Source organism: Algoriphagus sp. SE2, assembly GCF_039563885.1.
Classification (GTDB): Bacteria; Bacteroidota; Bacteroidia; order Cytophagales; family Cyclobacteriaceae; genus Algoriphagus.
Map to the genome: position 1 here is coordinate 346,028 of NZ_JBCLWJ010000002.1, position 57,671 is coordinate 403,698.

The 57,671-nt window shown below is 35.6% G+C and carries 49 protein-coding genes (2 of these 49 running past the window's edge); 21 read left to right on the forward strand and 28 right to left on the reverse strand.

The genetic code is table 11. From position 1 onward, the window contains the following. Positions 1-705, reverse strand: the 5' portion of a protein-coding gene (locus AAGF08_RS03555) for an S-adenosylmethionine:tRNA ribosyltransferase-isomerase (protein ID WP_343509639.1). Its footprint begins 504 nt before the window's first position; only the first 705 of its 1,209 coding nucleotides appear in the window; its start codon is at positions 703-705; the stop codon falls past the left edge of the window. Positions 706-776: 71 nt separating this feature from the next. Here AAGF08_RS03555 and AAGF08_RS03560 point away from each other — a divergent pair, with 71 nt between their 5' ends. Further along, positions 777-1,859 (forward strand): o-succinylbenzoate synthase, encoded by a 1,083-nt coding sequence (locus AAGF08_RS03560; RefSeq protein ID WP_343509640.1) that lies wholly within the window; start codon positions 777-779, stop codon positions 1,857-1,859. Here the strand turns inward: AAGF08_RS03560 and AAGF08_RS03565 are convergent. Next, positions 1,856-2,995: a lactonase family protein gene (locus AAGF08_RS03565; protein ID WP_343509641.1), complete on the reverse strand. Its 1,140-nt coding sequence runs from the start codon at positions 2,993-2,995 to the stop codon at positions 1,856-1,858. The genes AAGF08_RS03560 and AAGF08_RS03565 overlap by 4 nt on opposite strands. A gap of 170 nt (positions 2,996-3,165) precedes the next feature. Here AAGF08_RS03565 and AAGF08_RS03570 point away from each other — a divergent pair, with 170 nt between their 5' ends. After that, the gene (locus AAGF08_RS03570; RefSeq protein WP_343509642.1) at positions 3,166-5,700 is read left to right on the forward strand and encodes a phosphoenolpyruvate carboxylase; all 2,535 of its coding nucleotides are present in this window, start codon (positions 3,166-3,168) and stop codon (positions 5,698-5,700) included. A gap of 70 nt (positions 5,701-5,770) precedes the next feature. On the opposite strand, the gene AAGF08_RS03575 is transcribed toward AAGF08_RS03570, so the two are convergent. From AAGF08_RS03575 to AAGF08_RS03640, 14 genes are all read right to left on the reverse strand, one after another. Then, on the reverse strand, positions 5,771-6,412 hold the full coding sequence (locus AAGF08_RS03575) for a hypothetical protein (protein ID WP_343509643.1): 642 nt from the start codon (positions 6,410-6,412) through the stop codon (positions 5,771-5,773). 21 nt (positions 6,413-6,433) lie between these two features. Further along, positions 6,434-6,976, reverse strand: coding sequence for a DUF4136 domain-containing protein (locus AAGF08_RS03580; RefSeq protein WP_343509644.1), 543 nt, complete (start codon positions 6,974-6,976; stop codon positions 6,434-6,436). Positions 6,977-7,140: 164 nt separating this feature from the next. Further along, positions 7,141-7,731 (reverse strand): outer membrane beta-barrel protein, encoded by a 591-nt coding sequence (locus tag AAGF08_RS03585; protein ID WP_343509646.1) that lies wholly within the window; start codon positions 7,729-7,731, stop codon positions 7,141-7,143. A 3-nt stretch (positions 7,732-7,734) separates the two neighbouring features. Beyond that, positions 7,735-8,382: a DUF4136 domain-containing protein gene (locus AAGF08_RS03590; protein ID WP_343509647.1), complete on the reverse strand. Its 648-nt coding sequence runs from the start codon at positions 8,380-8,382 to the stop codon at positions 7,735-7,737. A 12-nt stretch (positions 8,383-8,394) separates the two neighbouring features. Further along, positions 8,395-8,871 (reverse strand): hypothetical protein, encoded by a 477-nt coding sequence (locus AAGF08_RS03595; RefSeq protein WP_343509648.1) that lies wholly within the window; start codon positions 8,869-8,871, stop codon positions 8,395-8,397. A gap of 138 nt (positions 8,872-9,009) precedes the next feature. Then, positions 9,010-10,209 (reverse strand): BamA/TamA family outer membrane protein, encoded by a 1,200-nt coding sequence (locus AAGF08_RS03600; protein ID WP_343509649.1) that lies wholly within the window; start codon positions 10,207-10,209, stop codon positions 9,010-9,012. Next, positions 10,209-10,529, reverse strand: a complete 321-nt coding sequence (locus AAGF08_RS03605; RefSeq protein ID WP_343509650.1) for a hypothetical protein — start codon at positions 10,527-10,529, stop codon at positions 10,209-10,211. Before AAGF08_RS03605 ends, AAGF08_RS03600 begins: the two co-directional genes overlap by 1 nt. 134 nt (positions 10,530-10,663) lie before the next feature. Next, a complete protein-coding gene (locus AAGF08_RS03610; protein WP_343509651.1) occupies positions 10,664-10,795 on the reverse strand; it encodes a hypothetical protein in 132 nt (43 codons plus the stop codon). A gap of 119 nt (positions 10,796-10,914) precedes the next feature. Then, the gene (locus AAGF08_RS03615; protein WP_343509652.1) at positions 10,915-11,574 is read right to left on the reverse strand and encodes an outer membrane beta-barrel protein; all 660 of its coding nucleotides are present in this window, start codon (positions 11,572-11,574) and stop codon (positions 10,915-10,917) included. Positions 11,575-13,137: 1,563 nt separating this feature from the next. Next, positions 13,138-15,468, reverse strand: a complete 2,331-nt coding sequence (locus AAGF08_RS03620) for an OmpA family protein (RefSeq protein ID WP_343509653.1) — start codon at positions 15,466-15,468, stop codon at positions 13,138-13,140. A 4-nt stretch (positions 15,469-15,472) separates the two neighbouring features. After that, positions 15,473-16,633 (reverse strand): hypothetical protein, encoded by a 1,161-nt coding sequence (locus tag AAGF08_RS03625; RefSeq protein ID WP_343509654.1) that lies wholly within the window; start codon positions 16,631-16,633, stop codon positions 15,473-15,475. A gap of 250 nt (positions 16,634-16,883) precedes the next feature. Beyond that, positions 16,884-17,459, reverse strand: coding sequence for a phosphatase PAP2 family protein (locus AAGF08_RS03630; protein ID WP_343509655.1), 576 nt, complete (start codon positions 17,457-17,459; stop codon positions 16,884-16,886). Then, on the reverse strand, positions 17,456-18,367 hold the full coding sequence (hemF, locus tag AAGF08_RS03635) for an oxygen-dependent coproporphyrinogen oxidase (protein ID WP_343509656.1): 912 nt from the start codon (positions 18,365-18,367) through the stop codon (positions 17,456-17,458). The genes AAGF08_RS03630 and hemF overlap by 4 nt, the downstream gene beginning before the upstream one ends. A gap of 12 nt (positions 18,368-18,379) precedes the next feature. After that, positions 18,380-20,800 carry a BamA/TamA family outer membrane protein gene (locus AAGF08_RS03640; RefSeq protein ID WP_343509657.1) on the reverse strand — a complete coding sequence of 807 codons (2,421 nt, stop codon included), beginning with the start codon at positions 20,798-20,800 and terminating at the stop codon, positions 18,380-18,382. A gap of 19 nt (positions 20,801-20,819) precedes the next feature. On the opposite strand from AAGF08_RS03640, the gene AAGF08_RS03645 reads away from it, so the two are divergent. Both AAGF08_RS03645 and AAGF08_RS03650 read left to right on the forward strand, forming a co-directional pair. Further along, positions 20,820-21,569 (forward strand): RNA methyltransferase, encoded by a 750-nt coding sequence (locus AAGF08_RS03645; protein ID WP_343509658.1) that lies wholly within the window; start codon positions 20,820-20,822, stop codon positions 21,567-21,569. After that, on the forward strand, positions 21,566-22,552 hold the full coding sequence (locus AAGF08_RS03650; RefSeq protein WP_343509660.1) for a bile acid:sodium symporter family protein: 987 nt from the start codon (positions 21,566-21,568) through the stop codon (positions 22,550-22,552). Before AAGF08_RS03645 ends, AAGF08_RS03650 begins: the two co-directional genes overlap by 4 nt. Before the next feature lie 11 nt (positions 22,553-22,563). Here the strand turns inward: AAGF08_RS03650 and AAGF08_RS03655 are convergent, their stop codons facing one another. The 10 genes from AAGF08_RS03655 to AAGF08_RS03700 all read right to left on the reverse strand — a co-directional run bounded on the left by AAGF08_RS03655 (position 22,564) and on the right by AAGF08_RS03700 (position 31,159). Further along, complete coding sequence (locus tag AAGF08_RS03655; protein ID WP_343509661.1) at positions 22,564-22,824, reverse strand: acyl-CoA-binding protein; 261 nt, start codon at positions 22,822-22,824, stop codon at positions 22,564-22,566. A 114-nt stretch (positions 22,825-22,938) separates the two neighbouring features. Then, entirely contained in the window at positions 22,939-24,225 is a 1,287-nt protein-coding gene (locus AAGF08_RS03660) for a citrate synthase (RefSeq protein ID WP_343509662.1), read from the reverse strand. Between the two features lie 238 nt (positions 24,226-24,463). Then, on the reverse strand, positions 24,464-24,886 hold the full coding sequence (locus AAGF08_RS03665; protein ID WP_343509664.1) for a BrxA/BrxB family bacilliredoxin: 423 nt from the start codon (positions 24,884-24,886) through the stop codon (positions 24,464-24,466). A 24-nt stretch (positions 24,887-24,910) separates the two neighbouring features. Then, positions 24,911-25,249 (reverse strand): DUF59 domain-containing protein, encoded by a 339-nt coding sequence (locus AAGF08_RS03670; RefSeq protein WP_343509665.1) that lies wholly within the window; start codon positions 25,247-25,249, stop codon positions 24,911-24,913. A 2-nt stretch (positions 25,250-25,251) separates the two neighbouring features. Beyond that, positions 25,252-25,683 carry a SufE family protein gene (locus AAGF08_RS03675; RefSeq protein ID WP_343509666.1) on the reverse strand — a complete coding sequence of 144 codons (432 nt, stop codon included), beginning with the start codon at positions 25,681-25,683 and terminating at the stop codon, positions 25,252-25,254. After that, positions 25,680-26,903 carry a cysteine desulfurase gene (locus AAGF08_RS03680; protein ID WP_343509667.1) on the reverse strand — a complete coding sequence of 408 codons (1,224 nt, stop codon included), beginning with the start codon at positions 26,901-26,903 and terminating at the stop codon, positions 25,680-25,682. The genes AAGF08_RS03675 and AAGF08_RS03680 overlap by 4 nt, the downstream gene beginning before the upstream one ends. Before the next feature lie 7 nt (positions 26,904-26,910). Continuing rightward, positions 26,911-28,179 (reverse strand): Fe-S cluster assembly protein SufD, encoded by a 1,269-nt coding sequence (sufD, locus tag AAGF08_RS03685; RefSeq protein WP_343509668.1) that lies wholly within the window; start codon positions 28,177-28,179, stop codon positions 26,911-26,913. 22 nt (positions 28,180-28,201) lie between these two features. Then, positions 28,202-28,966, reverse strand: a complete 765-nt coding sequence (gene sufC, locus AAGF08_RS03690; RefSeq protein ID WP_343509669.1) for a Fe-S cluster assembly ATPase SufC — start codon at positions 28,964-28,966, stop codon at positions 28,202-28,204. Between the two features lie 32 nt (positions 28,967-28,998). After that, positions 28,999-30,444 carry a Fe-S cluster assembly protein SufB gene (gene sufB, locus AAGF08_RS03695; protein ID WP_343509670.1) on the reverse strand — a complete coding sequence of 482 codons (1,446 nt, stop codon included), beginning with the start codon at positions 30,442-30,444 and terminating at the stop codon, positions 28,999-29,001. 241 nt (positions 30,445-30,685) lie between these two features. After that, positions 30,686-31,159, reverse strand: coding sequence for an Lrp/AsnC ligand binding domain-containing protein (locus tag AAGF08_RS03700; RefSeq protein WP_184496481.1), 474 nt, complete (start codon positions 31,157-31,159; stop codon positions 30,686-30,688). A gap of 555 nt (positions 31,160-31,714) precedes the next feature. On the opposite strand from AAGF08_RS03700, the gene AAGF08_RS03705 reads away from it, so the two are divergent. Both AAGF08_RS03705 and AAGF08_RS03710 read left to right on the forward strand, forming a co-directional pair. Continuing rightward, on the forward strand, positions 31,715-33,631 hold the full coding sequence (locus tag AAGF08_RS03705) for a M14 family metallopeptidase (RefSeq protein ID WP_343509671.1): 1,917 nt from the start codon (positions 31,715-31,717) through the stop codon (positions 33,629-33,631). Between the two features lie 6 nt (positions 33,632-33,637). Beyond that, on the forward strand, positions 33,638-36,454 hold the full coding sequence (locus AAGF08_RS03710; RefSeq protein ID WP_343509672.1) for a prolyl oligopeptidase family serine peptidase: 2,817 nt from the start codon (positions 33,638-33,640) through the stop codon (positions 36,452-36,454). A 42-nt stretch (positions 36,455-36,496) separates the two neighbouring features. Here AAGF08_RS03710 and AAGF08_RS03715 read toward each other — a convergent pair whose 3' ends face one another. Next, a complete protein-coding gene (locus AAGF08_RS03715; RefSeq protein WP_343509673.1) occupies positions 36,497-37,291 on the reverse strand; it encodes a thymidylate synthase in 795 nt (264 codons plus the stop codon). Positions 37,292-37,428: 137 nt separating this feature from the next. On the opposite strand from AAGF08_RS03715, the gene AAGF08_RS03720 reads away from it, so the two are divergent. After that, positions 37,429-39,690 (forward strand): MMPL family transporter, encoded by a 2,262-nt coding sequence (locus tag AAGF08_RS03720; protein ID WP_343509674.1) that lies wholly within the window; start codon positions 37,429-37,431, stop codon positions 39,688-39,690. Here AAGF08_RS03720 and AAGF08_RS03725 read toward each other — a convergent pair. Beyond that, positions 39,679-40,722 carry an endonuclease/exonuclease/phosphatase family protein gene (locus tag AAGF08_RS03725; RefSeq protein WP_343509675.1) on the reverse strand — a complete coding sequence of 348 codons (1,044 nt, stop codon included), beginning with the start codon at positions 40,720-40,722 and terminating at the stop codon, positions 39,679-39,681. The genes AAGF08_RS03720 and AAGF08_RS03725 overlap by 12 nt on opposite strands. Before the next feature lie 243 nt (positions 40,723-40,965). Between AAGF08_RS03725 and AAGF08_RS03730 the strand changes: the two genes are divergently transcribed. From AAGF08_RS03730 to AAGF08_RS03795, 14 genes are all read left to right on the forward strand, one after another. Further along, positions 40,966-41,538, forward strand: coding sequence for a DUF2911 domain-containing protein (locus tag AAGF08_RS03730; protein WP_343509676.1), 573 nt, complete (start codon positions 40,966-40,968; stop codon positions 41,536-41,538). A 184-nt stretch (positions 41,539-41,722) separates the two neighbouring features. Continuing rightward, the gene (locus tag AAGF08_RS03735; RefSeq protein ID WP_343509677.1) at positions 41,723-44,137 is read left to right on the forward strand and encodes a penicillin acylase family protein; all 2,415 of its coding nucleotides are present in this window, start codon (positions 41,723-41,725) and stop codon (positions 44,135-44,137) included. 4 nt (positions 44,138-44,141) lie between these two features. Then, on the forward strand, positions 44,142-44,513 hold the full coding sequence (locus tag AAGF08_RS03740; RefSeq protein WP_343509678.1) for a hypothetical protein: 372 nt from the start codon (positions 44,142-44,144) through the stop codon (positions 44,511-44,513). Between the two features lie 98 nt (positions 44,514-44,611). Beyond that, positions 44,612-45,130 carry an ArsR family transcriptional regulator gene (locus tag AAGF08_RS03745; RefSeq protein ID WP_343509679.1) on the forward strand — a complete coding sequence of 173 codons (519 nt, stop codon included), beginning with the start codon at positions 44,612-44,614 and terminating at the stop codon, positions 45,128-45,130. 138 nt (positions 45,131-45,268) lie between these two features. Then, complete coding sequence (locus tag AAGF08_RS03750; RefSeq protein ID WP_343509680.1) at positions 45,269-47,893, forward strand: SLBB domain-containing protein; 2,625 nt, start codon at positions 45,269-45,271, stop codon at positions 47,891-47,893. A gap of 19 nt (positions 47,894-47,912) precedes the next feature. Beyond that, positions 47,913-49,232 carry a UDP-glucose/GDP-mannose dehydrogenase family protein gene (locus AAGF08_RS03755; protein WP_343509681.1) on the forward strand — a complete coding sequence of 440 codons (1,320 nt, stop codon included), beginning with the start codon at positions 47,913-47,915 and terminating at the stop codon, positions 49,230-49,232. A gap of 63 nt (positions 49,233-49,295) precedes the next feature. Then, the gene (locus AAGF08_RS03760) at positions 49,296-49,913 is read left to right on the forward strand and encodes a DapH/DapD/GlmU-related protein (protein WP_343509682.1); all 618 of its coding nucleotides are present in this window, start codon (positions 49,296-49,298) and stop codon (positions 49,911-49,913) included. A gap of 55 nt (positions 49,914-49,968) precedes the next feature. Continuing rightward, the gene (locus AAGF08_RS03765; RefSeq protein WP_343509683.1) at positions 49,969-51,423 is read left to right on the forward strand and encodes a lipopolysaccharide biosynthesis protein; all 1,455 of its coding nucleotides are present in this window, start codon (positions 49,969-49,971) and stop codon (positions 51,421-51,423) included. After that, positions 51,420-52,472, forward strand: a complete 1,053-nt coding sequence (locus AAGF08_RS03770; protein ID WP_343509684.1) for a nitroreductase family protein — start codon at positions 51,420-51,422, stop codon at positions 52,470-52,472. Before AAGF08_RS03765 ends, AAGF08_RS03770 begins: the two co-directional genes overlap by 4 nt. Before the next feature lies 1 nt (position 52,473). Beyond that, a complete protein-coding gene (locus AAGF08_RS03775) occupies positions 52,474-53,619 on the forward strand; it encodes a polysaccharide pyruvyl transferase family protein (protein ID WP_343509685.1) in 1,146 nt (381 codons plus the stop codon). Then, on the forward strand, positions 53,616-54,479 hold the full coding sequence (locus AAGF08_RS03780) for a glycosyltransferase (protein ID WP_343509686.1): 864 nt from the start codon (positions 53,616-53,618) through the stop codon (positions 54,477-54,479). The genes AAGF08_RS03775 and AAGF08_RS03780 overlap by 4 nt, the downstream gene beginning before the upstream one ends. A gap of 57 nt (positions 54,480-54,536) precedes the next feature. Next, the gene (locus AAGF08_RS03785; RefSeq protein ID WP_343509687.1) at positions 54,537-55,622 is read left to right on the forward strand and encodes a Wzz/FepE/Etk N-terminal domain-containing protein; all 1,086 of its coding nucleotides are present in this window, start codon (positions 54,537-54,539) and stop codon (positions 55,620-55,622) included. Position 55,623: 1 nt separating this feature from the next. Continuing rightward, a complete protein-coding gene (locus tag AAGF08_RS03790; protein ID WP_343509688.1) occupies positions 55,624-56,619 on the forward strand; it encodes a glycosyltransferase family 2 protein in 996 nt (331 codons plus the stop codon). Next, on the forward strand, positions 56,616-57,671 hold the 5' portion of the coding sequence (locus AAGF08_RS03795) for a hypothetical protein (RefSeq protein ID WP_343509689.1). The gene runs 147 nt beyond the window's last position; 1,056 of the gene's 1,203 nt are visible here — the first part of the coding sequence; it begins with the start codon at positions 56,616-56,618; its stop codon lies beyond the right edge, outside the window. The genes AAGF08_RS03790 and AAGF08_RS03795 overlap by 4 nt, the downstream gene beginning before the upstream one ends.

A 57,671-nucleotide genomic window follows, 5' to 3' on the forward strand; every position in this document is an offset into this window, starting at 1 on the left:
TTGAAAAGTACCGGCACTTACGTGCAAAGTTACATGCTCTGTTTGAACGCCTTTCTCTTTTAGCTTTTCTAAGATTTCATCAGTAAAATGCAATCCTGCAGTTGGGGCAGCGACTGCTCCTTCTTTCTCAGAATATATGGTTTGATATCTGGATTTATCTTCTTCAGTAGGCTTTCTATTCAAATAGGGAGGCAGAGGTATCTCACCACAAGCTTCTATCAGATCAACGAAAGCTATTTCGGAATTGTCCCATGAGAATTCAACATGTTTTTTCTCTCTATCTAATAATTTTGCAGAAATGATTACTACTTGGTTCTGCAATTGAACTTTACCTTTTAATATTTCTCCATTCTTCCATTTTTTAGCATTTCCTATCATTGTTTCCCATATCACAGGAAACGTAGCAAGCATGATTTCAGGAATTACAGTAGTTGGTGATATAGGCTGTAAAAGGAAAATCTCAATTTTAGCCCCTGTTTCTTTTTGAAAAATCAATCTAGCAGGGATAACCTTTGTATTATTATAAACCAATAAACAATCAGAAGGTAAAAGCTTTGTAATATCTGAGAAACTGAAATGTTCAATCTGTTCGTTTTTATAATGAAGGAGTTTTGAAGAATCTCGTTTTTCAAGCGGGAATTTAGCAATTCTCTCTTCGGGTAATGTATATTCGTAAGCCTTTAAATCGATTTTTGGGATATTCATAACTCAATTCTGGTTGCGCCCGCAAATATAGCCCTTGAAAGAAGAATTATAGATTCAAATACTCAATAACCATGTCATTAAGTAAAAAAATCCGATTTAAACACATTAAGAGAAACCTAATTTTTCGTTTTGACGCAGGTACTTCTAGAGGGGTTTTAAAAAATAAGGTAGTTTATTGGATCCAGGCATTTGAGGAAAAAAAGTCTGAAATAATAGGTTGGGGGGAGGCAGCACCGCTGGTCAAATTAAGTGTAGATGACAGATCTGATTTTGAAGATGTTCTGGAGGATTATTTCAAGAAATTGGAATCTATAAGTTGGGATATGAATGAAGAGGCTATTTTAAAACAGGTTTCTGATTTGATTCCATTTGAGCTACCAAGTATTCGCTTTGGAGTGGAAACAGCACTTTTAGATTTAAAAAATGGCGGGAAGAAAAAGATCCTCGAAAATGTTTTTTTTGATGAGAGCAAACCGATTCCTATTAATGGTCTGATATGGATGGGGGATGAGAAATTCATGAAAAGGCAAATCGATGAAAAACTAAAAGAGGGTTTTACTTGCATCAAAATGAAAATCGGAGCGATCGACTTTCAAAAAGAGTTGGAATTGCTTCAATACATCCGATCCATCTATTCTTCTGAGGAAATTACTTTAAGGGTCGATGCCAATGGGGCTTTTTCTCCGAAAGAAGCATTAGGGAAATTAGAGTTGCTTCAACAATACTCGCTCCATAGTATTGAGCAGCCGATTGCAAAAGGACAGATAGCTGAAATGAAAAGTCTATGTTCCAAGACCAATTTACCCATAGCCTTGGATGAGGAATTAATTGGAGTCTTGAAAAAGGGGGATTTGCTTGATCAAATTAGGCCCCAATTTATAATTCTAAAGCCGAGTTTGTTAGGTGGGATTAAGGAAACCCGTGAATGGATTTCAGAAGCAGTTAAAAGAGAAATTGGATGGTGGATGACTTCAGCCTTAGAAAGTAACATCGGTTTGAATGCAATTTGCCAATTGACTAGTCAATATAACCCAAAACTCCCTCAAGGTTTGGGAACAGGTAAATTATATCATAACAATCTAAACTCGCCTTTAACAGTTCTTAATGGACAAATTCAGTATGATTCTAAAGTGATTTGGGAGTATCCAGTTTAATCAAATAATTGGAAAAGATAAACAGGTTTGTTTATCTGTACTTTCCATTCAGTAAGTTTTAGTGCTCCATTTTGGCTGTTTCTTTCGAAAACCACGATGTCATTACTGGCCTGATGTGCAGCTAACAAATATTTACCGTCTCTTGTTAAATTAAAATTTCTGGGCATAATACCACCCGAACTTATGTTTTGTATTCTTTGAAAATCTCCGGAATCGGTTTTTTGAAAAACTGAGATTGTATTTGCATCACCTCTATTTGAAACATAGACATTCTTTTCGTCAGGTGAAAGTCTAACTTCTGCCGCTCCAACTGCCCCTGAAAAATCCTCATCCAATAATGAAAGTCTCTGTTTTAAAGTGAAAACATCATTTTCAAAATCGTATATTTCAAGTATCGCAGTCATTTCCTGTACAAGAAAAATAGATTTTCCATCCCCAGAAAATGTGAGATGTCTTGGTCCGTCCCCTGGCGTAAGTGGGAATTCTTCAACTAATTCTAGCGGCTCGGGATTATTGGGATTTACTCTATAATTATAGATTTTATCTGTGCCTAAATTTGCCACAAGTAACCTGTCGCCAGAAGGATTGAATACTGTACTGTGAACATGAGGGCCTTCCTGTCTGGCTGGGTTGATGCTTTTTCCTGTATGCTGAATGGTTTGCCTATGAATTAATTCTCCATTTGATTCTACTTGAAAAACACTCAAGTTTCCTCCTGAATAATTTCCAATTGCCAATAGTCTTCCATTTGGAGATAAGCCTAAATAACATGGATGATCACCATATGAAGATACTTTATCGATGAGTTCCAAGGAGTCGTTCTCAAGATTTAAATTAAAACTCAAAACATCTCCTCCACTTACTCCTGCAGATTCCTCCAAGGCATAAATATGATGGTTATCTCTGCTTGCTAAAACAAACGAAGGATTCTGAACATCTGGTGCTAAGAGTTTTATTTCAAGCAGATTTTCTTCGGGATTGAATCTTAAAAGATTTATTCCTTGATTGGAAGAGTCTGTGTATGTGCCTACGATAAATGTATAAGTTTTACTTTCTTGGCTTTTGGTCACTTCCGAAGGGTTTTTACAGGAAAATAGAATTAATAAAAAAAGGCCAATTATTGAGATTGATTTCATAGCAGAAAGATAGAAAATTATTCAATTTGATATGATTGCCTTATTTATTAAGATATTTTAAAATATCTGTAAAAAATTAAATAATTCTCCTTTTTTGTTATTGATTAGGCAAATAATTGGTTAAAACTTGGATTTTTTTTAAATTAGAATACTCATTAAACTAAGCCCTGATGCATAAAACCTATGATACCGAAGTCGCTAAGCGATTCACGATTTACAACAGTTTATTTTTAGATCTTCCGTTCGATGATATATATCGTACTGGTACTTTACTTCCAATTTTAGGGACTGCCTGCCAAAAAGGATTTCAATCTGGATTAACTCCGAAAGAAATTATCAATGGATTTTTTGAAGAAATGATGTCCGGGAATTCTAAAACGGATCAAAATAATCTTCTTTTCAAAATGATACAGTATGTTGAAAGACAAGTAGTTTTATTTGATTCGATTGAAGATGCTGCCTATGAGAAGATAAATGACCTAAGTGGAAAAGGATCAATCAAAGCTTTGATTAATAGAGCTGATAATGACCACAAGCGTGAAGCTTTAATAGAAAAGCTGAAGAATTTCTCTGTTAGATTAACATTAACTGCCCACCCAACGCAATTTTATCCAGGAAGTGTTTTGGGGATTATTACTGATTTGGAAAATGCGATCCGAAAGGATGACATAGGGCAAATAGATCAATTGCTTAAACAATTGGGTAAAACAGGATTTATCAATAGAGAAAAGCCAAGCCCTTATGAAGAGGCAGTTAGTTTAATTTGGTATCTGGAAAATGTTTTTTATCAAAGTATTTCAGATATCATCATCAGATTACTTTCTACCCTTGAAATACCACTTCATAGTTGGGAAAATTCAGGATTGTTAAAAATTGGTTTTTGGCCTGGAGGTGATAGAGATGGGAATCCATTTGTTACCCATGAAACCACCGTGAAGGTTGCCGAAAGGTTAAAGAAGTGGATACTTAGATGCTACTACCGAGATCTTAGGAGACTCAAAAGGAGATTGACTTTTAAGCACGTAGAGGATAAGGTGTTACAGATAGAACGGGCCATTTTTTCTACGTTATTTGAAGAACAATCTGTTTACATATCCAAGGAGCAATTGTTAGATGATCTTTTTGAGGTGAGAGATTCACTTATAAAATATCATAAGGGAATGTTTCTCGATTTATTGGATCAATTTATCCTGAAAGTCAAAATATTCGGATTCCATTTTGCATATATGGATGCTAGACAGGATAGTAGAAAACATGATAGTCTTTGGGAAGAGATTTTTTCTATTAAAGGAATTGAATGGGGAAAAACTGAAGATCAACAAATTGAACAGATTCTTGGCATAGAGAATTTGCCTGAATTAACAGAGATTAAGGATGATTTCCACAGGGAGATGCTTCAGACATTTGGAATCATTAGCGAAGTCCAAAATTCAAATGGAGAAGAAGCGCTTCATCGATACATTATTTCCAATTGCCAATCAAGAAAGCATTTGCTGGAAGTATTTAAGTTGGCAGAGCTTATAGTCGGAGCTGGTAAGGAAACTCTTCCTTTGGATATTGTTCCTCTTTTTGAAACAATTGATGATCTGGCTGAGGCCCCAGAAATTATGACTAGTCTCTATAATTTGCCGGAATACAAAAAGCATTTGGCTAGCAGAGGAAATAAACAAACAATAATGCTTGGCTTCTCAGATGGAACAAAAGATGGTGGATATTTACAGGCGAACTGGTCAATTCTCCGAGCGAAAGAAGAGCTTACTAGAGTTTCCAGGGAAAATAACATTGAAGTGGTCTTTTTTGATGGTAGAGGAGGGCCTCCAGCAAGAGGAGGAGGAAATATGCATAATTTTTATGCTTCTCTTGGAGAGAAAGTTGAGAATTCTGAAATACAAGTTACGATTCAAGGCCAAACAATTTCTGCTAATTATGGAAAGCAAGCCTCATGTACTTACAATTTTGAACAATTGCTGAGTGCGGGTTTAGAAAACCATTTGTATTCTGATTCTGTAAATAATCTCAATGCAGAACAGAGAAACTTAATTCAAGAATTAGCAGATAAAGCTTACGGTTCTTACAAAGATTTCAAAAGTCATCCGAAGTTTGTCCCTTATTTAGAGCATGTTACGCCATTAAAATATTTTGGAATGACAAACATTGGATCTAGACCCTTAAAGAGAGGTAAGGGAGGGGGATTGAAATTCGAAGACCTTCGAGCTATTCCTTTTGTTGGAAGTTGGGCACAGATGAAGCAAAATATCCCAGGCTTTTACGGAGTAGGGACAGCGATAGAGAAAATGGAAAAAGAGGGGAAATTGGATGATGTGAAAGAACTATATCAAAATAGCCTGTTTTTCAGAACACTTCTTGGAAACTCCATGCAGTCCTTGAACAAGTGTTTTTATTCAGCTACTTCTTATTTAAAAGAGAATAAATCGTATGGTGAGTTTTGGGAGATCATGTTTTCCGAATATAATAAGTCAATAGAAAAGCTGAAGCTGGTTTCTGATATGGACGAACTAATGGGGGATAACCAAGTCAGCAAAAGGTCAATCGCAATTCGTGAAAAAATAGTATTGCCATTAATTACTATTCAGCAATATGCGATTCAAAGTATGCTGGAGACAGGTGAAAGTTCAGAATTGCTTCAAAAACTTATATTGCGGAGCATGTTCGGAATCATTAACGCGGCAAGAAATGCAGCTTAAAACCCATGAAAGTGTTCTAAAGCAAAAAAGCTCCGAATTTCGGAGCTTTTTTATTTCTATAGATCAGAAATTATTTGCCTGAAATCAATCCATCTTTAATTAATTGGTTGACAACCAATTCAGAAAATGATCTAGAAAACGTTTCAATTGAAGACGGATTGGTAGTTTCGGATTGTGCTGACCAAACTAACTGTTCTGTATTTGCATCATAAAGATTCATTTCTAAGTAGTAATTCTTATCTGTAGCATAATACCCCGGGTCATACATGACAGGATTATAATAAGAATAATACCCATAGAATCGTCCATAGTACCCTCCATAACTCATAGGAGAATACATAGTTGTACCGGGTACATATCTAGTTTCTGATGTTTGATCCAGTAATGCAACAGTTAGAATCGCATCACTTCCACCTTCTCTTATTGCTTTTAAAGTAGCTTCCTTATTTTCTTCAGTTGCTCTAAACCCTGGAGGGATTATATCAAAACTGCTTACTGCTGTTACTTTTCTTGCTTCTAGTTGCGCATCAATATCATTTTCAAAAGTCTGCCTTGCAACTAGGTTTTCTGTAATACCAGTGACAAAAATACTTTTATAAGGTTCGGATGGAGTATTTGGACCAGTCCATGAACCTATGATTTTTGTGCTTGGAGAGCAACTGACTAGAATAGCCAAAATTAAAAAGGTGAATATTAGATTATATTTTTTCATAGTTGATGAATTGTTTTTTTGTTAATTATCTATCTCATTGAAAAGCTCAGAAACTGCAAAATCTATGGCTTCCGCTTTTTTCTCATCTTTTTTCGGAACAACGCGATTAATGGAACCTACCCACACTGCTTTGTTACTCTTACTATCTACTAAATGCATGGTAATACTTCCTTCTTTGTAGGTATTAACAGGTACTTCCTTACTTTCCCAGGTATATCGTCTTTGACCGGTATACATAAAGGGATCCGTTGCCAGACTGGTGGTTCTTGTTTGAACTTTATCCTCTACTACAAGACCAAGATTGATTTTTAGATCTGGGTTTGAAGATTTTTTTAGCCCGCGTTTTAGCATTTCATCTTCAACATCTTTAATTAATAACGAAATGGCATTTTCAAAATTCGGATTTTCTGGGTTGGTGTTTTCTACCTCAAGAAAATCAAACGTCTGATAGATGGAGAGATCAAAGTCTTTATACGCACTATCCTCTATAGTCACTAAAGAAGAACTGCAAGCTAAACTCAGAAAAAGGAGTATCAATAATGGGATAAATCTAGTAAACTTCATTCGTATTAAATTACATCAAAGTAAATTTAAATATTTAGCTGTTTAAAATTTAATAAATTTTAGACTACAAATTACTGCTTCAGGTTTTTCATGGAAATAACAAAAGCCTACTAAAACCGGTGTAATAGGGGATTTAATAGGCTTTTTAATATTTTTTGGAATGATTAATTAATAAATACTATTCCAAAACTAAAATTAAGGTTTGACTGACCAACGAGATCACTACTTTCAATACCCATTAAATATTTAGCTCCAATTCGAAATGCCATATTTGGATTTGGCTGAATCAAAGTTCCAACCTCTGGCTTGATGGCAAATTGCCAATGTGTTTTATCTGACCTAAAGATACCCATGTCAATTTTTCTCTGGCTGGCCATTGTTCCAATTCCAACTCCAGCATAAGGTCGAATCAAGCCAGTTCTCAAAGCGTAGTAATTCGCTGTTGCTAATATTGGCCAACTGTATTGATATCTATATTGTATCCCAGACAAAGACGCGGTACCTTCACTATAAACCTTTTCTCCCTCTCTTTTATAAAGAGTTGTATGTCCTGCTTCTATACCAATTGCCCAATGAGGGTCGATAAATTTCTGGTATTCGAAAATAAATCCTCTACCTGAAACCTGATCAATAAAGTCAGAAGTATTTCCTAAGGGAACTGTTACAGAATAGTTGAAAGAAAACAGAGAGTTTTGGGCATTGGCAAAGACCGAAAGCGCAAAAACAAGTATGATTGTGAATAGTATGTTTTTCATGGCTTATTTTGCTAAATAGGGTGATTGTTCGAATGCTTTATTGATACTATCATTTACTCTTTTGTTAATGCTATTTGCACTCCCTTCAAGTAACCCATTTACTACACCTGTCCAAACTACCGGGATTTTATCAGATGCGTCCTGATCAGCAGGAGAAGTCATTTGCATCATCAAAGTACCAGTTCTTACTCTGCTCACCTGAGGAGGATAATATCCGGGATAATACCATCCCCATCCTGGCCCCCATCCTGGGTAGAACCAATTCCAATACCACCAATCATAATAGAAGAAAATTTGATCGGTTTGTGAAACTGAGGGTAAAATAATCAAATCAGGATTGACACTTTGATCAACTTGGGTATAACCTAATTCATCCATATTACTTCTAATTGAACTTAGTATCGCAGCAGCATATACGGGGTCAAGGTACTCAGGCTCATCTCCTGGTTGTAGATTAAGGAATTGATCTGTTATTTTAACTACTTTATCCGGAAGGGCATAGGTGCCTTTCGAGTTAAAATCAAATCCGGCATCATAATTTGTATAGACGATATCTAATTCGTCAATATACTCAGCTCCATCTGGTTTACAAGCAAAAAAACTTGCCGCAAGCAAACCTATTACTACTAGTTGGTTAAGCTTTTTAATCATATTAATTAAGTTTTAATTTTCTCCTATAAATGGTAATTCTTGTTGCATCGCATTTCTAATGGTATTATGGATATAAGTGTCGATCTGCAAAAATTTCGCAGCATCTAAAGCTGAACTTACTTTTTTGAATTTCTTGTAATATTTAGCATGTAATTTAGAAAGATCGCTATCATTTTTAATTGTTCTTTTTGCTAAATCATCTGCTTGTTCTTCATTAAGCGTTTCAAATTTTTCCAAATACTCATTAATTATCTTAAGTCTTTCTCTCGAAATAAGTTTTCGATTTTCTTCATAGGATTGATAAACTGACCAGAAACCTGGAGCTATAGATTCTGGTAAATCCATGTAAGCTTCAACCAGCATTTTTTTATCCTTCCCAAAAGCCGATTGTATCAGTGTTATTTCATCGTCAACTGTCATCGTCTGACAAAGCACTTCTGATAATGGTAAAGTCACGAAAATAGCGATAATAAAAATCCATTTTCTCATAGTTTTAACGATTAAGTGAAATTAAAATTTCAGCTAATTTAGAAAGTCTAAAGTTATCATGGTAAAAAATAAATGTAAAATAACCATTGATTAGAGAAGAATAAATGAATGTTTACAAATATCAATACCTCCTATAAACTAGAAAGATTCATTCACATTTAAATAGAATCCTGAATTTCCTTTACTTCCAAATCCGTAATCTGCTGATATGGTAGTTCTATTTTCTTTATTGATTATTACCCGAAAACCAATGCCATAGGCAACGTTGATTTTTTCCAGAAGTTTTTCATTTGTCATTTTACTGCCAAAGGATGAAGTATTGAAAAATAAGGTACCCCCAAATGTTTCTTTGTTTTTTTGAAGAGGAAATCTGTATTCAGCTTCTGAATAAAGCATTGACTCACCTCGGAACCTACCTTGTGCATAGCCTCTTCCAGACCGACCAAACATATCATAACCTATTGAGGGTAAATTCATATAAGGAAGGTCACCTGATACTAAAAAGTTTCCAAGCCCCCATAGTGCGATCAAATGTCTTTTTCTTTTTTCACTTAGATTAAAGTAGTGTCTATAGTCAAGTAATAGAGTTGAGGAGCTCTTATCTGATCCAAGAAAACTAGGATTGACTTTATATGAAATTAAAGCAAAGTTTTTTTCATAAGGAGATACAGCCACATCTCTGTTCTCCATAACTCCATTAAATGTAATGCCGGAAAGTGTGTATTTATCTTGATCAAATCCAAATTGGGAATTGTAAAAATCATGGGAATAATTTAATTCTGATGGAGGTGTTTCTAAATCTAAAAAGTTTTCAATTTTTGAAAATACATCTAAATGATACCCAACACCAAGGTAAAATTTAGAGTCACCTATTTTTTTTAATGCAGTTTCATAAAATCGAATCCAAGAATAATCCATTTGTTGTTCACCCCATAAAACTCCAGGTTGGTTAGGGTTTTCTACTGGTTCATTGGGAGTCGAGCTACCCAAACCAAAAGTGGGTTGTGATGTAATAAAATATCTCCAATCACCTACTAAAATCCATTTGTCCTCTGAAAGAAAGACATTGGATCTAGAACTGAAAATCCATTGCTTCTTTGTTGTGTAAAGAAAATTCCCTACAATATTTGAGAGATGCGTGTTTTCAGGGTCACCCATTCTCCATGTTGCAGAAGGGGCTAACCCAAAAAGCCATCCATTCGCAGGGTTTGATCCTATCGCTGGTAAAGGAACCAGTTTAAATTCTCTTATCTGATTGGGTTTATAAAGCTTTTGTTCCTGTCCGAGTAAAACTTGTGTAAAAATCAATACCAGAAATACTGTGAGGATTTTTTTCATTAGAATGATACGTCATTTTGAAGTCTAAACCTCAATTCATCAATTTGAGGAAGTGCTTGATCTTCAAAGGTGAATTTGGTTATTTCTGTTTTAAGTATATTTAAATGGTCAACAAAAAACCAGTTAAAGGCTAAAGCTAATTCTTTTTGTTTGTTTTTTGTAATGGTCAGGTCAAGCCTTTTTTCAGCATACCTCATGGCAATTTCAAGAGGTTTTGGCCAGAAATTAAAAATCTGGTTTGGGAAATATCCGGCATTCAAATAAAATCTTCTTAAATCAGTGCTTCCACTGGCTTCGAAGTTATACACGATATTTTTCATATAGAATTCACTTCCCCAAGAAAATCCTATAAAATAAAATCGGTTTAAATATTGTATTGTTTTACTGAATATTGCCTTTCTTTTGTGCCTTCAAAGCCAGCTAGGTTTCCTCCACCTGAGTTTGAAAATCGTGTTTAAGGGCTTGTATTAGTGACTCCAGCCAAAGCAATTATTGCAGCAGGTTTATCTGAAATATTAAAATCACCTCCAGAAAACTGAACCTCCCTTCCCAATAAATTCCATTGGAACCTTGCAAAATACATCATATTGGAATCATCATTAATACGTGCCCCTCTTTCCTGTGATATTTAAGGTGAGAATAACGGAAAAGCACCGAGAAAAATTAAGATTTTCACGGTGCCGCTTGATAATTATTGAAATTAAATTATTCCGAAGCCTGAGGTAATCTAAAAACTAGGCCTCCTTCTAAACCAAATTGATAAAGACTGCTATAGCTCGAAAGACCGCCTCCTAAACCACCGGTACCAAAATATAATCCTCCTCCGATAGCCTGAGTTGCGGAGAATAAACTGGCCTGAATCCTTATGGCTATATTTTCAGAAATCCAGAAATTCGATCCTCCTCTAATGTTATAAGAAAATTTTGTTGCGGAATTGGACCTGCTATTATCAGGATTTCCAACGTTAAAAATACCTAGTCCGATTCCAATCCCAGCAAATGGTTCCACAGTCTCATTTAAGGGAAAATACCTTGTTCCATTTAACATGATCCAGTTTATCGCTAGATCAAAATCAGTGAATTTAACTCCTCCTACAATACTTTCGTCTAGGTAGGTTGTAGGAGCGTTAGTATCTTGTCGAAGGTATTGTATTTCAATTGCACCTTTATTCGGGATATGATATTCAATCCCTGCACCCCATCGTAGCCCATCTTGAATTTGACCTTCATAATAGGAGCTACTTGAATAATAAGAGTCTACTTTATCTTTAAATATATAACCCGCATAGGAATTTATCCTAAGTTCTTGAGCAAATGATACAGAACCTATTAGTATAAATAGGGTTAAAAGGAGGATGTTTTTCATTCTTCGAATTATTAATTAGCTATTTTTGATTTAATTATTTTTTTTAAAATTAAATGAATATCCTATTAATATTCCGAAATTTGAATAAAAAGCTTTCGTAATTGTTAAACCTCCTTCAAGTGATGAATTTACATTAGCTTCATTAAAGCTTTTGTCTTAGTAAAAATTATTTGTCTTACCGGAATTAAATATCAAACCAAGGGTCAGGCTACTCCTTTGTTTTTCAATAATCGTCCCAACAGAAAAATGATAAATATCACATTGGGTAATCTCGGTCACGAATTCCTTACTATTGATCAAGTCAGGGTTGAAATATGAAAAATCTGTCCTAAAACTTCCAAGAATTGATGAATTTTCCCTAATCCGTTTTTCATACCCTAATGTAAAATTTGTTACGGGTTTAATTGATGTTTCAACTCTCAAGAATTGATCCGCGGAAAGTCCAATATTTTGAACAGCTGGACGTACAAAAGTTTCTGGTTTGGCATCAATGACCTTATAGATTTTATTACCTAAAAAAATGTTACATTAAAACTTATCTGAGAGCTATTAAATCGTTTATGATAGCTACCGGATATTTCTAAAGGAGATTTGTACTTAGTTTTTAGTTTTTCTTACCTATCAGAAGCATATCCTGACAATCTTTCCTCATTTTGGTTGAATTTTAGATTGGTTACAGTGATATCTTTTGCTACTGTCCCATTTCCAAACTATGAGATGCTAGGTGTTGTTATAGTTAAACCTAAGCCAGAATTTTTGAATTGATAATTTATTCCTCCTTTTAAGGCAGTTCTTACGTTGAAGTAATCCATAAAACTATTTTGGATTCTAGTAATTGATAAGTTGTCAATGTTGGATATAGCTGTTGCATTAAATCGATAATTATATTTTACACTTCTTAGGAAATTAAATAGGGTAAAGCCTAGTCCTAGATTCTTACCTATTTTCTTTCCTAAGCATATGGCAACCATTGTATCCTGAACGTTCGTGTTGAGTCCGGATTCTGCTACCAATTCTTCCTAACCAGGACTTTCATTTTCTTCAATTAGTTCATAGTTTCCTTCTATTCTGGCGATTCCATTAAATTTGAAGCTGACAGGTGTTACCAAGCCATAACTTATATTAAAGTTCGACTTATTTTTGATTGAACCGCTAATCAAAAGGGAACTGTGTTAAATTGAATTCACTTAAAATCTGATCTTTGTCCTAATGCGTTTTCAATTATAATATTCTCTAGTCCATAGAGGTTTGCGTTGATTGAAATTGAAGAAGTGTCCAAGTAAGCTAAGTTCCCAGGGTTATAGTATACTCCAGCGTTGTTTAAAGTGTCAGTTAATACTGCTCCTCACAATAAGACAGCTCTGGTTCCGAATTGATGATTCCAGTGGTGTGTATCCTGTCCAAATATTTGAATTATATATATATCTAGTATAAAAAAATAAACAAGAATAGAAATCGAAGATTTCCCTGAAATCTAGAATTGGAAAATACTTTTAATCTCATGTTCTCCTCTTTAATCTAATTAAAAAGGAGAAGCTATTATGAACTTCTCCTTTTTAGAAATTAATATAATACTCTGATTTCTACCCGTCTATCATTTACTACTGAACCTTTAGTATTCCCTCGGATAATCATTCCTCCAACATTTTCTTCAATCCTACCAGGGTCTATTTTATAGTCCTCTCTTAGTATCCGTGCAACTTCATCTACCCGTTTTTCTGAAATTTGAAGGTTATATGACACTGAACCTGTATTATCGGCATATCCAATAAGCTCCACCATTACATCAGGATTTTGTTTTAAATAATCTACTATTGGGGAGAGCTTTGCTAGTTCCTCATCACTTAAAGTGGTTTTATTGATTTCAAAATAAACTTCAATTTTACTTTGATGTAATAACTGTGGAACATTTTTTTCAATTTCAACGGTATCTATTTGTCTTGGGACATTCCTTAAGCTATCGATTAGCATGGAATCCAAAGCAATTCTTGCGAGAAGCATAGAATCATATGCGGCTTGTTCTCGGGCCTCTTTCTTTTCACCGCTATTAGCTATAGCAGCTGTAGTTGCTGCTGTACCACCCACCAAAAGAGCATCTCTTAATAGTTTGTTATTTTTCTCATCTAACTTCTCCTGTTTCTTTCTGTTTCTTTCCAGTTTTTTAGCTGTTTTATCATCAATTGATTCTGTATTTATCAATACTTCCTGTGGATCTGCTGCAGCGGTTTGTTGGGGTTCATTATTTTCTTCAACAACAGGGATTTTAGAAGCAAAAGCCATCATCATAGCTGAATCTCTTGTTGCTTGAGATTTCAGCATTTCTGAACGGAAGTTTTCCATTTCTCCCTCAAATTGTTCTCGAGTCATCATATCTCCTGTTTGAGATCTTTGAACTGCAGCACTTTGTTGAGCAGAGTCTAGTTGAAGTACTGTAGGAGTTCCAGCTGAATATAAAATCCGACTGACTTGACCTGGGTAAATAATCAACTCTCTCATCATAGCAGCAGAATCCAAAGCGAGTTGTTCTGGGGCACTACTATTTTGAATAGCTATTAAAGAATCTAGTTTGAACTGATTTAGACCCGCTCGTTCATTGATACTGTTCAAATCCACAAGAACATCAGCTTTTTCATTTTCAAAATTGCTTATTCTTACATCCCTAATGGAAGAAGAAACTGTACTATCTCTTTCAGCTAGACCAATTGCCTGATCTAGTCCGGCAACTTCGAACTGAATGGAATCTCTTTCTTCGATCAACTGATCTTGAATCAATTGGAGAGAATCGATCTCATTTCCTATTTCTACTAATTGAGTAGAATCTGCTACATAGCCAATTGTTTTTTCCTGAGAATTGGAAGGAAGTTGAATTACTGTAAAGTAATTGTTAGTGGTTCCTACTGCCTTATTTTCTTCCAATTCCCTTTCTTCTTCTTCGGCAAGCTGTTTTTGTGAGAGTTCTGTAGGGACATAGGTATACCTTTGGGTAATCACTGGAGGTTTAAATGCTTCCTTATTTGCACCAAAGCTGAATTTAATCCCAACACCATGATAGATATACCAATCATTTCGCCCATTTGGAAATCCCCTGTAAGGATTTTCGACTGTAACTAGATTGGTTCCCGGTTTTGCGGCATAAGCTTGAAAATCATTATCATAATTTGACCTGTAAACACCGGATATATCATCTAAGTAATCTGTTGCAGCTAATTTGAAATCGGACTGAGCAAATAATTCGATAGATTTAGTAATTCTAAACCGAAAGCCCAAGCCCAAATTTGCATAAGCTGTAGCATTTCTATAACCAGTAGGGATTTCAGTATTTAGATCTGAAAGATTTGTCTCAAATGTTCCGTCTGGTATGGTGTTGATATTCCTATAGTCATATCTATTTCCATTGGCATCTAAAAGGTCTCCGTGTACTTTAAATGTTTGAACACCTATTCCAATTGTGAAATAAGGAGCAAAAAAAGATTTACCAGAAAGCAACCAGTTGTTATCAGGTTTTACAACAAAAGATAAACCTGCATCATATAAGTCCGTTTGGAAATTTAAAGCACGATCAAAAGTTGGGCTCTCTGTGAAAAGTGTACCGTCATTTTTAACAAATCGATCTCCTGCTCCAAATTGATAACTTCCCGCAGATAACATCAATCCAATTGAATTTCCTAAGGCATATTCCAAAGAAATCTGATAAGACAATTGTTCAGAATAAGTTTCATATCGTTTGTAAAGCCTCGTGAAATTCTGAAAGTTGTTCACTTTAAGTGGTCTAATATCACCCAGATAGTTAGTTGGTCCAGCGCTAAACCCTAATCTCCATTTATTGCCATAAAGCTGAGAATGGGCACTTGATATTACGAAAAGTGAAAATATAATAGTGAATAGCTTCTTCATATCCTTACTTCTTGTTTCCGAAACCTAACCACAATTTAAACTCTGCACTCAATCCTATAAAAGGTTGGAAGCTATTTACTTTATTTCCTGAAAGCTTTTCTGTGGTAATAAAGGTACCACCGGCATTTAGCCTGATTACTCTAAAAAAGTTATAACCCAAACCTATATATACCGGTCTTAAAATTGGACCTGAAATTCTTTCATTTAAGCTATTTTCCATTTTCCCTGAAATAAAAGCTCCGGTGGAAATTGAAAGATTATTCATGAATTTCGTAAATGTTCTGTTTCCTAGTGGAAAAGAAAAACCTACATATGGGCTATGAACAAATTCCTGATCGGGAAGACCATTACTTAATGAGATACCCCCATATCCTAAATTAACAGGTAGGGAATTCGAAGTTTTTTCGGTAGGATAACTGTCGAAAACTATTTCATCCACCCTCACCAACATATTTGAACTTAAATACTGGCTTATTTCTGAGGAGATTATTGCGTTAAGTTCTTCTAAATACTGAGCGGCATAAACTGCTCTTGCATTGTCATTCTCGCCTACACCCGTAGCATTGAATTTTGCTTTTCCCATTTTAAGCTTTTCTCTTTGGGCTAATTTAGATCGGGTGAGGTCACTAAATCCGGGAAAAGCTTCTCCATTCGGTAACTCAAAATAATAAATCCCTCGATTTACTATTTGTTCTATATTATTTAAAATTACCACGTCCGATTCCGAAAACTTAATTCCACCTTTTTTGATCGTGGTGATATTACTCAGGTAGGTTTTTATATTTTGGCTTATCAAAGCTCTAACTTCTTCGATCTGTTCAGCCCCTGCCTTTTGATAAAAGCCAAATTCCAAATAATAATCGGTATTAGATCTTAGAGGATCAGCTACCAAAACGCGATATGACACATCCTTATATCCAAAAGGGGATTTCCATAAATAAGAATAACCAGCCTTTTCAGATTTTTTGGAAGGATAAATGGTGAGTTTTACCATTTCAATTTTTTCGGGAATTCCACCCTGGATATAGAATTTTTCTTCTGCGGGAAGTGGCATCCCACCAGCAATTTTATTTTGAATTAAGTCAAGTCCAATGGTTGTTACTTGACTATAAATCGGCTGCGAAAGAAGAAGTATACTACCAATTAATAGATAAATTTTTTTCATTTAGCTTAATTAATAAGTGGAAACTTAAAGTAAAATAGAACTTTTTCCGAGGTAAAAACAATACCTATTAGGCTTAATATTATCCGCTATAAAACCTCATTAATATAAATAATTATGAGAATGATATAAATAATCAAGAGAATTTTTATTATTCGTAATTTGCTTATTTCTGGTTAAAAATTAGTTTAATCTATTTTGATCGATTTGACTATAATAAGTATTTTTTTTTCTTAAAAACTAGACATGAAGCTTATTTAAGTAAGGTTTTCAAAATTTCCCTTTTAATAAATACGATTAGAAACCAGCTAAATAAACCAGCTAAAAAACCAATAAATGCACCAAGTAAAATATCAAATGGGTAGTGTACACCAAGGTAGACTCTTGTATAGGATATAATTGTAGCCCAAAGAAACAACCATCTTAAGTGTTTGATTTTGGAGCCCAATTTTAAATTTAAAAATGTAGCAACTGCAAATGTATTTGCTGCGTGGGAAGAAGCAAGTCCAAAAAGGCCTCCACATCTTCCATAATTATGGACAATACCTTCCCAGCGTTCATCATGACAAGGTCTTAACCGTTCGAAAAACGGCTTCATTAATCCTGATGTTGTTTGATCAGAAATAAGAATAGAAAGTGCAACACCCCCAAAAACCCACCAGCTCATCTTTGGATCAGACTTGTAAATGAAATAAACAAGAACTGCATAAAATGGTATCCAAGTTATCGTTTGAGACATTTGAAACATCACTGGATCTAACCAGTCCCAATGAAAAGAATTTAAAAAAATGAATAAATCCTCATCCCATTTTTTAATTACTTCTGTCATTTTGTGAAATTAAGCCAGTCAATTCCTTTTTTTAGATAATCTAATGTAAAGCTTTCTCTTCCTCCAATCTCAGGTTTATACATATATTCCCAGCTTGCCTCAGGAGGCATGCTCATTAATATACTCTCAGTCCTGCCATTCGTGTCAAGACCAAATTTTGTTCCGGCATCCCAAACTAGATTAAACTCTACATAGCGTCCTCTTCTTAGGTTTTGCCAGGCTTTTTCTTGGGTTCCAAACTCTACTTGACTGTTTTTTGCCATAAAGTAATTATAGACTTTCGGAAATAATCGGCCAATACTTAAACTGAAGTTTAGAATTTCATCGAAGTGATCATCAGATTTAGCTTTTAAATGATCATAGAATATCCCACCGATTCCTCTTGTTTCATTTCTATGTTTAATAAAAAAGTAATCATCGGCCCATTTTTTGAATTTTTCATAGGCATCTGCTTCGAAATCATCACATACTTTTTTCACTTCAGAATGAAAGTATTTTGCATCAGAAATATCAATATAATGTGGCGTTAAATCAATGCCTCCACCAAACCAGTGAACACCATTATCCATTTCAAAATACCGGATATTCATATGTATAATCGGTACCATCGGGCTTTTGGGATGTAGAACTATAGATACTCCTGTCGCATAGAAGTCTGCCTTTTCAAGATTTAGCTTCTGTAAAATTTTCGATGGGGTAGGACCGTGTACAGCAGAAAATGCTACTCCTCCTTTTTCTATTATTTTTCCATTCTTGAATATTCTGGTTCTACCTCCACCACCGCCTTCCCGCTGCCATTTATCTTCAATAAATTTACCTTCGCCATCTCCAAGCTCAAGTTCTGAACAAATATGATCTTGAATTTCTTGATAGATCTTTGAAATCTCTTCTTTACTTTTTCTAGGCATTTTTTGATTGTATCAAAATGGGTAACCAATCCCAAAGTTAAACACTGTTTGACCTTTTTCACCTAAAGGCCTTTTAAAACTCAATTTATTAAGAATCCATCTTTCTCCCTCGGGTCTGGCGGGATCTATTGCTTTGGTAGCCATATCTAACCGAATGATTAGAAAATCAAAATCCATTCGCAAGCCTATCCCTGTACCCACAGCAATTTCTTTATAAAATCGGTCGAAACGAAAATCAGAGCTAGGTCTTGAAGGTTCTACACCTATATTCCATGAATTTCCGGCATCAATAAAGAGGGCCATGTCAAAATAGCCTACTAGGTTTCTTCTGTATTCAAGCATGGTTTCCAAAAGCATTTCAGCCGGCTGCTCAAATCGATAATCAAAGTAACCTTGTTCATTTACCTGTGGGGTGAAACTACCAGGTCCGAGTCTCCTTGCCTGCCAAGCACGAATACTTGTGCCTCCTCCAGCAAAAAAATATTTTTCGTAAGGTAAAATCCCACTACTCAAACCATAAGGTTGCGCTATACCAAAATTAAGGCGATAGGCAATAGTTTGTTTTTTATCTATGGGTAAGTAGCGCCTGAAATCTGCCTGAAATTTCAGCCATTGGAATCTGGCAAAATCTGTTGTTTCATCGATCGATGGTGTATTGAAAAAATTAAAAGTAGTCCCTCCACTTTCAATAAATAATTTTAATAAAGAAGATCGGTTTGTTTCAAAGTTTCCATATTTATTAAAATTGATGATGGTTTGTCCTGATATACTACTTACAATGGACGGCAAGAATGACCAGATTAAGTTATTCCCTTGCTCAGCCAAATCCGTCAATACCTCCAGAAATTCCGGAGTCATTTTTGGTGTTCGGATATAATTAATATCCGCAAGGTTTAAGGTGAATTGCTGTCGATTATTCCTCGTGGCCCAACTGTATGACAATAATCCGTTTAAACCAGATCTTGTGTACTCTGGTCTATTGGTATAGTTGAACCCGATCGAAGTTCTTGTGTTCGGATTGTATCGTCCAAATTTCTCCAAACTTCTCGGGAAAAAAGGAATTAGAAACCTAGGAAAGATTACCGAAGCCGAAGTACCTAGCTCTTTACTTTGATAAACACCTTGGTCTGTGGCAGAGGCAACACCTTCTAAACCTACGCGAAAATTAAATTCCAAAATTTCACCAGCCCTAAAGAAATTTCTGTTTCTCAATGAAGCAGAGAAAAATGGACCAGGAAGCTGCTCAGTTACGCTTAAGCCCAATTGATTAGTCAATTGGTATTTTTGATTGGGTTGCGTAATAACCTTTGCTGTAAGGGATGTTCCTAACGTATCAAAAGAAATGTTTACAAACCTAAACAAGTCTAGGTTGTTTAACTGTTTTTGAGATTCCAATACATCAGACCTGTTGTATTTATTTCCTGTGTTGAAGAAAATCCTGGATGCAAAAATCTTTTCTGAGTATCGATCCTTATAAAATGAAAAATCAATATCTCTGAATTCTCTTGTTATTTTTTGATCGATAAAATCATTGGTTGGGGGATTAACCCTAAAATAAATGGAATCGATGGAGTAGATTTCATGCTTTTCCGTGAATGTCGGTTTCCGTATCAACTCTTCAATTACAACAGTTTTTTTGCTAGTATCCTGAAAAACGTTGTATTCAATAAATGACTTAGAAAACATGAAAAAACCATTGTTTTTCAAAAGCTCTTCCACTCGGTTTCTCTCTGCTACGATTTTATCCTGATCGTAATTCTGATTTACCTTTATTTCGCTTTCTGCTTTGGTCCGCTTTAAAAGACTCAGGATTTCAGCATTATCTGATCTTACTGAGATGGAATCAATGATATAGGGCTTTCTTTCATTAATTTGGTAGGTAACAAAGGCTTTGTTTTTCTTGGTTTCTACCTGAAAATCCACCTCCGCATCCATAAAACCTTTGTTATAGAGATAACTGTTGATCTCTGAAACGGATATTTTTGTTTCAGCACTATCCAAAACTGTGGCTGGATTTCCAGTTCTCATGACCAAATTGCCAAACTCCTCTTTTTTTTCAAGACTTTTAACCTTGCTTTCCAGTTTATCCTGTCTCTTGATTAATTTTCTATTGTCGGGGTTCTCACCTCTTAATGTTCCTATGGAGTCCAGTTCTTGTCTTTTGAGAGCAAGTTTTTCGGAAACCGCAGCACTATCATAAAATTGTTTTCCAAATCTATAGATGTTGACTCCAAGGGAATAATTCAGAAGTGGAATTCTGGTATTTGGTTCTTGTAGAATTAATGGGTCAATATCCTCTTTGCTTACTTTTTCTAATCCTTCAAGTTCATTTTCAAAAAGTACATATTTCCCTTCGGGTATATTTTTAGTCACAGAACAGCCAAGCAGGCCACCAAGGACACCGATAAAAAGTATATATTTGATGAATTTCAAAATGGGAGAATAAATCGTAATGCTTAGCAAAAATACAGTTAAGTTTATAAAAACCTTACATCAAAAGAAATACCGAAATCTGGAGCAAAAATTCTTTGTAGAAGGAGGAAAGTCTGTCTTAGAGTTGTTAAACTCTGATTTTGAGGTAGAGTTACTTTTGGTGACCGAAAGATTTTTTAAGCAGCACCAGAAACAAATAAACCAACTTCCGAAAGATTTAATAATTGTAACACAAAAGCAACTAGAAAGTGTAGGGCAATTTCAAAGCAACGATAGTGCCTTGGCAGTGGTGAAGATGAAGAGAAATCAATATTTTGATAGGCCCAAAGAGGATTTGGTTATTGCTTTGGATGATGTTCGTGATCCTGGGAATTTGGGGACAATCATAAGGATTGCTGATTGGTATGGAATTAAGCATTTGCTATTTTCTTCTCAAACAGCAGAATTTTATAATCCTAAAGTGATTCAGGCTAGTATGGGGTCTTTTACACGGGTCAAATTTTATTATGGAGATTTGAATGAGATTTTTAAGAAATGGGATTGTCCTATTTATGGTGCATATCTCGGAGGATCAAATATTCATCGACTTGAAAAGCCAAAATCAGGAATTCTACTGATGGGAAATGAGTCAAATGGCATTTCTGAGGAATTAGCTGCTTTAGTAACAGATAGAATAACAATTCCGGGTTACGGACATGCAGAGTCTTTGAATGTAGCAATTGCAACTGCCATTCTTTGTGATAATTTCAAGAGGTTAGCAGATGTATGATCAGTAAACTACTCAAGACGCTCAATAAAGTAGGAATCAATGGGTTTTTATTGGGGATTTTCGCTGCCGTATTTTTAGGATTTCTGTTTCCTGAGTTCGGTTCATCAAAATCAACCGTTCCTTGGAAGCCCATTATTAATATCGGCATTGGGTTGATTTTCTTTTTCTATGGGGTAAAATTGAATCCTAAGCAATTAAAAGCTGGGCTTAAAAACTGGAAACTCCATGTTCTTATTCAATCTGCAACTTTCTTGATTTTTCCCATTTTGGTTCAATTGATTCTTTATATTATTCCTACGCTTAATGAGGATTTTAACTTGGGTATTACCTATTTATCGGTTCTGCCTTCTACCGTAAGTGCCTCTATTGTGATGGTTTCTTTGGCAAATGGTAATATTCCTGGTGCAATTTTCAATGCAAGTATTTCCAGTCTCCTTGGGGTAGTAATTACTCCCGCATGGATGGGAATACTCGGAGATTCATCAGAATTTGAAATTGAATTTTTGCCAACTTTAGGAGAACTATCGATCAAAGTATTATTACCAGTTTTTCTTGGCGTTTTACTTCATCAATGGATTTTTCCTAAAATCTCAAAGTATATCAATAAATTGAAATACCTAGATCAGACTGTGATCATGATTATTGTTTTCACCTCCTTTGCTCAGTCTTTTTCTCAACAGGTTTTCGCTCCTTATAAGCTTTCAACTTTAGTACAGGTAAGCATGACAATGTTGGTGATTTTCTTTTTAGTATGGGGAATAATCGAGGTGTTATGCAGAATGATTCATTTTTCCAGAGAAGATAAAATCACAGCTCTTTTTTGTGGTTCAAAAAAATCGCTGGTACAAGGAGTAGTTATTGGTAAAGTGATTTTTCCTGATCCGGCTATATTAGGTCTAATTCTTCTTCCTGTTATGTTATATCACATTCAACAGTTGATAGCAGGCAGTATTTTGGCAACATGGCTAGGAAAGAAAAACTAGATTGAAATGTTTTAAAGATGAGCTTCTGAAAGTTTTTCTACCAACTGGATGTATTCTTCTTCGGCTTCTTCTTTGGATTTTCCCTTATAGCTCATCCAACTATTATATTTTGCTGCTGCTTTAAAATCAAATCCACCAGGCCTTTCACCTACATTATCACCTTCTGTGGCTTGTTTATAAAGCCCGTATAATTTTAATAAATCTTCATTTGAAGGCTTCCTTGTGAATTTTTTGGTTAACGAAACTGCCTGTTCCAAATTTTCTGGTTTCATAAAAAATCTTGTTTGGTTTTTTTACCAAATATGCAGCTATTTTTATTTTAATCTATCTGAAAACAATAAAAGCCAGCATTTTTGCTGGCTTTTATTAAGAGGTTAAAATAAGAATTAACGCTTATTCATTGAAACATAATCTCTTTCATTTGCTCCTACATATATTTGTCTCGGTCTTCCAATTGGCTCACCATTTTCACGCATTTCTTTCCATTGGGCGATCCATCCCGGAAGTCTACCAAGAGCAAACATCACAGTAAACATATCAGTTGGGATTCCCAATGCTCTATAAATAATTCCAGAATAGAAGTCTACATTTGGATAAAGCTTTCTATCTATAAAATACTGATCATTTAAAGCTGCATGTTCTAGCTCTTTAGCTATATCCAATACAGGATCATTAACTCCTAGTTTTCCTAAAACATCATCAGCTGCTTTCTTAATGATTCTAGCTCTCGGATCAAAGTTTTTATAAACTCTGTGTCCAAAGCCCATCAATCTGAATGGATCGTTTTTGTCTTTTGCTTTGTCTAGATATTTTTTCGCATCGCCACCATCTGCTTTGATAGCTTCCAGCATTTCAATTACAGATTGGTTAGCACCGCCATGTAAAGGACCCCAAAGGGCATTAATGCCAGCAGAAATTGAAGCATAGATACTAGCTTGAGAAGACCCTACAATTCTGACAGTAGAAGTAGAACAGTTTTGCTCATGATCTGCGTGCAAGATCAATAATTTGTCTAATGCAGCAGAAACCACCGGGTCAACATCATATTTTTCCGCAGGAAGCGCAAACATCATTTTTAGGAAGTTTGAACAATAATCCAATGAATTGTCAGGATAATTAACAGGATGTCCAACTTCATTTTTGTATGCCCAGGCTGCAAAAGTTGGCATCTTGGCCAAAAGCCGAATAATGCTCATATTGACTTCTTCATCACTTCTGTTGGGATTTAAGGAGTCAGGATAAAAAGCAGTTAGGGAACAAATCAAAGAGGATAATACCCCCATTGGATGAGCATTTGAAGGAAAACCTTCTAATATTTTTTTAATATCCTCATGAACTAATGTGTGATGAGTAATTTCTTTTGAAAAAGACTCATATTCTGATTGGCTAGGCAATTCACCATAGATCAATAAATATGCTACCTCAAGAAAAGAAGATTTTTCTGCAAGGTCCTCTATTTTATATCCTCTGTAGCGAAGAATACCTTCTTCACCATCTAAAAATGTAATTGCACTAGTTGTAGAACCAGTATTTTTAAATCCTGGATCAAGGGTGATTAATCCAGATGCTCCTCTGAGCTTTGCAATATCAATTGCAGATTCATTTTCTGTTCCAGTAATTACCGGAAATTCATACTCTTGTCCATTAAAGGACAACTTGGCGGATTCTGACATATAACAGGTTTGTTTGGATTGCTCTAAAGAAAAAACTTATTTTTCGGGTTTAAGTTACTAAAAGCAGCTTATTTTTTAGGAGATATTTGTTTTAAGGGAGATATAATTCTCCGATTATTTGATAAACAGACATAAAAGGACTCTAAAATTGTTAAAATTCCAATAATTAACAGTGTCAATTTTAGAAATTAGGAGAGCTTTTGATTATGTAAAAAAAAAGCCCCGGAGGGCTTTCTTATCAGGCACAAAAGTGCTCAAAAACTTCTACTAGATGGTCTCCAATCATTTTAGCATTTCTGCCTTCAATATGATGACGCTCGATAAAGTGCACTAACTCACCATCTTTGAATAAAGCCATAGCTGGTGAAGAAGGAGGGTAAGGAAGGACTAGTTCTCTAAACTTGTCAACTGCTTCGCGATCATTTCCCGCAAATACAGTTCCTAGTACATCTGGCTTAACTTTCGAATGTTCTAATGCATATTTTACTCCTGGTCTAGCAGCTCCAGCTGCACAACCACATACTGAATTGACAACAACGAAAGTTGTTCCTTTTTGGTCCGGGCCTAATTTGTCAGCAACTATTTCTGCTGTTCTAAATTCCTCAAACCCCTCATTAGAAAGCTCTGCTCGCATTGGAGCAATTAATTCTTCTGGATACATATTTTTTACTTTTAATAGTTCTATTTATAAAAAACCTAATTCTAGCTTTGCTGCCTCAGACATCATATCCTGCGAATAAGGAGGATCAAATGTTAATTCTACCTCTACATTATTTACTCCTTGAATCTGCTGGATTTTGTCTTTTACTTCTGAAGGAATAAATTCAGCAGAAGGACAATTTGGAGATGTTAATGTCATCAAAACATAAACATTGTTAACGGGATAGATGGTGATTTCATAAATCAAACCCAATTCATAAACATCAACTGGAATTTCTGGATCATAAACCTGTTTAATAGAAGTAACCACTTTCTCCTTCAACCCTGTAATTTGTCCAACACTGGTTTTGTTTTCAGTTTCCATGCTTAAGCGTTTTGCTTCGTTTGAAATGCCAAGGCATATAATTTCATTTGCTTTATCATTGCAGCCAATCCATTTGATCTTTGACTTCCAATAATTCCTCCCATTCCAATTTTGTGAATAAAATCAAGATCTGCTGAAATTATTTCCTGTGGAGTTCTGTCATTTAAAACTCTGATTAGCAAAGAAATAAGCCCTTTAGTAATATCTGTATTGGAATCAGCTTGATAATGAACTTTCCCATCTTTTTCATCTGCAATCAACCAAACTTTAGATTGACAACCTTTGATTATGTTTTCTTCAATTTGTTCTTTTTCGGGAAATTTCTCTAATCCACCTCCTAGCTCCATGATATAGAAAATAGTACTTTCCTTATCATCCCCAAGGATTTCAAATTCACTGATTATCTCGTTTTGAACTTCTTGAATACTGCTCATTTATTCTTTATTCTAGCAATTTGGGCAACAGCCTCAGCTAATTTCTCTATTTCTAATTTGGAATTGTAAACAGCAAAGGATGCCCTAACAGTTCCCTCAAGACCAAGTCTTTTCATTAAAGGTTGTGTACAATGATGCCCAGTTCTAACTGCAATACCTTTTGCGTCTAGCATCATCCCGACATCAAAAGGATGCATCTCTTTTATATTGAAGGAGAGGACACTTACCTTGTTAGATGCTGTTCCAACAGGAATAAAACCTTTAATAGGTTCAAGCAATTGATTTGCATAAGCCAGAAGTTCATCCTCATGACTTTTGATATACTTCTTCCCTAGTTGTTGAATAAAATCCAATGCATATTTAAATGCAATTACATCTCCGATATTAGGAGTTCCCGCCTCGAATTTAAATGGGATTTCGTTGTAGGTGGTTTTTTCAAAAGATACTTCTTTGATCATTTCTCCTCCACCCTGATAAGGAGGCATTTCCTCGAAAAGTTCTCTTTTGCCATACAAAATTCCCAATCCTGTAGGTCCATAAAGCTTATGAGCTGAAAATGCTAGAAAATCACAATCTAGAGTCTTTACATCTATTTCCAAATGGTTAGTAGATTGGGCACCATCCAAAAGAACTTTAGCGCCTACCGAATGTGCAGCTTCTATAATTCTTTCCACCGGGTTGATTGTTCCCAGTGCATTTGAAGCGTGTACAATGCTTACTAATTTAGTTTTTGGAGAGAGTAACTTTTCGTATTCTTCGAATAAAATTTCTCCAGCTTCGTTGATTGGGATGATTTTTAGAACTGCTCCCTTTTCTTCACAAAGCATCTGCCATGGGACAATATTGGAATGGTGTTCTAAAGTGGAAATAATGATTTCATCGCCTGCACTAATAAATTTCCTGCCAAAAGTACTGGCAACTAAATTGATACTCTCCGTTGTGCCTTTGGTGAAAATTATTTCTGCAGATTCATTCGCATTGATAAACTTCTGAACTGCCTCTCTGGTTTTTTCAAAGTATCCGGTGGATCTGTCTGCTAATGCATGGGCCCCACGATGAATATTTGCATTATCATGATAATAATATCGGGATAATGAATCGATTACAGACTGAGGCTTTTGAGTGGTTGCTGCATTATCAAAATAGACCAAAGGCTTCCCATGTACCTCTTGATGAAGAATAGGGAATGATTGTCTAATTTTTTCAATTGCGTTATCCATTAAGGTTTTAGAATTTACTACCTAGTCTTTCCTGTACTAAGTTGATGCAATATTCCCTAAAGCTTTCATTTTCAATATGCTCTAGAACTTCACCTGCAAAAGCAAATAAGAGTAAACCTTTTGCTTGAATTTTATCAATACCGCGAGCTTGCAAATAAAATAATGCTTCTTCGTCTAATTGTCCGGTAGTACATCCATGAGAACATTTCACATCATCAGCCCATATTTCTAGCTGTGGTTTGGTGTTTACAGTTGCATCATTGGACAACAGAATGTTATTGTTTTGCTGAAATGCATTTGTTTTTTGAGCGTCCTGTCTTACAAATATTTTACCATTGAATACTCCTCTTGATTGATCAGCCAATATGCCTTTATATAGTTCATTTGATTCAGCATGAGGAATGGTATGATCTACATTGGTATGATTATCCACATGAGTTTTCCCATTCAAAAGATAAATACCATACATATTCCCTTCAGAATTACTTCCTAAAAGGTTCAGGCTAAGGTTATTTCTAACCATTTCTCCTGAAAGTGAAAGGGTAACTGATGTGAAGCGCGAATCTTGAAGGAGATTTGTTTCAATATTACTTACCTCAAAAGCATTTTCACCTTCGTTTTGAACTCGATAGTATCTAATCTGCGAGTTTAACCCACCTTTAACCTCTGAAACTAGGTTGACAAAATATGGTTTATCGCTTTTATTAATACTGTGAGAAATAAAGGTTACTTCAGCAAAGTCTCCTGCTTCAATCCATATCCTTGGTGAAATAATTTCACCTTCATTTGCTTTGTTAAAAGAAAGAAGGAGAATGGGCTTTTCGACAACTTCTTTTTTAGGAATACTTATAAAAACACCGCCATCAAAGGAAGCTTGGTTTAATGCCGCGAATGCATCTTTTTCAACTTTAGCAATGCTTCCAATAGGTGTTTCGGGTTTTTCGCTTAAAGAAGAGAAATCTAGATTATTAATATCAAGGCAGCGGTTTTTGAGAAGATGCCCATTTGAAAAGACCAAAACAGCCCCTTCAAATCCTTGGGGAATTACCTCTCTCACTTCTTCTTCACTTAAATCAAAAGGCTTTGCAGCATTTAAATTTGAAAGTGACTGCTCAAGCTTCTTGGTTATTGCAGTAAACTTATATTCTTCAGATTTGAGGGTAGGAAGGCCTTGACTTAGAAAACTGGCTTTTCCTTCTTCTCTGGATTTTTCAAATCCGACAAAAGAAGATTCCAAAAATCCTTCAAATAGATTTTGTTTAATCAGGGTACTCATGTTGTTGGGGTTGATGCGGGTATCAGACAGTTGCTTCAGAATCTATGGCTTCCTTTATCCAATCATAGCCTTTTTCTTCAAGTTCTAATGCCAAGTCTTTTGTGCCAGACTTGACGATTCTACCTTTGTAAAGAACATGGACAAAATCGGGAACAATGTAGTCCAATAAACGCTGGTAGTGAGTTACTACGATAGTTGCATTATCTTTAGACTTTAATTGATTCACACCATTTGAAACAATTCTCAATGCATCTATATCAAGTCCTGAATCAGTTTCGTCAAGGATAGAAAGGGTAGGATCGAGCATTGCCATCTGGAAGATTTCGTTTCGTTTCTTTTCCCCGCCAGAAAAACCTTCGTTAAGAGATCGGCTTAAAAGCTTTTGGTCAATCTCTACCAACTTCATCTTCTCTTTCATCATGGTAAGAAACTTGACAGCATCCAAAGCCTCAAGTCCTCTATATTCTCTTACCTGATTTACAGCTGTCCTCAGAAAGTTTGTTGAGCTTACCCCAGGGATTTCTACTGGATATTGAAAAGCAAGAAATACACCTTCTCTAGCACGATCCTCAGGCGCAAGTTCTAAAAGATCTTTGCCTTTGAAAATGACTTCTCCTTCTGTAACCTCATATTCTTCTCTTCCTGCTAAAACTGATGCTAAAGTTGATTTGCCAGAACCATTCGGTCCCATAATTGCATGAATTTCACCAGCCTTTACTTCCAAATTGATACCTCTCAGAATAGGAGTTCCTTCAATGGAGGCATGCAGATTTTTTATACTTAACATATTCGTCTTAAACTTTCAATTTTAATTTAAACTTACCCTACAGATCCCTCTAATGTCAGAGCCAGTAGCTTTTGTGCTTCTACAGCAAATTCCATTGGTAATTGGTTCAATACTTCTTTTGCATAACCATTCACAATTAATGCAACAGCATCTTCTGTAGATATTCCTCTTTGGTTACAATAGAATAATTGATCTTCACCTATTTTGGAAGTAGTTGCTTCGTGCTCGACTTTAGCAGAAGAATTATTAATATCTATATAAGGGAAAGTATGTGCGCCGCACTTATCTCCCATTAACAAAGAATCACATTGTGAAAAGTTTCTGGCGTTGTCTGCCCTTTTCATCACTTGCACTTGACCTCTGTATGAGTTTTGTGATTTACCAGCAGAAATACCTTTTGATACGATTCTTGATTTGGTGTTTTTACCGATATGAATCATTTTCGTTCCTGTATCAGCCTGCTGAAAATTGTTCGTAACCGCTACAGAATAAAATTCTCCGATGGAATGATCACCTTTAAGAATACAAGAAGGGTATTTCCAGGTGACGGCTGAACCTGTTTCAACTTGTGTCCAGGAAATTTTAGAATAGTCGCCTGCACAAATACCTCTCTTAGTAACAAAATTATAAATACCGCCTTTCCCATTTTTATCTCCAGGGAACCAATTTTGAACGGTAGAATATTTTACTTCTGCATTTTTGGCAGCATAAATTTCTACTACTGCAGCATGAAGTTGATTTTCATCTCTCTGTGGAGCAGTACAACCTTCTAAGTAAGACACGTAGGCCTCATCTTCAGCTACTATCAGAGTCCTTTCGAATTGGCCGGTGTTTGCAGCATTGATTCTAAAGTAAGTTGAAAGCTCCATCGGACATCTTACTCCTTTTGGAATGTAGCAAAATGATCCGTCAGAAAATACCGCTGAATTCAAAGCCGCGTAGTAATTGTCAGTCATAGGTACAACCGAGCCCAAATACTTTTTAACCAAAGCCGGATGCTCTTTTACTGCTTCGCTAAATGAGCAAAAAATTATTCCTAATTTTGATAATGTTGCTTTGAAAGTTGTCCCAACAGAAACTGAATCAAGAACAGCGTCAACTGCAATACCTTGGAGTTTTTTCTGTTCGTTAAGATTAATACCCAATCTTTCATAAATCTGAAGTAACTCTGGATCCACTTCATCCAAAGACTTCGGTTTATTACTTTGTTTTGGTGCTGAATAATATCTCAGACTTTGTAGGTCAATTTTAGGATAAGTGACATTTGCCCAAGATGGCTCAGCCATAGTTTTCCAAGCTTTGAAAGCTTTTAATCTCCATTCAAGTAACCATAGGGGTTCTTCTTTTTTGGTAGAGATCCACTTTATTATATCTTCATTGAGTCCGAGTGGTGCTTCATCTGCCTCATAATTAACAGACCAGCCGTGTTCGTACTCTTTGGAGGTAAATTCTTCTAAAATCTGATTGTCTTTGCTCATATTAGCTAAGTTATTTAGACTAATTACATTTTAACTGCGAAGGTACAACATATAATGAAAAAAATATGTTCAGAACTATTCGAAAATTCTATGATAAATAAATTATTTCGATCGAAAGTCCAGTTCTGAGGCGTTTTCGAGGATTTAGGACAAAAAAAAAGTGCTGATCAAACAGCACATTTTTTTTTATAAATCTCAAAAAACCTAGATTTTTATTTATTTGGATTTAATCCAAATAGAGTTATTTCTCTTTATCAAAGAATTGTATTGGCCTATTAATACTCTCTTCTAAAACGATTAATGTTTCAGTTCGATCTATTCCGTCCACTTTTTGGATATTGTCTAAAACCAACCTTAAATGATTGGTATCTCTACAAATAATTTTGGCGAATATCGAATAGTTCCCAGTTGTATAATAAGCGCTTACTACTTCAGAAATAGTCTTGAGTTTTTCGATCACATTATCATAAAGCGAACTTTTCTCAAGATAGATCCCTAAGAAGGCGGATATATCATAGCCTAGTTTTGAGAAATCAATATTTAGAGTGGCGCTTTTGACGATTCCCATATCCTCTAATTTTTTCATGCGTACGTGAACCGTACCAGATGATACAAAAACCTTTTTTGCGATTTCTGTGTAGGGAGTCTTCGCATCCTCATTTAAAAGTGAGATGATTTTAAGGTCTATGTTGTCGATATCTAAAATTTTATCCATTTTCCTTTGTTGGATTTAGATGATTTTTAATGAATGTGCCTGTAAATTAGAGGTTCTTCAAAAAATACCAAAATTTTTTTTTCAATTTGTAATTGAAATCAAAATCTGTTTACTTTGAAGTTCATATAAATAGCATGTTATTATTTGGTAATTATATGAAATGTTCAAATTTTAATTGGTTGTTACTAAAAACTCCAAATCTTTGAGCGTTAATCAATCGAAACTTTTAATCTCTAAAGTTATATTTGGGTTTATATTCTGAAAAAGGTCTTGCTTATGGCAGGACTTTTTTATTTAATTTTCTCTAAGTATGATAAGAATGGATATTTCAACTCGTGGGTATTCTTTTTTCATTTTGATCAAGTTGGATTGATACGTTTATAAAATTTTCATCTTTATTCTTTGATCATGAGATTCTCAAGGATAAATAAAAATGGCGCTAATCTCCATTTGGATTTCTGTTTTCTCTATGATAAAATTTTTATTTCCCCTTTTTTTTGAGCGGTTATGTGGATTGTAATGACTCTATTTATTTTGAGCAAAAGAACCATTACGATGAAAAAAACCTTAGTATTTATAATCTTAACTGCTTTTTCAGTTTCTGCACACTCTCAAGTTAAGTCTTTTAGCCCAGAGAAGACGTTTCCTGAAGATAATCCCGATTCTAAATTTTACACTGTATCTGGAGAAAGACATGGACCATCTTTTTTTAAAAAATTCACTTTTCCAGAAGTAGAATATAGTCCTGGAGAAACACTCGACTTTGATCATTATCATACCGTTGAAGTGATGTACCACTGGTATTCCGCATGGGCCGAAAAATATCCGGATATCGTAGATGTCTATGAAGTAGGAAAATCCTTTGAAGGAAGGCCTATTCTTCAAATGACGATTACAAATAAAGAGACTGGAAAGGATACTGAAAAGCCAGCCGCCTATTTTGAAGGAGGTCGGCATTCAGGGGAAATTACTTCTAGTGAGTCTATACTTTGGCTTACAAAGCATATTTTGGAAAATTATGGAAATGACCAGGAGATCACAGAGCTGGTAGACACAAAAGCTATTTACCTGAGACCGCAAAATAATCCTGATGGATCCAATCTATATCTAAGAACCGAACAAAGAAATAGAAGTACTGTTAAACCTCATGATAATGACCGGGATGGCTTATTGGATGAAGATCCTGAGGAGGATTTGGATGGAGACGGTATAATTTATCAAATGAGGAAAAAAGCAATTACGCCTGAGGAGAAAAAGAAAGCCAACTTTATAATAAATCCAGAAGACCCAAGTCAAAAATTAATGAAAAGGACTTTTCCTGGAAAAGGTGAATATTTGGTTTATACAGAAGGCTATGATAATGATGGCGATGGTTCTTATAATGAAGATGGTATTGGGGGTTTAGATTTGCATAGAAATTATCCTGAAAATTGGCGTCCTGATATAGGAGGTGATTTAACAGGAAGGGGATATACTCAATATGGAGCTGGTGAATTTCCTATGAGTGAAGTTGAATCCCGAGCCACCGTCCTCTGGGTTCTGAGTCATCCTAATATTTCTGTAGTAAACTCTATGGATACGCGAGTTCCTATGCATTTAAGAGCTCCTTCTACTTCTAAGGCTGAAGAAAGAATGTATCCAAAAGATTTGGCGATATATAAAGAGATGGATCAGCTGGGACTTTCCTTTACAGCTTACCCATGGGCAGGGGATGTCTATGAAACGTATGCCACTCGATATAAAGTAAATAGAATGACCGGTGACCCCTTGAAACCAACTCCTCTTTTTGGCCATGGTCCTGATTTTGGCTATTTCTATTATGGTAGCATTTGGTATGGAGATGAGCTTTGGAATAATGGAGCCATGAAAGATTATAATGGTGATGGTATTTATGATGATTTTGATGGCTTAAGATGGGACGAAGAGGCGAATGAGGGAAAAGGTTTCAAATCTTGGACTCCCTTCAATCATCCTGTTTTAGGAGAGGTAGAAATTGGCGGTTTTCATCCTAAGTTTTTTGGACAAAACGGTCCGACTTGGCAATTAGAAGACTGGGCTAAAAAACAAGCGTTATTTAATCTTACCATGGCAAAAAGGCTTCCTCAGTTAACTATTTCTTCTATTGATGTATCCAATCTAGGTAATGGCGAATTTGAAATTTCTTTGGATTGGACAAACGTGGGTGGGTTGCCAGTGGCTCTTGAACAGGCAAAACTTGTAAAAATTGTACAGGAAGATCGGGTATCTCTGAGTTTTGATAAGGAACTAACAGAGGGATATGAAAACGCTAAAGTCCAGATAATTAGTCCTGAGTTATACGATAAAACTATCTATGCTGGATATACTGAGGTGGGAGAGAAGAAATCAGTGACTTTTAAAGTTAAAGTAAATACTGATCAGGAGGTGAAAGGGAAAATCAGACTGTCATCCACTAGAGGTGGTTATTTTGAAAAAGAATTTACGTTAAAATAAAAAATCATGCTTAAAAAAGTAGCATTAGTTTATTTTCTCTGTTTTGCCTTCCTTATTTCAATTTCGGAAGCTCAACAAAAGAGATCCTTAAATCATTCTGATTATGATGGTTGGGAAAGCCTCAGATCCGGAAAAATAACCAAAGATGGCCTTTGGGTAGGATACCAAATTTCCCCTCAAGACGGAGATGGACGTGTTGAATTGTTTTCTTATAAAAACCCAGAAAACAAATTTGTGATTCCCAGAGGCTCAGGTTATGAATTTACCGCAGATAATGCTTTCGCAGTAGGGAAAATTGTGCCTCAGGAAGATACTGTTCATTTGCTCAAAGTGAAAAAGACCAAAAAAGATGACATGCCGAAGGACAGTCTTTTTATTTATCAGATGAGTACTAGCAAACTGGAGAAATTTCCTAATGTGAAATCATTTGATACTCCTACGGAAAAAGGGAGTTGGATTGCAATCCTATTTGAAAAAGAAAAACCTGCGAAAAAAGATTCTGCAGATTCAACTGCAAAAGCGGAAAAGCCAAAGAAAACCGACGGTACAAAATTATTGGTTCGAAGTCTTGATGGAAGTAAATCTTTTGAATTTGAAAGAGTGAAATCATATGGATTCGCTCCAAATGGGGATTACCTTCATTTTGAACTGGACAAAGAAGATACCTTGGACAATGCGGCTATACATATTTTGGATTTAGAATCTGGTGAGAGCAAGACGATCCATGAAGGAATGACTTCCTACACGATGAATAGATTTTCTCCCCAATCGAAGTATTTGGCATTTCTTACTTCAGATGATTCAACAAAAGCCAAAAAACCACACTATCAACTTCAGCTTTATGATGTAAAAGCTGGTAATTTGAAACAATTGGCAGATGAAACCGCAGCGGGAATTTTAGAGGGTGGAAGGATCAGTGAAAATGGTTCGCTTAAATTTTCAGAAGATGAAACTAGATTGTTTTTTGGATCGGCACCAGATTATATAGACTATCCATATGAGGATGATAGTACTATTTTGGAGGATGAAAGGCCAAGACTTGATATTTGGGGTTGGCAAGATTCTCAAATTCAGCCCATGCAATTGAAACAAAAATCGAGAGAAGAAAGCAGATCCTACCTTGCCACTATTGATCTATCTACCGGAAAGATTGCTCAATTAGAAACACCGGATATTGAAGATGTAAGGCTAGAGAATAAAGTGACCAGAGACTTTGGATTGGGAACCACAAATGCACCTTATGAAAGAAATTACAGCTGGGATATTCAGATTGGAAGGGATGTCTATTTGGTAGATTTCAAAGACGGTTCCAAAAAATTGATTGAAAAAGAAATGTCCGGATTCCCAAGTATTTCCCCGGGAGGAAAATATGTTTACTGGTATGGAAGCACTGATAGCACTTGGTATGCATATGATATAGAGACTGAGAAAAAGATAGATTTAACAGCAGGAATTGACGTGCCCTTCTACGAAGAACTACATGATTCTCCTTCTCTTCCCGGAAGCTATGGAACTAGTGGTTGGTTGGATAATGATGCGGCTATCCTGATTAATGATAGATTTGATATTTGGAAAATTGATCCTAAAAACCCTGGAACGGCAACCAATATTACTTTGGGCGAGGGCAGGAAAAACAACATGGTTTATCGGGTGGAAAACTTGGACAGGGATGTTTTAAGTATTGACCCGAAATCCACTCTGATTTTGAGTGCATTCAATGAAATGAGGAAAGAATCTGGTTTTTACAAAACTATGGTTGATTCGAAAACTGCACCTCAAAAACTGATTTTTACTCCAAACAGATATTATGGATTGACCAAAGCCAAAAATGTAGATCATGTGTTTCTTCAGAGATCGACTTACGTGGAAAATCCTGATTTGTATCTAACGGATTTGACATTTAAAAATCTGAAGAAAGTCTCTGATTTAAATCCTCAACAAGTAAATATTAATTGGGGAACATCCGAGCTGGTTTCCTATTTGGCGAATGATGGGACACCTTTACAAGGAATTCTTTTCAAACCGGAAAACTTTGACCCGAATAAGAAATATCCAATGATGGTGTATTTCTATGAGAGAAGTAGCGATGGTTTGTATTCCTACAGATCACCTGCACCAAGTGCTTCTACAATTAATATTCCTTATTTCGTAAGTAATGAATACCTGGTTTTTGTTCCCGATATCAAATATGATTTGGGCTTGCCAGGACCAAGTGCATATAACTGTATCATTCCGGGAGTTCAGTCTGTGGTAGCCAAAGGTTTTGTAGATGCAGATAATATGGCCATACAGGGTCAAAGTTGGGGTGGTTATCAGGTTGCTTATCTGATTACCCAAACAAATATGTTTAAAGCTGCTGGGGCAGGTGCACCCGTAGTAAACATGACTTCTGCTTATGGAGGTATTCGTTGGGGGACAGGTATGAGCCGCATGTTCCAATATGAACAAACACAATCAAGGATCGGCGGAACGCTTTGGCAGAAGCCTCTTTATTACATAGAAAATTCTCCACTGTTTTTCATGGATCGGGTAGAAACTCCTGTTTTGATCATGCACAATGATGAAGATGGAGCAGTTCCATGGTATCAGGGCATCGAAATGTTTATGGCTTTGAAAAGATTGAATAAGCCTGCTTGGTTACTTCAGTACAATGGTGAGGACCATAACTTGAGACAAAGAAGAAACAGAAAGGACTTGTCTATGCGACTGAGTCAATTCTTTGACCATTATTTGAAAGGAGCGCCAGCACCACTTTGGATGACTGAAGGTTTGCCGGCAGTTGAAAAAGGAAAAACACTTAAATACGAGTTAAACGAAAATTAATTAAAAAAGGGCCTGCATTTAAATGCAGGCCCTTTTTTAATTTTAAACAGCTACAGCAGCTTTGATGTGTGGATGTGGATCGTATCCGACTAATTCAAAATCTTCCAGTTTAAAGGAAAAAATATCTTTCACCTCAGGATTGATCTTCATTTTTGGTAAAGGTCTCAATTCTCTACTTAACTGTAATTCGGCCTGCTCGATGTGATTAGAATATAAATGGGCATCTCCAAACGTGTGCACAAAATCGCCAAGCTCCAAATCACAAACCTGAGCGATCATCATGGTGAAGAGCGCGTAGGAGGCAATATTAAATGGGACGCCTAAAAACACATCAGCACTTCTTTGATAGAGCTGGCAGGAAAGTTTGCCATCAGCAACATAAAATTGGAAAATTGTATGACAAGGAGGTAAAGCCATTTGGTCAACATCAGCCACGTTCCAAGCACTAACAATATGTCTTCTGCTATCAGGCTTAGTTTTGATCTGGTGAATAAGGTTTTTGATTTGATCAATTTCTCCGCCTTTCCCATCTGGCCAATGTCTCCACTGATATCCATAAACTGGTCCTAAATCCCCATTTTCATCAGCCCATTCATCCCAAATAGAAACTTTATTTTCCTTTAGATAGGCTATGTTGGAATCTCCCCTTAAAAACCAAAGAAGTTCAACGATAATGGATCTTAAATGGAGCTTTTTGGTTGTTACCAATGGGAATCCCTCAGAAAGGTTGAATCGCATTTGATGACCAAAAATGCTTCGGGTTCCCGTTCCTGTTCGATCTCCTTTTATGGCTCCTTCATCAAGGATTTTTCTCATTAAATCGTGATACTGCTTCATTTAATTTATAGGCTTTACTTTAGTCGCAATTTAGTCAGTTCGTCTAAGAAAACGAACGACTAGATAACAAAGATGTCAAATATCTAGTAATATTGGAGTTAGTAAAAAATTCCTAGAAGTACCCCTCTTAATTGCCGATGTTCCTAAAATCAACAACTTACTTTTCCCTTGTCATCGGTTTGCTCCTTTCTGTTTTAGTCTTTTTATTCCCTCCGCAAATCCAGTTTGATTACGACTTTGAACAATTTTTCCCTCAAAAAAGTGAGGATTTGGAGTTTTATCAATGGTTTAGAACTGAGTTTGAAAATGACAATGATTATTTATTGGTGGCGATAGAGAATCCAAATGGAGAATTATTGAATAAAGAGTTTTTATCTAAAGTATTTAGCGTCCAGACAGAACTCTCCCAACTGGATAATGTTGATACCATCATTTCTATTTTAAATTTTCGAAAACCCATCATAGGTCTTTTTGGGTCTCGATGGGAAAAAGTATTGAATTGGGGGGCAAATGAAGAGTTGGAGAAATCATCTGAAATAGTAGAGCAATATAGGTCTAAGCTTTTATCAAAAGATGGGGAATCAATCCTTCTATGGATTCGAAATACCCAGAATATTTCAAAGGAAAATGGCGATGTCCTTTATGAAGAAATCCAAAAGGTATTTAATCGAAATGATCTTCTGCCGAAAGCAGTAGCCGGAAAAATTCAAGCGCAAGGAGACTTTATTAAATTGATGCAAAAAGAGTTTGGCTTATTTTTCGGTGCTTCAATTTTCTTGATTTTAGTGATGTTATTGCTGATTTTCAGGAGTTTTTGGGCAGTTTGGATCCCTGTATTGGTCTTATTGATCGGTACTCTTTGGGCATTTGCATTATTTTCCTATTTCGGCAAACCTTTGGATGTAATGTCAATCATGCAGCCCACAATATTTTTGATTGTAGGATTAAGTGCTTTGGTCCATTTTATTACTCATTTGAATACCAAACTTCAAAAAAGCCATTCACAAGAAGATGCAATAATGAAGGTTTTCAATGAACTTTTCATGCCAGTTGGATTAACAATCCTGACTACTTCTGTAGGTTTTATTTCTCTGTACTTTACTACTATACCAGCTTTGAAAAATTTCGGGCTTAGTACCGGAGTGGGTGTTTTAATTATGTTTTTTGCGATTATTCTCCTTACTCCTGGGTTACTATTTCTAACTCGAATAAAAATAAAAAGATCCTCTGACCTGATTGTTTCCTCGCGATTATTAAGCTCAACCTTATCAATTATTCTAGAAAAAAGGAAAATAATTATTCTTTCATTTTTGATGATCAGTTTATTGGCTGTTTGGGCTGGGACGAAAATAAAGGTCAATGGATTTCTTTTGGATAATTTACCTCAAGATCATCCGATTCAAAAAGATGTAAATTATTTTGATCAACAATATGGAGGATCAAATCCTTTAGAATTGTATTTGGAGTCAGGTTATGCTACAGAATCGCTATTAGATTATAACGTGCTCAAAGAGATTGATAAACTTGAAAAAAAACTGGCTGAATTGATTGGTTCAAATCAAATTATTTCTCCCTTGACATTAATAAAAACTTTGAACCAAGCGCAAAATCAAGGTACTGATAGAGCTTATGTATTTCCCTCGCCAGGTCAATTCTTAAGGATGGAGAAATATTTTGAAAGAGACTTAAACAGCTACGGCTTAAAAATACTTTCGGATCAAAACCGCTCAGGTAGAATTAGTGCTAGGTCACCGGATTTTGGAACTTTTAAAATGTCAAGAATTCGGGAAGAATTGACCCAATATGCACAGACTGAAATTGATTCCGATTACTTGGTTGTTAAGTGGACTGGAACAGCATATTTAATGGATAAAGGACACAAATCCGTAACTGTTCAAATGGCTAAAGGGCTTGGCTTTGCTTTTTTAATTGTTGGAATAATTGCAGGGATACTTTTCAGATCCTGGAGAATATCATTCATTTTATTAATTCCGAATATCATTCCTTTGATATGGATGCTGGGTCTGATGCTTATAATAGGGGTGGAATTCAAATTAACCACAGCGATTTTGTTTACCGTTGCTTTTGGTATTGCTGTAGATGATAGTATTCATTTTATGACACGATTAAGGCTTGAATTAGGAAAAGGGAAGAGCCTTTTCTACGCAATTAAACGAACTTTCTTAGAAACGGGGAAAGCAATTGTTCTAACCTCATTTATTTTAGTTAGCGGATTTGGATTACTTATTTTCTCTGAGTTTGGGGTTACTCATTTTACAGGATTATTGATAGCCGCATCCTTGGTTTTCGCATTATTAGCCGATCTCTTGCTTTTGCCAATATTGTTATTGCCGATGAAAAAAGTCTGGGAGAAAAAAGCACAAAAGTTAATCACCTAAGCCTTCTAGAGCAAAAGTTGCTGAGACTGGATAATGATCAGAATAATCTACCTCCCGGTGTGTATTAAATTGAATTGGTTTTAAAATTGGTGAGGAAAAAATATGATCTATCCTTAAAAAGAATAATACCTTATTGTAAGTGAATCCAAAACCTCTACCAGCATATTCAAATGCATTTTCTAAGGTTTCGTTCAATTTGAAATAAGTATAAGAATAGGGGACTTCATTTAAATCTCCCATTAATACCACAGGATGAGGGCTGTTTAAATAATGCTCCACCAATAAATTTAACTGCTTACTCCTCTCAAGGCTACCTTTATGGAGTTTCCCTAAGGTCTGTCTATAATTTTCTCTTACTCCTTCTAAATTCTCCAAACCATCCGAATTAATTCTCATAGATTCTAAGTGGGCATTATAAATTCTTATTGTATCATTATTAAGAACGATGTCTGCAAATATTGCCCCATTGGTTCCATCTTTATCAAATACCTTCCCTTCATTGATAATAGGATATCTACTAAAAATCGCCAATCCATAGGATCGCTTTGTAGGGTTACCTCTAATCACATGGTAGGAAGACTCAAAACCAATATCTTTCCCTAAGAGCTTGATTGCATTTCTTGAAGCAGAGGTATAATCTTGGTAAAACTCCTGAAAAACTTTTACATCCGCTGGATGTTCTTGCAGCCATGTAAAAACATTTGGATCGAAATGACCTTCGATATTTCTACTATAGTTGAACAGGTGAGCATTATAAGTCAAAACCTTCAGGCCTAATGCATTCTCATTTTTTGGATGTATCTGAAAAGTAATGAGCGTAAATTTATATCCAATTAACAAGGCCGCTAAATGGAATAGTGCCGTTCTTTTCCATGAAAGGGTTAAAATGAAAAGCATGAATAAATTAATCAACCAAATCACCGGGATAAAAAATGGCAATAATCCAACGTAGGGAATATACTCAGGAGAAATGTATACGCTAAAAAATAAAATCAGTGTGCAACAAAATATAATTCCTGACAGGTATTTCATGTGGTTAGCTTAGTGGTTCCCAAAGTAAATCAGTCAATTTTACTTATTTGAATTTCTGACTGATTTTATTTCACTTTAACAAAATTTGAAGCTTTTACGTCTCTAATACGATAATTATGAAATAACAGTTAGATTACTAATTGATTGAAAATCTTTCAGATAAAAATGAAGAGTTAATTAAGAAGGGCGGGAATTTTGTATAGATGTAGTTAATTGTTTATTTCAAAGAGAAATCTCAATACCATGAAAACACAATATTTAATCTGGATCTTTGCATTTGGGGCCATTCTATTTGCCTCTTGTGATCCTAAATCTTCTGAGTCAATGGATCAATCAGAAGGTTCTGATTCTGTTGAAGAGACTTCGGACACTGAAAATAGACCAAGCCCACTTGAAGTAAAGGATGGGATGATTTCAGGAAAAGCATTTAAAGTTCATTATGGCTCTCCATCAGTAAAAGGTAGGACAATTTGGGGGGATTTGGTTCCATACAACATAGTGTGGAGGACAGGAGCTAATGAGGCCACATATGTAGAGTTAAGCGAAGATATGATAGTGGAAGGAGAAAGCCTTGCAGCAGGGAAATATTCACTATTTACTATACCAAAAGAAAATGCAGATTGGATTGTAATTTTTAATTCAGAATGGGATTTAGAACATGGTCATTTTCAATATGATGAAAAATATGATGTTTTGCGCGTGGAAGTTTCCCCAATCTGGGAAGAAAATTCTCAGGATAGACTTTCTATCGATTTGGAAAGTCCCGGAATTGTAATTCGATGGGAGAAGCTAAAGCTCCCTATAGTAATAAAATAAATTTTATTAAAATGGCTCTCAATTTATCATATTGAGGGCCATTTTTGATTGATGTCAAATACAAATCATAGTGCATGTCAATCAAAAAGAAAGGTTTAAATTTGTGGGAGTTAAAAATTTTGGAAGGTTGAGCTTGTAACTTTTCTTAATTCTAATTTATGTCACCTACTCTTCTAATTCTTTTATGAAGTATATATCATTTTTGTTGGTATTAGGAATTACAATCACTTTGGGTGTTTACATTTCTAAGCCAATAGGCCCTGTTCCTCCAATTGCCCCTCTTTTAGACCCCAATCATGGTTTTTGGCAAAATATGTATAGTGAGGATGATTTGGCTGAAGAAGAATTATCACTGCCTGGATTAAATGCACCTGTTCAGGTGGTATATGACGAAAATTTAATACCCCATATTTTTGCCGAAAACCAAGAAGATCTTTATCGGGCACAGGGATATATTACAGCCAAACATAGGCTCTGGCAAATGGAGTTTCAAACAAGAGCCGCGGCTGGAAGAATTTCCGAAATTGTTGGGGATGTAGCTCTTGATATTGATCGCATTGCAAGAAGAAAAGGACTTGGGTATGGAGCAGAGTTAGGGATGGAATTTTTGAAGAATAATGATCCCGAAACTTTGGCCTTTTTAGAGGCTTATGCTTCAGGAGTCAATCAATATATTGAAAGCCTTAGTCCTGGCCAAACTCCTGTGGAATATAAAATCCTAAACTACAAACCTGAAAAATGGACGCCCTACAAGTCTCTTTTATTGCTTAAATATATGTCTGATATGTTGGTGGGAGACAGAGACTTAGAATATTCAAATTTGAGAAAAATTTTAGGTTCTCAAATGTTGGACAAGCTTTATCCTGATTACCCTAATGAAGTAGAACCAGTAATTGAAATTGAAAAAATTTGGGATTTTGAGCCTTTGAAAGTAACAAGGCCGGATAGTATAAATTACCCCAATGATGCATTAGTTATGGATCCATTACCTCAACCAGTTGATGGGATAGGCTCAAATAATTGGGCGGTTTCGGGTTCTAAGACTAAAAGTGGAAACCCTATTTTGGCGAATGACCCACACTTGGGATTAAACTTACCTTCAATCTGGTATTCGATGCAGCTAACCACTCCCGACTATTCCACAAAAGGTGCGACACTTCCTGGTGCTTTGGGGATAATTTCTGGATTTAACGAAAACATAGCTTGGGGAGTAACTAATGCAACAAAAGATGCAAGAGATTGGTATAAAATTACTTTTCAAGATGAGAATAGAACAGCCTATAAATATGGAGATGAATGGAGGAAAACTACACTTAGAATTGAAGAAATTCAGATTAAGGGGAAAGAGGACTTTTTAGATACAGTGGTTTATACTCATTATGGACCAATTATGTATGATAAAAATTTTAGAGGCGATCGTCAAGATGTAAATTTTGCCTTAAAATGGACAGTGCATATGGGGTCTAATGAACAGAAGACCTTCCTAATGCTAAATTCTGGTAAGAATCATGAAGATTATAATTTGGCATTAGATAACTATACCGCACCTGCTCAAAATTTTGTTTTTGCTTCTAAATCAGGTGACATTGCAATGAGGATTCAAGGAAAGTTTGCATTGAAATGGCCAGAACAAGGGAAGTTTTTTATGGATGGAGCTGATCCAAAAATGGAATGGCAAGGGTTTATTCCTAATGATCAAAATCCGAGCACCTTAAACCCAAAGAGAGGTTTCGTTTCTTCTGCAAACCAACATCCTGTAGGCCCTTCTTATCCCTATTATGTTTTTGATAATAGTTATGAACATTACAGAAACAGAAGAATCAATGGCAAATTGAGGCAAATGGATCAAATTACACTGGATGATATGAAAACATTACAATTTGATGATTATTATCAACAAGCTGCTGATGTTTTACCTACGATGCTGAGCTTACTGGGAAATAATTTTTCAGATAATGAAAAAGCCCAAACTTATTTGAAGCAATTGAATGAATGGGATTATTATGCTGACCCAAATCAAAAAGCCCCAACCTTGTATTATATCTGGTGGAATAAGCTTTACAATCTAATTTGGCAAGAATGGGATGAATTCGGAGTTCCTGTTGTGAAACCAAATAGCTACCAAACGATCCAATTTCTAAAAAATGAATCTACCAGTTCCATATTTGATATAGAAAAAACTGCTGAAGTGGAAACTGCCGAGTATCATGTTAAAAATAGCTTCCAGTTTTTATTGGATGAAATGGAAAAATGGGTTTCAGAAGAAGCAGATTATTCTTGGGCTAATTATAAGAATACCACTATTCAGCATTTAGTGCCTCAATTCAAAGCTTTTTCAGTTTCAAATGTATATACGGGTGGAGGATCAGGAATTGTCAATGCAACAAGTGGAAGACATGGAGCAAGTTGGAGAATGATTGTAGAACTAGGTGATAAGCCGACTGCATTTGGTGTTTATCCTGGAGGACAATCAGGAAATCCAGGGAGTAAATATTATGGTAATTTTATTCCTATCTGGGCTGATGGAAAATATCTCAATTTTAATTTGAGACAAAAAGAGGATATGGACGGAATTCTTTTCCAAACTACTTTAAAATAGCAATATGAAATTTCTTTCCTTAGTACTATTGAGTGCCTTGATTGTGGTTTTCTTAAACCCATTATTTCCATACTGGATAGTAATGATTTTAATTGGAGTCCTTTCTGCGGTTTTAGGGGCAAATGGTTTTGTCTCATTTCTGGCAGGTGGAATCGGTATGGGATTAAGTTGGCTTGGTCAAACTATCTTTTTGAGCTATCAAACAGGAAGCCCTCTTCCCGATCAGATGGCAGAGATAATGGGACTTGGAAGTGGTGTAGCTCTCTCTATAATTACAGGCGTAGTAGGATTTTTGATTGGTGGATTTAGTGCCTTTTCTGGAAGTCTATTCAGAAAAATTCTAAAGAAAAAGCCAGACAATATTTATAAAGGCTAATAAATTTTCTAAAAATTGAAGGATTCAAAACAGGTAAATTATTTTTTCAGTTCGGTCTAATGAGTACCTTTGTTACTCACTCTTAAATGGGTTTTTTTATGCTGGAATCATTGATAACGTCGAAAACAAGATTAAGGCTCCTGGTCAAGTTTTTTGTTAATTCTAAAACTCAAAGTCATTTAAGAGGTCTTGCTGAAGAATTTGGAGAATCTACCAATGCCATAAGAAAAGAATTAAACAATCTAACTCAAGCAGGATTTCTTGAAAAACATATAGATAAAAATAAGATTGAGTACCAGGCGAATGAGAAGCATCCATTCTTTTCAAATATTCAAGAAATTATCCGGAAGTATTTAGGTTTGGATAAGCTCCTCGAGCAAATCTTAGAAAGAATGGGAGACGTACAGCAGGTAGTTTTGGTGGGAGATATAGCAGAAGGAAGAGATTCTGGTAAGATCGATGTGTTAGTTTCTGGGAAAAGCCTGAATAGTGAGTATATAAATCACCTTACCACCCGAGTGGAAGGACTGATAGATAGGAAAGTAGTATTTACCTTGCTGGCAGAAAGGATTAATTCTTCTGGGTTGGTATTGTTTGACAAGGAGTCAGGGATTTAATTCTGACCAAAATATAGATCAATGGCTAAGTACAATTATGTGACTGAAAGGGCGAAGCTGTGATTGATCCGCATTGAATTTGAAAATTTAATTGCAAATTACTTCATGATTTATAATCGAAATCAAATCATTTTAAAAGTGTTCAAAAATTTAATTCAAAAGTTGGACTTGAGATCTATTGCTTTTGGAGCTCTTTTTTTTCTTATAGGTTTGGTTGTGCAGGCCCAAAGTCTTTCAGATATTCAAAATTTGAAAGTGGATAACCTTTCCGATGCACAAATTGAACAACTGATAAAAAGAGCAGAGGCAAGTGGTTTAACTGTAAATCAATTAGAAGCTTTGGCAAGAGAAAGGGGTATGCCCGCATCCGAAGCAGCTAAATTGAGACAGCGAATCAATGAATTGCAAACTGCCGCAAGTTCTGAAAATGGGATAAACGCTGTTGGAACAGGTAGGTCAGTAAACGGAAACCAAGAACAATATCTTTTTGATTCTATTAGAAGATCTGATCCTTATTACGATCTATCTCCTTTTCAGAAAAAGATATTTGGTTATAAATTGTTTCATAATCGTGACCTTGATTTTAGCCCAAGTTTGAACCTACCTACTCCTCAATCATATGTGATTGGATCAGGAGATCAAATATTACTTGATGTTTATGGAGCTTCCCAGCAATCATTTGATCTGAATGTATCTCCAGAAGGTCGGGTTTTTTTACCAAATATAGGACCCATACAGCTAGGAGGATCCACAATAGCTGCTGCAACAGCTAGAATTAAAACTGCTTTGGGAAGGATTTATTCTGGTCTGAATGGATCTAATCCAAATACATTCATCCAATTAAGGTTAGGAAATATTCGTTCGATTAAAGTCTCCATGGTGGGTGAATTAACTAAACCTGGTACTTATACGCTTCCATCTTTTGCTACAGTTTTTAATGGATTATATGCAGCAGGTGGACCAAATGAAAATGGGGCTTTTAGGAATATCCAAGTGTATCGAGATAGTAGATTAATTACTACTGTGGATATTTATGAGTTCCTTTCTAAAGGAAATCAAAGCTCTAATATCACACTTCAGGATAATGATGTAATCATTGTCCCACCGGTTCAAGCAAGAATTGAGGTTATTGGACCAGTAAGAAGAGAAGGTTTTTTTGAAGTAAAGCCTAATGAACATTTAGATGATATTTATATTTACACAGGAGGATTCCAAAGCTCTGCCTATAGAGATAGAGTAACTGTAAGGAGAATTGAGAATAATCAGCGTAAAGTAATTGACGTTCCTTCCGAGGAATATTCTAGTTTTTCTCCAGAAGACGGAGATGAAATACTTATTGGAGAAGCATTGGATCGATTTGTTAACAGGGTTCAAGTAACAGGGGCAGTTAACCGACCTGGGGAATATTCTTTTGAGGAAGGTAAGTTAACAGTAAAAGGATTAGTGGAAAAAGCACAGGGATTAAAACCAGAAGCTTTTTCAACGAGGGCTACGCTATACCGAACTAGTACAGATTTGACTTTGGCTGCTGAGTCGTTAGATTTAAGAGGCATTTTAGACGGGTCAGTAGAAGATGTAGTTTTAGAAAACGAGGATCTACTTTTTATACCAAGCAGATATGATATTCAGGAAGAGTATTTTGTGAAAATTTCAGGTGAAATAAATTTCCCTGGTGCCTATCCATATGCTTCCAATATGACAATTGGAGACTTGATTTTAAGATCTGGAGGTCTATTACAATCTGCTACAAATTCTTCTATTGAGATTGCAAGAAGAGTAAGAGACGCAAGTTCTGGAAAAATTGCTCAGATTATGATGCTTTCTATAGACCCGAATTTGCAACTAACGGAAGAGGAAGAGAACCTGCCGCTTCAGCCATTCGACCATATTTTTATAAGAAGGAGCCCAGGTTTTGAAAGGGAACAATTGATTACTATTCAAGGAGAAGTTATGTATCCGGGTGATTTTGCTATTGCCAGTGCTAATGAGCGTATTTCAGATGTAATCAAAAGAGCAGGAGGATTGACCCAGTTTGCCTATCCCAAAGGGGCTACGTTAGTTAGGCGCACGGTCTATTTCAAAGGCCCAACTGAAGAGGAGCTCAGGGAGGCAACACTTCGAGAAATAAAGGATAATCTTAATCCCGAGACAAATAGGAATATAAATGAGGCAGAGAAACTGCTTTTTGAAAGAATTGATAAAAAATTAGCTCAAAAAGAACAGGAAAGATTAATAAAAGAAAGAGAGCAGGAGCGTATGAGGATTTTTGAATCTACCAATCCTAGAGACACACTTTTTCAGGATTCGACTTTGAACCAAGTGAGAATCACTGAACAGGATCTGGTAGGAATTGACCTTCAAAAAATAATGCAAAACCCAGGCTCTGAAGATGACTTGTTTTTGCTTGAGGGAGACATTATTCAGATTCCAAAAGAACTGCAGACAGTTCGAATGGTTGGCGAAGTTTTACTTCCTACTACCAGTCGATATGATAAAAAGAATAGCTTAAAAAACTATATTTCAAAAGCAGGTGGATTTACAGAAGAAGCCAGGAAGTCCAAAACATATGTAGTATATGCGAATGGAGATGCCAAACGAACGCATAATTTTCTAGGTTTGAATTTTTACCCGGAATTAGAGCCTGGAGCAGAAATTGTCGTCCCTAAGAAACCGCAAAGAAATAGGTTGGGGGCTGCTGGATGGATCGGGCTTGCTTCAAGTTTGGCGACTTTGGGAATCCTTGTAGATCGATTGTTAAACTAATATTTAATACCATAATTTTATGAAAATTGCAGTAGTGGGTACGGGCTATGTAGGCTTGGTATCAGGCGCATGTTTTGCAGATGTAGGGATCGAAGTTACCTGTGTGGACATAGATCAAAAAAAAATAGAGAAGCTGAAAAATGGCATAATGCCAATCTATGAGCCGGGTTTAGAAGAAATCGTAGTTCGTAATTATAAAAGTGGTAGGCTTCATTTCAGTACTGATTTAGGCGAGGCTATCCAAGGTGCATCTGTTGCATTTATTGCTGTGGGCACTCCTCCAGGAGAGGATGGTTCAGCTGATTTAAAGTATGTTTTGGCTGTTGCAGATGAAATTGGTCAGAAAATGACTGATTACATAGTTGTAGCTACAAAAAGTACTGTGCCTGTGACCACAGGAGAGAAAGTTAGAGAAGCTATCAAAAGCGCTTTGGATAGCAGGGGTTCGGATCTTCCATTTGCAGTTGCATCAAACCCTGAATTCCTTAAAGAAGGAGCCGCTGTAGAGGATTTTTTAAAGCCAGATAGAATCGTTATTGGAATCGATGATACAAGAGCAGAGGAAATTATGAAACGTTTATATAAGCCGTTTCAGCTGAGTGGAGAGCGAATTATTTATATGGATATTCCTTCTGCGGAGATGACCAAGTATGCAGCAAATGCCATGTTGGCTACAAAGATTTCATTCATGAATGATGTCGCCAATTTATGCGAAAAAGTTGGCGCTGATGCGAATATGGTGAGAAAAGGAATTGGATCTGACCCAAGAATTGGGAATAAGTTTATTTATCCAGGGGTAGGATATGGCGGTTCTTGTTTTCCAAAAGACGTGAAAGCTATTATTAAAACCGCCAAGCAATATGGTTATGATTTGAGAGTTCTCCAGGCAGTAGAAGATGTGAATGATGATCAAAAGCATGTTCTTGCCAATAAAGTGAAATCACATTTTGGAAAAGACTTGAGTGGTATGACTTTCGCCATGTGGGGATTGAGCTTTAAGCCAAATACGGATGATATGAGGGAAGCGCCATCTGCCGTTATCATAGATGAATTAAGAGCGGCAGGGGCCACAGTAAAAGCGTATGATCCTGTAGCTATGGAAGAAGCGAAAGAACATTATATCTTTGATAAAGTGACTTATTGCAAAGATGCCTATGATGCTTTAGTAGATGCGGACTCACTCCTTTTGGTTACTGAATGGTCAGAGTTTAGGATTCCAAGTTGGGATGTGGTAGGAAAACTCCTGAAAAATAAACTGATCTTCGATGGAAGAAATATCTATGATAAAAAGTATCTGAAAACATTGGGTTTTGAGGTTATTAATATCGGATCTATATAAATTAAAAATTGCCCTTGAGTTCTTTGCTCAAGGGCATAACTATGTTTTGACAAAAATGAAGCTATGATTATCGCGGGTGCTGGCGGTCATGGGTTAGAAGTTGCAATGGCATTAGATAAATTGGGGTTTCCCTCAGAACAGGTGTTTTTTTATGATCAAGACAAATCAAAAATTTCTGATCCAGAAATCGGTAAATCTCTTGTTTTAAAGGATGATGATTTAAAGAATATTTTAAAAAATGATTCAAGATTTGTGATTGGTGTAGGGAATCCTGTCTTCAGGGAAAAACTATTTAAGCAGTTAAGTTCTTTAGGAGGTAGCCTTTTTGGAATTAGTTTCGTTTCTGAAAAGGTACTGAATATTACTTCAAATACGTTTGATGCCATGCCTTACAGTTTTATTGGTCCAAGAACCAAAATAGGGTTAGGCGTTTTAGTTAATACAAGAGCACACGTTCATCACGAATGTGAAGTTGGAGATTTTAGTGAAATAGGGCCAGGAGCTATGTTATTGGGAGCTTCTAAAATTGGAAGAAAGTGTAGAATCGGCGCGGGGGCAGTTATTCTACCTGGAGTAGAGTTAGGAAATGAGGTAGTAGTTGGAGCAGGTGCTGTTGTGACAAAATCATATTTGAAACCGTGTACTTTAATAGGAATTCCAGCTATTATTCATAAAAAGTAAAATTCACCATGCTTCAGAAAGAAATTTCAGTAAAACTTAATTTCATTCAATTGAATTGAAAAGCCAGAAAAAAAACATTCTTTCAGGCGTATTCTGGAATTCCATTCAGGTTCTTATAAATAAGTCCTTTGGTTTTATTATAAAACTGGTCTTAGCAAGAATTCTGTTTCCTGATGAATTTGGTTTAGTGGGTATGGCGTTGGTTTTTACCAGCTTCGTGGAGGTATTTAATGATTTAGGCTTTGGCGCTGCATTGATACAGCGAAAAGATTCAAAACTGAAATCCTCTCATTTCAACACCGCATTTTGGACTGGGGTTGGTTGGTCTTTAATTATTTTTCAATTGATGGTTTTTGTTGTCAGCCCTTTAGCTGCCAATTTTTATAATGAACCTATTCTAATTAAAATCATTCCTGTCCTTTCTTTAGGTGTCCTATCTAGTCCGATAAATTTAGTTCATAAAGCAAAGTTACTCAGAGCTTTACAATTCAAGAAAATGGCTTTAATTGAAAATATTTCTTCGATTGCCTCGGGTACACTTTCTTTGATTTTAGCATTATCAGGAGCAGGCGTATGGTCACTTGTTTTTAACGCTTTGGCAACTTTTGTAATAGCCATTCCACTTTACTTCCGAGCGACTCATTGGATTCCAAGTTTTGAATGGTCTAAAAAAGCATTCAAAGATATTTTCGGTTTTGGAATTTACACCACAGGTACAAATTTGGTGAATAATCTGATCAATAAAGCTGACTATTTGCTTATAGGAAAGCTTTTGAGTGCAGGAGCATTAGGAGCATATACGTTAGCTTTCGTATTGACAGACACTTTTCGAAGTCAACTTATGTCTATTATGAATAAGGTGATGTACCCAATTTATGGTAAAACCCAAGATGACAAAAGTTCAATGAAAAGATATTATCTAAACGTTGTGAAATACAATAGCTTGATAATAAATCCTTTAATGGGTGTTTTGTTTATTTTGGCGGAACCTATCATTTTGAATTTTTTTGGAGCAAAATGGGTAGATACTATTTTACCTTTACAGATAATTTCCTTATCTGTAATTTTTCATATGATGGTAAATAGTAATACTGTATTGATTCGAGGAATGGGGAAGGCAAAGCTGGAATTCATGATTCAATTCATGAAAGCAATTTTTATTTTTCTACCCGCAATAACTTTTGGGGTTTTCTATTACGGTATTATTGGCGGAGCATATGCGGTACTTTTCAACAAAGTCACAAGTGTATTTATTGCTCAGATTTATCTTAAGAAATTGATTGATGTGAATTATAAGGATCTTTTTAATTCATTACGCGTGACCCTGATTTCTTTGGTTCTAAGCATTTCAACCGGTTACGTTTTATTCCATTTACTCAATTTATATTTTCTTCTCACAGGCATTACAATGATTTCTGTTTATGCAGGAAGTGTCTGGCTTTTAATGGGAGCAGAGCTTAAGGAGCAATATTTGGAAATTAAACTCAGAAAATCTCTTACCTATAAATGATTCAAAAAATAGTTAGAAAAGTTAGATCTGAAAGAGATAAGCTTGTTAAAAACCGAATGCCTTTTTGGTTTTATAAATCTGGGTTTCTTTCTGGCATTTATTATGCGTTTTTTCATCCAGGATTTAGGAGAGAGCATAAAGGGGTATTGTCTGGTAAGGTTAAACATTTACAGGTAGCTAGACTGGATAAGGCAAATTACTTCATGTTGGTCAGAAATACGCATAGACTCGAGAAGGGCTTGTTGATGAGACCTCGCAGAGATGTATTTGCTGCTGATTATATTACTGAAACAATTGATTGTTATTTAGGAGTAGTAAAAGCTTCCACATCCAAGGCTGACAATGAACAGATTAAATGGTTTACAGATGTTATATCTGAATATTTTTCTGTTGTACAAACACATCCGGTAATTGATAAAGAGAAAAAGAAATTCTTAGATTTTATAAATCAAAATCCATCTAAGGTTAAGAATACCTCCATTCCATATTTTAGAGATCATCAAAATTTTTCGACTATATCGTATGATGACTTTTACAAGCTAAGCAGACAAAGGCGTTCGGTTAGGTGGTTTTTGGATAAGCCAGTTCCTCGAGAACTCGTTGACAAAGCTATTCTTGCGGCGATTCAAGCTCCAAGTGCTTGCAATAGGCAACCTTTCAGCTATCGAGTGATTGATGATAAAAAGATGGTTGAAGAAGCTGTTATACTTCCTATGGGAACAAAAGGTTATGCAAATTCCATCCAAACATTCATCATTGTTGTAGGAAACCTAGAGGCATATTTTGATGAACGTGACCGGCATCTGATTTACATTGATGCTTCATTGGCAAATATGTCATTGATGCTTGCTTTAGAAACTTTAGGCCTTTCAAGTTGTCCTATAAACTGGCCTGACATTGAAGAAAGAGAAGCAAAAATGAGTGATTTTCTGAATTTGGAGCCCTATGAAAGGCCTATTATGTGTATTGGTATTGGTTATCCCGATCCCGATGGGATGGTAGCCTATTCCGAAAAAAGAGATTTAGAAAATATCAGGAAATACAATTGATATGGTAATTGAATTACGGGGTGTTGAATTTGTAAATAAGGGAGCTGAGCTTATGCTTCGTGCAATCCTCAGCGAACTGAAAGTTAGAATTCCAGGCGTACAATTTGCCATGGATGTTGGTTCCAGAACTCCAAGAGAGAAATTAAATGAATCTGGAATTTTACAAAAAACTACTATTTACAAATTTGGAATAAATCTCTCTCCTTGGCTGAGTGTTTTGCCAAAAACGATTTTGAGGAGTTATAAATTAGTTGCTGAAAAAGAAATTGATGCAATTCTTGATGCTTCGGGTTTTGCATTTGGAGATAAATGGGGGTCTAAAAAAGCAGGTGATCGTTCCGCAAATCATATTAAAGATTGGAAGGAAGCAGGTAAAAAAGTTATTTTTCTACCTCAGGCTTTTGGGCCTTTTACCGATCCCTTGCTTATTAATAAAATGCAAACAATTTTAACCTATGCGGATTTGATTTTTGCAAGAGATGTTAAATCTTTAGAATATCTCAAAAAACTCAAAGCGCCTCAGGAAAGTATTAATCTTGCTCCTGACTTTACGAATTTACTTTCTGGAAAAGAGGTACCCAATCAACAGGCTTTTAATTCAAAAATAGCGATCATTCCAAATCAAAAGATGATGGAAACTGAGGATGAATTAAAAAACAAGCAATACCCAGCGTATTTAAAATTATTGATAACCTTACTTCAAGAGAAGGGTGAAGAACCTTTCTTTTTAATTCATGAAAGTAGGAAAGATGGGCAAATCGCTGATTTGGTGAATGATAATCTAACAAAAAAAATAGAGGTAATAAAAGAAGAAAACCCTCTGAAAGTGAAAGGGATCATTGGTTCATCCAAAGCAGTAGTAACTTCTAGATTCCATGGATTGGTAAGTGCTTTATCTCAGTCGATTCCAAGTTTATCAACTGGCTGGAGTCATAAATATCGGGAATTGCTAAGGGATTATGATTATGAAGACGCTTTATGTGAAGTATCCGTTGATTCTGAATATCTGAATTCCAAAATTGAGACTTTGCTAGACGATACAATTCGGAGGCAAGGGATAAATAGACTTAAGCAAAACGCCAATATTCAAAAAGAAAGATCGAAAGAAATGTGGGATAAAGTGATTTCCCATCTTTTGAAGAAATGAAAATTTCTGTAATAATCCCCACATTTAAAGAGTGGGAAGTATTATCAAATTGCCTTAAAGCATTAAAATCCCAAAGTTTCCCTCAAGAGTCATTTGAGATTTTGATCATAAATAACAGTCCTGAGGATGAGATTCCGGTAGCATATGAATTACCTGCAAATGCAAAAGTGATTTTGCAACCTAAAAAGGGTTCCTATGCTGCGAGAAATATGGGAGTTGCTTATTCTTCAGGTCAATATATTGCCTTTACAGATTCCGATTGTATTCCAAAAATCAATTGGTTGGAAGAGGGAGTTAAATTATTGGAAGCAGGATATGATTTAGTTGGAGGAAAAGTGGAATTATTTAAGCCTGAGCAGGGGACAGAGTTAGCATTTACCTATGAAAGTTATTTTTCATTCAAACAGAAAAGTAACGTACTCAATAAAGGGCAAAGTGTAACAGCCAATCTCTTTACAAAAAAGGAAGTACTTGATAAAGTAGGTTTATTTAAAGAAAACCTACTTTCTGGAGGAGACTTCGAATGGACAAAACGGGCCACCGGTTCTGGATATAAAATTGGATTCGGTGAGCAAGTTGAAGTTTTTCATCCTTCCAGAAGAACGATAAGTCAGTTGGTGAAAAAAAGGAGAAGAACAATGGGAGGAATGTATATCCGTGAGTTTAAGCATTATTCATTTAGGCAAAAAATTTCTTATGCTCTATTTACAATGCGTCCTCATGTCACCATTTTTGGCTATAAAGGAATCAGTATAAAGAAGAAATTTCAACTATTTTTTGCTACTTGGTATGTGGAATGTTTAGGAGTGAAGGAAATACTTTTGCTTGACCTAAAGATGAAATCAGTTGAAAGAGTGTAATAGAATAATTTTAGAAACATCTCAATCGATATGTTGAAAGTCAAATAGACTTTATTCATGGATCAAAAAACAAAAGAAATATTACTGAATGATGATTTCACAATTGTGAATCTAGTTCGCTTAGGAAAACGTAAGACTAGCCTTTTCCTCCTTATAGTAGGTTTATTTGTTGCAGGAGGTTTAATCTATTATTTCACCACTCCAAAATCTTACGCAACGATGTCTGTCCTTTTAGTTGAGACCCAGCAAAATGGGGATGCCAGTGGATTAAGCTCTTTAGCTTCTGTTGCAGGACTAGGTGGTTCGGGTTTCGGTGGAGAATCATCCACGCTTGATCCAGCTCTTTACCCTGTGATACTCCAAAGTAAACCTTTCCTTGAGGAATTGATTAACTCCAAAGTTAAATCCAATCTATATCCAGACTCCGTAACCATTTTTAAATATATGGTGGAGACAATGCCCGATAACTATATCTATAAATTTTTCAAGAGACCGCTAGCTGTTTTTGAAGATCCGATCCTTATTGATGATAAGGCCCGGCTTTCCTCAAAGCCCGAAGAACGGATTAAATATGAGCCTCTTGAATTATTGGTACTTTTCAAAATTTCTGATAGAATAACTTATACTAGTGAAGGTAGAATTCTGACGATCATGGTTAACATGCCTGAGCCTGAGCTTGCTTTCCAATTTTCAAGGTTGGTTAAAGATCTTTTGATTGACTATTCTACCCAATACCTTCAAGAGAAGCAAAAAAGCCAGGTTGAATACCTTGAACTTCAGCATATGAAAAGCGAGGAGGGGTTTAAGAAAGCTCAGAGTGCACTGACTTCTTTTAGAGAAAGAAACCAAGGTTTGTTTTTGGAAAGTCAGAAGGCAATAGAACAAAATTTAAATTCTGACTATAATTTAAAGTTTGAATTATACAGAACAGTAACGCAGGAATTAGAAAGGGCAAAAATTGAATTGAATAGTAAAAAGCCTATTTTCACATCCATTGAACCTCCGATAATTCCAAATAAACCAGCTGCGCCAAGAATTGAACTAACTATTGCTTTCAGTCTTGCTTTAGGTTTCATTTTTGGGCTGATTGGAGTATTTATTTATTACGTAAGAGCATATTTCATAGTCCGGTCTGATTCCTGATTTGAAAGTCTCTATTATCATTCCAAGCTTTAATAATTCCGATTTTATTTCGGAGACTATATCCTCTGTACTGGCGCAGACCTATGTGGATTTCGAATGTATTGTGGTAGATGACGGTTCTGAAGATGATACAAAGAATCAAGTTTCAAAGTTCATTCAACAATCCCCGAACGTTCAACTATTCGACCGGCCCAAAGACTTACCTAAAGGTGCAAATTCTTGCAGAAATTTTGGGGCAAGTAAATCCAAAGGCGAACTCTTACTTTTTTTAGACGCTGATGATCTTTTAACGGATGATTGCTTAGAAAAACGACTAAGCAACTACGGTGGGGAAGATTTATTAGTTGGATCAACCGGTTCTTTTTCGAATTCAAAAGAGGCAAATTCACCATTTTTTAAGAATCTAAATCCAAACCTTCCTCCTCAAGAATATAGAAATATGTTTCTTGAATATTTAATCCCATGGCATACAAGTAGTGGTATTTGGAAAAAAGACTTTTTTGAACTTATTGGAGGTTTCAATCCAAATTTACTTCGATTTCAGGATGTTGAAATTCATGTGCGGGCTCTAAATAATTCTGGTATAAAATTGAAAATGGAATGTTCTGAAAAGTTTACGAGCCTATATAGACAGTCAGATTTTCATAAAAAAATAACGCTTGCTAAACGTAGATTTATTCTAGAAGAAGGATTTAAATACATAGAGATAGTCTGGAAAACAGTAGGACAAAATGAGTTTTCAAAAATACAGGGGCTATTAGTTTATTTGTTATTTAGATTTGAGGAAGTTATTGAAAAAGCCGATTTAGTAAGGGTAAAAAGTTTCACAATAAGGGGGCAAGCCAAAAGAATAAATGGTTTCAACTCCATAGAATTCAAGATGTTGAATTTTGTTTTTGCCCAATTGATAAAATCTCCAAATAGGGTTAGAAAGTATTTAAGTTATGCCCTGTATTTGACTTATTTTAAACGTAAAAGATCAGAATTTTTAGCATGAAGGTCTATTATGAAAATATGGAGTTTTGGGATTTTTTGACTTTACCCATTTACTTCATCTTGGTCTATTTACTGCTTACATGGACTGCCAAATCGGTCCTTCTTCAAGATGACAAATATCTGAATCTTCACTTTTTGGGCTTATTGTTATTCTATTTACTCATTGGCCTGATAGATTTTAGGTATAAGCTTATCCCATATTTTCCTGATACAAATCTTTTTACCAGAATTCTTGAAACGGGAGTCACGCCAAGTAATCAATCGATAGGAGTTAGAATAGGGTATAAGTTTCTGGCGATTCCTATCTATGTGCTCTCTTTAAAATCGATTTATAATTATTTTTTATTTAACATCTGCTTCTTTCACCTCGGGCTTATATTTTTAGTAGCTGGTTTCAATAGGTTTTATGCAATCACTGATGTTTGGGTACAGCGCTTTTTTCTAGTCCTGGGAATATTAGCTCCATCAATTCTTGTCTATTCTTTTACTCCACTTCGGGAAAGTTATTTTGTACTCGCCTTAGGTTTGTTTTTCTATGGTCTGTCAAAAAATAGAATAGTAAATATTTTTTTGATTTTGGGGGTAATTCTTGCAGGGATTTTGAGAGTGCAGCTTTTGCTTTACTTCTTTATTTTGGTTTTTATACAGATTTTGTATCAAATGAAATTAAGAAAGGGTGTCATAATTTCTATTATCCTCTTAAGCATTCCTTTTGCCTATTTGAGCTTAAATTTTCTTTCGCAGCAGATTTTAAATATTGAAATCACTCCAAAAAGTTTGAGCATTTTTAGAAATTTACAAAGGCTTAACTATTTCGAATCAGGAGTAACTTATCCAGAAGTGAATTGGGTATCTTGGTTTGACGTTTTACTTGATTTCCCGGGATTGTTTTTTCAATTCTTATTAAGCCCTTTTCCAGTAATCATCTTCATTCCATTTTGGACTAAAATCGCCTATTTCGCAGATGGAATATTCTTAATGTTTCTCTTGGTTGTAGCACTTACCCAATTTTCAAAATGGAGATCATATGGTACTTGGCTCTTATTTATAGTT

Coding starts and splice junctions, on each gene's coding strand:
- hemF (WP_343509656.1), bottom strand. CDS start 18,367: ATGCCTAGAAAAAGTAAAGAAGAGATTTCAAAGATCTATCAAGAAATT.
- AAGF08_RS03775 (WP_343509685.1), top strand. CDS start 52,474: ATGGTAATTGAATTACGGGGTGTTGAATTTGTAAATAAGGGAGCTGAG.
- AAGF08_RS03735 (WP_343509677.1), top strand. CDS start 41,723: ATGAAGTATATATCATTTTTGTTGGTATTAGGAATTACAATCACTTTG.
- AAGF08_RS03665 (WP_343509664.1), bottom strand. CDS start 24,886: ATGTATCCAGAAGAATTAATTGCTCCAATGCGAGCAGAGCTTTCTAAT.
- AAGF08_RS03710 (WP_343509672.1), top strand. CDS start 33,638: ATGCTTAAAAAAGTAGCATTAGTTTATTTTCTCTGTTTTGCCTTCCTT.
- AAGF08_RS03715 (WP_343509673.1), bottom strand. CDS start 37,291: ATGAAGCAGTATCACGATTTAATGAGAAAAATCCTTGATGAAGGAGCC.
- AAGF08_RS03720 (WP_343509674.1), top strand. CDS start 37,429: ATGTTCCTAAAATCAACAACTTACTTTTCCCTTGTCATCGGTTTGCTC.
- AAGF08_RS03620 (WP_343509653.1), bottom strand. CDS start 15,468: ATGAAGAAGCTATTCACTATTATATTTTCACTTTTCGTAATATCAAGT.
- AAGF08_RS03595 (WP_343509648.1), bottom strand. CDS start 8,871: ATGAGAAAATGGATTTTTATTATCGCTATTTTCGTGACTTTACCATTA.
- AAGF08_RS03600 (WP_343509649.1), bottom strand. CDS start 10,209: ATGAAAAAAATCCTCACAGTATTTCTGGTATTGATTTTTACACAAGTT.
- AAGF08_RS03660 (WP_343509662.1), bottom strand. CDS start 24,225: ATGTCAGAATCCGCCAAGTTGTCCTTTAATGGACAAGAGTATGAATTT.
- AAGF08_RS03770 (WP_343509684.1), top strand. CDS start 51,420: ATGATTCAAAAAATAGTTAGAAAAGTTAGATCTGAAAGAGATAAGCTT.
- AAGF08_RS03760 (WP_343509682.1), top strand. CDS start 49,296: ATGATTATCGCGGGTGCTGGCGGTCATGGGTTAGAAGTTGCAATGGCA.
- AAGF08_RS03560 (WP_343509640.1), top strand. CDS start 777: ATGTCATTAAGTAAAAAAATCCGATTTAAACACATTAAGAGAAACCTA.
- AAGF08_RS03610 (WP_343509651.1), bottom strand. CDS start 10,795: ATGATGTATTTTGCAAGGTTCCAATGGAATTTATTGGGAAGGGAGGTT.
- AAGF08_RS03590 (WP_343509647.1), bottom strand. CDS start 8,382: ATGATTAAAAAGCTTAACCAACTAGTAGTAATAGGTTTGCTTGCGGCA.
- AAGF08_RS03740 (WP_343509678.1), top strand. CDS start 44,142: ATGAAATTTCTTTCCTTAGTACTATTGAGTGCCTTGATTGTGGTTTTC.
- AAGF08_RS03585 (WP_343509646.1), bottom strand. CDS start 7,731: ATGAAAAACATACTATTCACAATCATACTTGTTTTTGCGCTTTCGGTC.
- AAGF08_RS03785 (WP_343509687.1), top strand. CDS start 54,537: ATGGATCAAAAAACAAAAGAAATATTACTGAATGATGATTTCACAATT.
- AAGF08_RS03670 (WP_343509665.1), bottom strand. CDS start 25,249: ATGGAAACTGAAAACAAAACCAGTGTTGGACAAATTACAGGGTTGAAG.
- AAGF08_RS03565 (WP_343509641.1), bottom strand. CDS start 2,995: ATGAAATCAATCTCAATAATTGGCCTTTTTTTATTAATTCTATTTTCC.
- AAGF08_RS03675 (WP_343509666.1), bottom strand. CDS start 25,683: ATGAGCAGTATTCAAGAAGTTCAAAACGAGATAATCAGTGAATTTGAA.
- AAGF08_RS03745 (WP_343509679.1), top strand. CDS start 44,612: ATGCTGGAATCATTGATAACGTCGAAAACAAGATTAAGGCTCCTGGTC.
- AAGF08_RS03570 (WP_343509642.1), top strand. CDS start 3,166: ATGCATAAAACCTATGATACCGAAGTCGCTAAGCGATTCACGATTTAC.
- sufB (WP_343509670.1), bottom strand. CDS start 30,444: ATGAGCAAAGACAATCAGATTTTAGAAGAATTTACCTCCAAAGAGTAC.
- AAGF08_RS03705 (WP_343509671.1), top strand. CDS start 31,715: ATGAAAAAAACCTTAGTATTTATAATCTTAACTGCTTTTTCAGTTTCT.
- AAGF08_RS03605 (WP_343509650.1), bottom strand. CDS start 10,529: ATGAAAAATATCGTGTATAACTTCGAAGCCAGTGGAAGCACTGATTTA.
- AAGF08_RS03630 (WP_343509655.1), bottom strand. CDS start 17,459: ATGACAGAAGTAATTAAAAAATGGGATGAGGATTTATTCATTTTTTTA.
- AAGF08_RS03650 (WP_343509660.1), top strand. CDS start 21,566: ATGATCAGTAAACTACTCAAGACGCTCAATAAAGTAGGAATCAATGGG.
- AAGF08_RS03625 (WP_343509654.1), bottom strand. CDS start 16,633: ATGAAAAAAATTTATCTATTAATTGGTAGTATACTTCTTCTTTCGCAG.
- AAGF08_RS03655 (WP_343509661.1), bottom strand. CDS start 22,824: ATGAAACCAGAAAATTTGGAACAGGCAGTTTCGTTAACCAAAAAATTC.
- AAGF08_RS03615 (WP_343509652.1), bottom strand. CDS start 11,574: ATGAAAAACATCCTCCTTTTAACCCTATTTATACTAATAGGTTCTGTA.
- AAGF08_RS03580 (WP_343509644.1), bottom strand. CDS start 6,976: ATGAAGTTTACTAGATTTATCCCATTATTGATACTCCTTTTTCTGAGT.
- AAGF08_RS03755 (WP_343509681.1), top strand. CDS start 47,913: ATGAAAATTGCAGTAGTGGGTACGGGCTATGTAGGCTTGGTATCAGGC.
- AAGF08_RS03780 (WP_343509686.1), top strand. CDS start 53,616: ATGAAAATTTCTGTAATAATCCCCACATTTAAAGAGTGGGAAGTATTA.
- AAGF08_RS03645 (WP_343509658.1), top strand. CDS start 20,820: ATGCTTAGCAAAAATACAGTTAAGTTTATAAAAACCTTACATCAAAAG.
- AAGF08_RS03700 (WP_184496481.1), bottom strand. CDS start 31,159: ATGGATAAAATTTTAGATATCGACAACATAGACCTTAAAATCATCTCA.
- sufC (WP_343509669.1), bottom strand. CDS start 28,966: ATGTTAAGTATAAAAAATCTGCATGCCTCCATTGAAGGAACTCCTATT.
- AAGF08_RS03575 (WP_343509643.1), bottom strand. CDS start 6,412: ATGAAAAAATATAATCTAATATTCACCTTTTTAATTTTGGCTATTCTA.
- sufD (WP_343509668.1), bottom strand. CDS start 28,179: ATGAGTACCCTGATTAAACAAAATCTATTTGAAGGATTTTTGGAATCT.
- AAGF08_RS03680 (WP_343509667.1), bottom strand. CDS start 26,903: ATGGATAACGCAATTGAAAAAATTAGACAATCATTCCCTATTCTTCAT.
- AAGF08_RS03725 (WP_343509675.1), bottom strand. CDS start 40,722: ATGAAATACCTGTCAGGAATTATATTTTGTTGCACACTGATTTTATTT.
- AAGF08_RS03730 (WP_343509676.1), top strand. CDS start 40,966: ATGAAAACACAATATTTAATCTGGATCTTTGCATTTGGGGCCATTCTA.